The organism is Pseudomonas sp. 22490 (assembly GCF_052044465.1).
GTDB lineage: Bacteria > Pseudomonadota > Gammaproteobacteria > Pseudomonadales > Pseudomonadaceae > Pseudomonas > Pseudomonas aeruginosa.
In genome coordinates this window covers 108,449-164,907 of sequence record NZ_JBQENS010000008.1, presented here as the reverse complement: position 1 = coordinate 164,907, position 56,459 = coordinate 108,449, and the positions used below count along the sequence as shown (strand labels likewise).

The window sequence follows — 56,459 nt, the reverse complement described above, 5'->3', positions numbered from 1 at the left end:
CGTAGATCTTCACCAGCGCGCCGACGATCTGGTTGTAATAGAGGATCAGCGGATAGGCCGGGCCGATGCGGTGCCCGGAGAGCGAGAGGAGCAGGGTCAGCACCAGGCGGGTGAGGCCGATCCAGAGCAGGTACACCAGCAGGAAGGCGATGCTGTACTTGAGGCTGGCGAGGATCGCCACCACCAGGCCGAGCAGGCTGGTCCACATCGAGACGCGCTGGTCGAACAGCACCAGCATGGTGAACCAGCCCAGGCGCCGCGCGCCGAGCTTGAGCGCGCGCGAGTTCTGCCGCAGGTTGTTGCCGTACCAGCGGTACATCAGCTTGCGACTGGCCTTGATGAAGCTCTTCTCCGGCGGGTGCTCGACCGTGTTGATCGCCGCGTCGGGCACGTAGAAGGTGTCGTAGCCCAGGCGCATCAGGCTGAACCAGCTGGACTTGTCGTCGCCGGTGAGGAACTTGAAGCGACCCAGGCGCCAGTGCTCCAGGTGGTCGTTCTCGACGTCGGTGATGAACTCGGGGTTGGTCACCACCCGGGCGCGGAACACCGACATCCGTCCGGTCATGGTCAGCACGCGCTTGGACAGGGCCATCGAGCACATGTTGATGTGGCGCTGGGCGAAGCGCAGCTTGTGCCACTCGCTCATCACGTAGCCGCCCTGCACTTCGCAGAATTCATTGGTGGTGAGGCCGCCGACGTTGGGGAAGAGCTTGAACCAGGGCACGGTCTTCTTCACCACGCCGTGGTCGAGCACGGTGTCGCCGTCGATCACCGCGACCACCGCGTCGTCGTCCGGCAGGTGCCGGGAAATCGCGCGGAAGCCATAGGCCAGGCCGTCGCGCTTGCCGGTGCCGGGAATCCGCACGAAGTCGAGGCTGACCCGGTCCGGCGGGTTCATCTTCTCCCACAGAGAACGGACCAGGACCTCGTCGGACATCTCGACGATGGAGCAGACCACGGTGGTCGGGTAGCCGCTGTCGATGGCTTCGCGGATCACCGAGCGATAGACCATGGCAGTGGTCAGGGCGTCGATGCGGAAACTGGTGACCATCAGGAACACGTGCGACGGGTCGGCCGCGCTGCCCAACTGGCGCACGCGCCGGCGGTAGTACGGGTAGACCACGTGGAGGAACAGCATGCCGCGCAGGAAGTGCACGCCGCCCATGGAGTAGCGCCAGATGCCGACGGCGCCGATAAGCAGGATGAAATCCTTGGAGTCGGCGTCGAACACGGTCTTCGGCACTGCCAGCGCGAGCACCATCAGCAGGCTGAGGAACACCAGCCAGCCGGTGGCTTCGGCGAGGCCACGTTTGTAAGTTTCCATCATCAGTTCCATCGGGCTGGGGACCTTGGCCTCGACGCCGGCGTGCGCTTGTTGTTGTTATGGCGCACGCCGCGGAGACGGCCTTCGGTCCGAGGGCGATAAAGAGGTTCTTTACCGGCTCACGGGGCCAGGGGGCGGCCCGCTACCAGCAGATGCCCTCGGCCTGGGCAGTGGTGGTGTGCGGCATGAAGCCCACCAGGTCGACCAGCTTCTTGCCGCTCGGGGTCTTGTTCACCAGGTCGACGAACAGCTCGTCGCCATTGCCCAGCACCAGCACATCGGAACTCGCCACCACTTCGTCGAGGTCGGAGACCAGCAGTGAGGAGACGTGCGGGATCTTCGACTCGATGTATTCCTTGTTGGCCCCGTGGACACGCGCGTATTCGACGTTGCGGTCGAAGATGCGCAACTCGTAGCCCTTGCCGATGAGCATCTCGGCCAGCTCCACCAGCGGGCTTTCGCGCAAATCGTCGGTGCCGGCCTTGAACGACAGGCCGAGCAGGCCGACCTTGCGGGTGTCGTGGCTGGTGATGAGATCGAAGGCCTTCTGCACCTGGTTGGAGTTGCTGCGCATCAACGAACCGAGCATCGGGTGCTCGACGTCCAGCTGGCTGGCGCGATAGGTGAGGGCGCGTACATCCTTGGGCAGGCAGGAGCCGCCGAAGGCGAAGCCGGGACGCATGTAGTAGCGCGACAGGTTGAGCTTGTGGTCCTGGCAGATCACGTCCATCACCTCGCGGCCGTCGACGCCGACCGCCTTGGCGATGTTGCCGATCTCGTTGGCGAAGGTGACCTTGGCGGCGTGCCAGACGTTGCAGGTGTACTTGATCATCTCGGCGACCTCGACGGTCTTGCGGATGATCGGCGCGTCCAGCTCGCGGTAGATTTCCTCGAGAAGGTCGCCGGTCTGCTTGTCCAGTTCGCCGATCACGGTCATCGGCGGGAAGTCGTAGTCCTTGATCGCGGTGCTCTCGCGGAGGAATTCGGGGTTGGTGCCGACGCCGAAGTCGACCCCGGCCTTCTTGCCCGAGCAGTCCTCGATCAGCGGGATCACCACGTTGTTGACGGTGCCCGGCAGTACGGTGCTGCGCACCACCACGGTGTGGCGTTCGGACTTCTCGCGGATGGCGAAGCCGATCTCGCGGCAGACGGTCTCGATGTAGCCCAGGTCCAGGTCGCCGTTCTTCTTGCTCGGCGTGCCGACGCAGATGAACGATACGTCGGAGTCCAGCACGGCCTTCTTGAAGTCGGTGGTGCCCGACAGCCGTCCGGTCTGCCGGCCTTGCTGCAACAACGCTTCCAGGCCCGGTTCGACGATGGGCGACTTGCCCTGGTTGATCAGGTCGATCTTGGTGCTGGAGACATCCACACCAATGACTTCATGACCGCGTGCCGACAGGCAGCCAGCACATACTGCACCGACATAGCCCAAACCAAAGATGCTGATTCGCATCGCATTCACCTCGATTGTTTGTCGCGCCGTTAATGAGGTGGCCGTATGGCCACTTCCCTATCTGGCGAGCCGTTACTACGAGCCCCGATCCAGAGCCCTTGATCCGCCTTCAGGCAGTTTCGAATAGAGTGCTTAGTTGTTCGGCACTCTAATAGGGCAAGTTATAAGTTCATGCCCTTTAATGTTTCAGGTGGGTTTCAATAACGGTGCATAACCCGACCTTGGATGCTTCGTTTTAGTTCGGTCCATAGAATTCAAGTTTCTAAAGGCCTTTAATTTCAACAGGTTGAGTTTGTCCCTCGGAGCGGAGTCCGATTATTCGAGACGGTTTCAAGTTGCTCTGCCCATAACTATCGATAGGCATCGCGGTGATAGGATGTTTTCTCTGCGAGGGAAGTTCCGGCCGTTTGTCCCGCTCGCGAAATATTTGGAAATATCCGTTTGATATCACTTGATACCAACTTGATGGCCTTTCCGTTAAATGCCTGCCAATGGCCACTAGTTGCAGAATGCATGGCGGCTGAAAGTTCCGCGTCACCGGAATGAAACAGAAGCCGCTTTTACCGCCTTAAGCAAACCTTAAGGATTCCTTAATCTTCGACCCATGCACTTTGCAATCGTAATTTGCATGTAATGGCGGGAGGCTGGTAATGGCCAATGGATTACGCCGGAGATGGCATTTCCGCCTTGAATTGGGGAAAAGTCTGTGGGCTGGGCGTGAAAAAGTGTGATGCAGTTCCGCATGACTTGCAGACGAACGGTTGAGTAGGCCTATTCGCCACAAGGGCTTTTCCGGGGAGAAAGGCGACGCAGCAGGGGTGTCGGAGGGACGAACGGTAGCGCCAGGAGGCGTCGGCGTGCCGAAAGAGGAGCGGCCCGCCAGGACGGCGGGCCGGGGAGATCAGTCTTGCGGGGCGTCCCTGAGGAATACCAGCTGATCCGGGCCGGATTGCTCGGCGCTGAAGTAATAGCCGTGGGCATTGAAGTCCTTCAGCCCGGCCGGGTCGCGCAGGCGCTCGCGGATCACGTAGCGAGCCATCATGCCGCGAGCCTTCTTGGCGTAGAAGCTGATGATCTTGTACTGGCCGTTCTTCAGGTCCTTGAACTCGGTGTCGATGACCCGCGCTTGCAGCGCCTTGCGCTTCACCGCGCCGAAGTACTCGTTGGAGGCCAGGTTGAGCAGCACGTCGTCGCCCTGGGCGGCCAGCGCTTCGTTCAGCCACTGGCTGATACGCTCGCCCCAGAAGGCGTAGAGATCCTTGCCACGGGCGTTGGCCAGGCGGGTGCCCATTTCCAGTCGATAGGGCTGCATGAGGTCGAGCGGGCGCAGCACGCCGTAGAGACCGGAGAGCATGCGCAGGTGATCCTGGGCGAAGGCGAAATCGTCCTCGCCGAAGTCTTCCGCGTTGAGGCCGGTGTAGACATCGCCCTTGAAGGCGAGCAACGCCTGCTTGGCGTTCTCCGGGGTGAACTCCGGATGCCAGCTGGCGTAGCGAGCGGCATTCAGGCCGGCGAGCTTGTCGGAAAGCTTCATCAGTTCGCTGATCTGCAGTGGCGTGAGCTGGCGCAGTTGCTGGATCAGTTCCTGGGCGTGGTCCAGGTATTGCGGCTGGGTGAAGCGGTGGGTGACCGGCGGGGTCTCGTAGTCCAGGGTCTTGGCGGGGGAAATCACCATCAGCATCGTTCAGGCTCCTCGAATCGTCGGGCGATTGTAGGGGCTGGAGACGTCCGGCTCCACCTATGCGGTCGATAGGGAAAGGCGCCGCCGACCGAACGGCGCCGAGGTATCAGGCCTGGACGGGAGCGAGGTGCGCGGCGACGCTGCCCCGGGCGGCGAACACCACCAGGTGGTCGGCGGCGACGCGGATACCGACGTCATCGCCCGGCTGGTGGTCGGCATGGCTGGGGAAGATCGATTCCAGCTGGGTACCGGTGGGCAATTGCAGGCGGTACAGGGTGGCGGCGCCGAGGAAGGTCTTGCCGACGATCCGCGCCTTCAGCTCGCCCTGCGGCGCGTGCACCAGGTCGTCCGGGCGCAGCAGGACGTCTACCGCGCTGCCGGAAGGCAGGCTGTAGGCGCGATTGCCGCGGATCACGCCGAGTTCGGTCTGCACCGTATCGGGGCTGAGCAACTGGCCGCGAATGAAGTAGCCCTGGCCGACGAAGCTGGCGACGAAGGGCGTCAGCGGCTCGTGGTAGAGGTTGTAGGGGGTGTCCCACTGTTCCAGGTGACCTTCCTTGAACACGCCGATGTGGTCGCAGACGGCGAATGCTTCTTCCTGGTCGTGGGTCACCAGGATCGCGCTGGTGCCGCGTGCCTTGAGGATCTCGCGAACCTCCTGGCTGAGGCTGCGGCGCAGTTCCACGTCGAGGTTGGAGAAGGGTTCGTCGAGCAGCAGCAACAGCGGTTCGGGCGCCAGCGCGCGGGCCAGGGCCACCCGTTGTTGCTGGCCGCCGGAGAGTTCGTGGGGGTGGCGCGCGGCGAGGTGGTCGAGCTTGACCAGCTCCAGAAGCTCGCGCACCAGGCGCTCGCGTTGTGGATGCTTGCGGATGCCGAAGCCGACATTGTCGGCCACGCTGAGATGGGGGAACAGCGCGTAGTCCTGGAACACCATGCCGATCCGGCGTTTCTCCGGCGCCAGGGTGAAGCCGGGACGCGAGATGACTTCGCCGCCCAGCTCGATCTGCCCGGCCAGCACCGGTTCGAAGCCGGCGATGGCGCGCAGGGTGGTGGTCTTGCCGCATCCCGAAGGACCCAGCAGGCAGCCGATGTCTCCGGCATTGAGGTGCAGGTCGAGGTCCTGCACCACTTTCTGCGAGGCGTAGCCGCAGGCGAGATCTTTCAGGTTCAGCAGCAGGTCGTGGCTCATGGGCTCAGGCGTAATGGGCGTGTTCGATCAGCAATTCGAGGAGGGCCTTCTGCGCGTGCAGACGGTTCTCTGCCTGGTCCCAGGCTACCGAGCGCGGGTCGTCCAGCAACTCTTCGCTGATTTCCTCGCCGCGGTGGGCCGGCAGGCAGTGCATGAATAGTACATCGTCGGCGGCCCCATCGAGCAACGCGGCGTTCACCTGGTAGGGACGGAACAGGGCGATGCGCGCGGCGGCTTCGTCTTCCTGGCCCATCGAGGCCCACACGTCGGTGCTCACCAGGTGCGCGCCGGCCACCGCCTCGCGCGGGTCGCGGACGACGCGCAGGCGGTCGCCGGCAAGGGCGACGAACTCGGCCTTCGGCTCGTAGCCCTCGGGGCAGGCCACGCGCAGCTGGAAGTCGAACTTCAGCGCCGCTTCTATATAGCTGTTGCACATGTTGTTGCCGTCGCCGATCCAGGCCACGGTCTTGCCCTGGATGCTGCCGCGGTGCTCGTGGAAGGTCTGCATGTCGGCGAGCAACTGGCAGGGGTGCAGGTCGTCGGACAGGCCGTTGATCACCGGCACCTTCGAGTGCGCGGCGAATTCCGTCAGGGTGGCGTGGGCGAAGGTGCGGATCATCACGCCGTCGAGCATCCGCGACATGACCCGGGCGCTGTCGCCGATCGGCTCGCCGCGGCCGAGCTGGGTGTCGCGCGGGGAGAGGAAGATCGCCTGGCCGCCGAGCTGGATCATCCCGGCTTCGAAGGACAGGCGGGTACGGGTCGAAGCCTTCTCGAAGACCATGCCCAGGACCCGGCTCTTCAGCGGCTCGTAGAGCACGCCTCGGTTGCGCAGGTCCTTCAGCTCGCTGCCGCGGCGGATCAGACCGATCAGCTCTTCGGGGCTGTAATCCATAAACGAGAGAAAGTGCCGTACGCTCATCGCTGACTACCTTTTATTTTTACTGCTGGCCGAGGCACTGGCCGGCTTTCGCGAGAGAAAACGGGACTGGACCTGCGGCGGGACCGCAACGTGCGGGAAAATAGGGGAAGGCGCGATCTTATAAGGAAATGTCGCGGAAACACAAGGAGGGGCTTGGAAGGCGCGGGTTACGGGGTTTTTCCCGGGTCTTCGCCGTTGTCCCGCCGCCAAAGTCCCGCCTCGTCGATCTATCGGTTGGGCGGGGCGACGCTTTATGCTGTGCGCGCCCGAATACCTTCATGGAGGAGGCGGGTTTCGGACCAGGGAGGTCGAACATGCACACGGGAGAAACACTCGCCGCCGCGCCGCCGGCACGGCCATTGCGCCAATCGCGGCTGGGCGGCCTGTCGCTGTTCCTCGCCCTGGCCGGGGTCGCCATCGCGCTGGCGGTGATGGCGCTGGCGCTCGGCGAGCGGATCGACCTCAGCGACGAGAACCATCTGCTCGGCCTGTTCGCCGCCTTGCTGGCGGTCTTCGCGGTATCGACCTGCGGCCTGGTGCTGGGCCTGGCCGGCCTGCTCAGGCGCAGCCGCAAGCGTCACCTGGCCCTGGCCGGCATCGTCCTCAACCTGTCGTGCCTGCTCTGGGGCTGGCATGCGCTGAGCACGGCGGCGGCCGCGATCCTGATGGTCCTGGGGCAAACCGGGTTGTCGTTCCTCAGCGCCCTGGCGGTGCTGTTCGGCATGATCTTCTTCCGCCAGGCCTGACCCGTTCAGCGACTGTGCGCAGGCAGCCTGGGCGCCCGCCGTTCGGCCGCTCGTTCATCGGATTGCCGGATTGCGGCCATTCGTCGCGGATTTGCAGGGGGAGGGGCTCAGCCGGGGAAGGAGGGTGCGAGAGGAGCAAAAGGTGAGCCCCGGAGGTGCGGATCTCCGGGGCTCGTGCGGCACGGTGGTGCGGGCACCGGGTCGCGATCAGCGCTGGAAGGGATAGTACAGCGCTGGATGGACAGTATAGCGCTATGCATTTCGCATGAATCCTTTAGTTAGGTCTTTTTCTCATATTTGCAGCGGTTTCGTGACCGAGGGCAATGAAGTGGCTTTTTCCCCTTGCCGCCCGCCGGAACCCATCCAACGGCTGGAATGCCCTCGTAACCGAAGTCAGAAACGCCAGTCGACGGCCAGTCCGACGCCATGGTCCTTCTCGCGGCTGCCCAGCAGGCCGTTGTAGCCCAGCCGCACGCTCACTTCGCGATTCACCGCGAGGCTGGCGTCGACGCCGAGCAGCGCGGCGTCGCGGGACAGGGCCACGCTTTCCACGCTGAATGGCTGGCTGCCGCTGGCGAACGCCAGGTGGCGTTGCGGGGTGGTGTCGCTCAGGTTGTGGCGCCAGCCGAGGGTGCCGGAGAGCGCCAGGCGGCGTCCGGCATCCAGCTCGAAATGCCGTTTCGCGCGCAGGCCCAGGGTGGTGAAGGCGGCGTCCAGGTTGTCGTCGCCACCCTCCAGGGCCGCGGCGCTACCGCGTTCGCGGAAGTCATCGCTGGCGACGTGCACGTAGGCCAGCCCGGCGAAGGGTTCCAGCTCCAGGCTGCGCCAGCCCAGCGCGTAGGCGGCCTCGGCGAACAACTGGCTGCTCTGTGCGTCGAGCTTGGCCTTCTGCTTGCCGGCCACGGCGCCGTATTGCAGGTCGCGCTTGACCTCGGCGCGGTGCCAGGCGTGCGCTGCGCCGAGGCTCAGGCGCCATTGCTGCAATTGCCGACCGAGGTAGGCGCCGAGGTGGTAGCTGTCGATGCTGGCGGAGGATTGCAGGCTGCTGTCCATGTTCAGCGAGCTGTTGCTGTAGCCGGCCACCAGGCCGAGGCGCGTGTCGCTGGCGACCTGGCTGTCGACGCCGAGCAGGAAGCCGCCGACCGAATGCCGGTAGCCTTCGCTGCCGTGGCTGCCATCGGCGCTCTTGCCCCAGGAGCCGAGCGCCTTGAACCAGCCTTCGGGAGCCTCCCCGCCGGCCTCGCCGTCGCTGGTCTGGCGCAGGCGTTCGCCGACGCTGTCGCGCAGATAGCGGCTGTCGTTGAGCAACAGGCCGGCGAGCGCCGGGTAGATTTCCCCGGACAATTGCTGGAAGGCCCGTTGGGCGGTTGCGGCGTTTTCCGACAGGAGCAGGCTTTCGTAGACCGGGTTGCCGGCGCCGAGCGTTTCCACGGCCCCAGCGACCGCCGCCTGGTTGGGCGTCTGCGCGACGCTGGCGAGGGCCGTGCCGTTGCGTCCGATATCCAGGCGGATGGCGTTGGCCGCGTAGTCCAGGGTGCCGCCGAGGAACAGGTAGTTCGGCAATACCGCGTCGAAGCGCCCGTCGATACCGCCGGCGGCGTCGAGGATGTCGTAGCGGCGGCCGACCAGGCTCTCGACCTGGGACTGGCTGAGCAGGTCGGGGCTGTTTTCCATGGCCAGGGTGACGTTGCCGCCCGCGATGCTCGCCTTGCCGCTGGCGACGATCCGGTCGCTGGCGCTTTCCGAAAGCTCCACCGCGTAGGTCGAGCCGGATTCGAAGCGCAGGTCCCCGGCGACCTCCAGGGTGCCGATGGAGTTGCCCGCGGCCACCGTGCCGCCGGAGCGCGCCAGCAGGCCGCCGATCCTGCCGCTGCCGCCGAGGGTGCCGCCGGCATTGACTTCGACGGCGGACAGCAGCGAACCGTCGACGCTGAGCAGCCCGCCATCGACCAGGGTCGGCCCGCGATAGGTGCTGTCGCCGCTCAGGACCAGGCTGCCGGCACCGGCCTTGACCAGGCTGCCCTGGTACTGGCGCTGGGCGGCGGCCTGGTCGCGGGCCATGCCGATGGCATAGTCGGTGCGTTCCTGCTGGCTGGCACCGGCCGGCAAGCCGTTTTCCCAGCCCTTGTCCTTCAGCGTCCGCTGCCAGGCCGCGTGCTCGGCGGCGTCCTCGGCCTGGCGCTGGAGCAGGGCGCTATCGGAAATCGGGTTGCTCCATTCGTCGCGCAGGCCGGCCGGGAGGTTGGCCTCGAAGCGGCCGAGCAATTGTCCAGGCCCATGCATCGCCCGACCGAGATCCGGCACGCCCCAGCCGACGGTGTCGGTGGGGGCGCCGGTCGGCGTGCCGTCGAGCTGGGTGGCGGTGGTCAGCAGAACCTGCAGCGCCTGCTCGTTGTTCAGGTACGGATAGCGCTGCATGACCAGGGCCAGCGCGCCGGTGGCGTGGGGCGCGGCCATCGAAGTACCGGACTTGTTGGCGTAGCCGCCGCCGGGCATGGTGCTGTTGATCAGGCGGCCGGGCGTGGTGATGCACCAGTACTTGGCGATGCCGCAGCGGTTGTAGCGCTGGCCGTTCTGCTGGTCGAGGCCGGACACGGCCAGCCAGTGGCCTTCCAGGTCCGGCTGGAAGTAGGGCAGGGCGGAGCGCACGCTGGCGTTGGCGTAGCCGCTGTTGCCGGCGCTGAAGACGTTGATCACGCCCTGGCGGGAGACGCCGGCGGCGGCGTCCAGCCAGGTGGAGCGCCCGTAGTGCTGGGCATAGGCGGCGTGCAGGCCGTCGAGGGTCTCGTAGCTGACGTCCTTGGGCTGGCTGCCCCAACTGTTGTTGATCGCCCGCACCCCGGCGTCGGCCAGCGCCTGGTAGGCGGCCTTGAAATAGTTCGGGTCGGGCGTCGGGCCGAACAGGAAGCTGTCGTTCTGGTTGGTGTTGGCGACATACACCTGTGCCGCGTAGGCCACCCCGTGCATGCCGACGCCGTCGCGCGAGGCGCCGAGGGTGCCGCCGACGTGGGTACCGTGGGAGTCGTTGTTGCCGTTCATCGCGCCGCTGACGCTGAACGGCGTGCCGTCGACATAGGTGCCGCTGGCCGTCACCGGCTGGTAGCGCGAGGCGGGAGTATCCGGATGGCTCGGGTCGAAACCGGAGTCCATCTCGCCGATCTTCACGCCCTGGCCGTCGATGCCGGCGGCATAGGCCTGGTCGGCCCGCATCCGTTCCAGGCCCCAGTCCTGCTGGTATTCGGCGGAGCGCCAACTGGCCGGATCGCCGGGCCGACCGGCTTCGACATAGGCGGCCGTGGCCGGCTGTGCGATCCAGGCGCCCAGCAGCAGGGCGGCTGACAACGAGGTGGGGCGAGGGCGGAAGGAGTGGTCGTCGGTCATGCGGTCTCCACGCTTTATTGGTCTTGTCGGACAGGGGTGGACTCGAAGAGACAAGGTTTAGCACCGGCTTTCGCCGCGCCGGAATTCCCAGGTGGATAGTTGACAGCCGGACAAACGGCACGCCTCCCCTCTACCGCGCCCATCGGCCAGCCTGATGCCTGGCGATTCAGCCGACTGACGCTGCTGGCGCGGCGGCGGAAGGCGCCGCATAGTGCCGATTCGACGACTAGACCGGTCGTCTGGTCCTCGCGTACGCGCCGGGCCGCGACGGCCGGCGACGACAATGAAGAGGCGAGCCATGAGCAAGACCCTCCACTACCGTGCGTGCCATCTCTGCGAGGCCATCTGCGGGCTCGCCATCGAGACCGAGAGCGACGAGGGCGGCGTGCCGCGGATCCGCTCGATCAAGGGCGACCCGCAGGACAGCTTCAGCCGCGGCCATGTCTGTCCCAAGGCGGTGGCCCTGCAGGACATCCAGGACGACCCCGACCGCCTGCGCCAGCCGTTGCGCCGGGTCGGCAGCGAGTGGCAGCCGATCGGCTGGGACGAGGCCTTCGCGATGGTGGCCAGCCGCCTCGGCGAGATCCGCGAGCGCCATGGCAACGATGCGGTGGCGGTCTACCAGGGCAATCCGAGCGTGCACAACTACGGCCTGATGACCCATAGCAACTACTTCCTCGGCCTGCTGAAAACGCGCAACCGCTTCTCCGCGACTTCCGTCGACCAGTTGCCGCATCACCTGGTCAGCCAGCAGATGTACGGCCATGGTTTGTTGATCCCGATCCCCGACATCGACCACACCGACTTCATGCTGGTGCTCGGCGGCAACCCGCTGGCGTCCAACGGCAGCATCATGACCGTGCCGGACGTGGAGAAGCGCCTGAAGGCGCTGAAGGCACGCGGCGGCCGGTTGGTGGTGGTCGATCCCCGGCGCAGCGAGACCGCGGCTATCTCCGACCGGCACCTGTTCATTCGTCCCGGCCAGGATGCGGCGCTGTTGCTCGGGATACTCAACACCCTGTTCGAGGAGAACCTCGGTCGCCCCACGCCGCTGCCGGTCGACGGGCTGGAGCGGGTGCGCGAGGCGGTCGCGGCCTTCGACGCCGAGTCCATGAGCGCGCGCTGTGGCGTGCCGGCCGAAAGCATTCGCCAACTGGCGCGGGATTTCGCCGCCGCCGAACGGGCGGTCTGCTATGGCCGGATGGGCGTTTCCACCCAGGCCTTCGGCACGCTCTGCCAGTGGCTGGTGCAACTGATCAACCTGGTCACCGGCAACCTCGACCGGGTCGGTGGCGCGCTGTGCACCTCGCCGGCCCTGGACCTGGTGGCGAGTACCTCGGGTGGCCACTTCGGCCGTTGGCGCAGCCGCGTCTCGGGGCTGCCGGAATATGGCGGCGAACTGCCGGTGGCGGCATTGGCGGAAGAAATCCTCGGTGAAGGCGAGGGGCAGGTGCGCGCGCTGGTCACGGTAGCCGGCAACCCGGTGCTGTCCACGCCCAACGGGAGGCGGCTCGAACAGGCCCTGGACGGCCTGGAGTTCATGCTCAGCATCGACCTCTACATCAACGAGACGACCCGCTACGCCGATCTCATCCTGCCGCCCACCGCGCCGCTGGAGCACGATCACTACGACACCACCTTCAACGTCTTCGCCGTGCGTAACGTGACCCGTTTCAACGAGGCCGTGCTGCCGCGTCCCGAGGGTGCGCTGCACGACTGGGAGATCTTCGTCGGCCTGGCGCGGGCCTTCGCCGCGCGCAACGGCCTGGAGCTGAAACCGACCCTGGAGCCGCAGCAGATGATCGACCTCGGCCTGCGCGCTGGCGCCTACGGCGACCGTTCCGAGCACAGGCTGAGCCTGGCCACTCTGCGCGAACATCCCCACGGCATCGACCTCGGGCCGCTGCGGCCGAACCTGGCGCCGCGCCTGAAGACCGCCGACCAGCGCATCCAGGCCGCGCCGCCGCTGTTCGTCGACGACCTGCAACGCTTCGCCGCACAGCCGCTGCCTGCGTCCGACCAGTTGTTGCTGATCGGACGACGCCACGTGCGCAGCAACAATTCCTGGATGCACAACTACCATCGCCTGGTGAAGGGCAAGCCGCGTCACCAGTTGCTGATGCACCCGCGGGACCTGGAGGGTCGCGGCCTGGTCGACGGGCAACGGGTGCGGGTGCGCTCGCGGGTCGGCAGCGTGGAGGTGGAGGTGGCGGCGAGCAGCGAGATGATGCCCGGGGTGGTCAGCCTGCCGCACGGCTGGGGCCACGCGCGGCCCGGCGTGCAACTGGCGATCGCCCGCGCCCAGGCCGGCGTCAGCGCCAACGACCTGACCGACGAGCGTCATCTCGACCTGCTGTCGGGTAACGCCGCGCTCAACGGCCTGCCGGTGGAGGTGGAAGCGGCCTGAGCGGGTCGACGGAACGCGAGAGTAAAGCCGAGCGTCGCGCTAGGCTTTCCGATACAATACCGGTCATTATTTGCCGAGTTACCGTGTCGAAACGTTCCTGTTGAGGTAAGCCATGGACATCATCGAAACCATTAAAGAGCAGATCGCCAACAACCCCATCCTGCTGTACATGAAGGGTTCGCCGAACGCCCCGCAGTGCGGTTTCTCCTCGCGCGCGGCCCAGGTGCTGATGGCCTGTGGCGAGAAGTTCGCCTACGTCGACATCCTGCAGAATCCGGAAATCCGCGCCAACCTGCCGAAGTACGCGAACTGGCCGACCTTCCCGCAGCTGTGGGTCAATGGCGAACTGGTCGGCGGCAGCGACATCCTCGCCGAGATGTTCGAGAAGGGCGAACTGCAGACCCTGGTCAAGGACGCGGCGGCCAAAGCCAACGCCTGATCCGCGCATCCGATGAAGAGCCCCGCCTTGTGCGGGGTTTCTTTTTTGTCCGGAGAAACCAGCAAGGAAACCGGGAGCCTCCATGTCGGAAGTCAATCCTCGCCAGGGTCGCCTGGCTTGCATCTATTTCTTCGCCATGGCCGGGCTGGTCATCGGCAACCTGATGGGACGCATCCCGGCGCTCAAGGAGCAGACCCAGCTGGACGAGCGCGCGCTCGGCCAGGCCCTGCTCGGCGTCGGGGTCGGCGCGCTCACGGCGTTCCCGTTGAGCGGTTTCCTGGTCCAGCGCATCGGCAGCCGCAGCGTAGTGATCGGCGGTTGCCTGATCATGCTGCTGGTGTTTCCGCTGCTCGGCCTGAGCCAGGGCTGGTGGCAACTGGCGTTGGCCTTCTACGTGCTGGGCGTGAGCTTCGCCGGGATGGACGTGGCGATGAACATCCAGGCGGTGGATGTCGAGCGCCTGCTCGGCAAGCCCTGCATGTCCATGCTGCATGGCATGTACAGCCTCGGTTGCCTGGTCGGTGCGTTGAGCGCCGCGGCCCTGGCCGGACTGACGCCGTTCTGGCACTTCCTCATTCTCACCGCACTCGGCCTGCTGAGCCTGCCATTCTTCGTACGCGCGTTGCTTCCGCCGGACCCGAGCAAGGCGGGCGCGCGCAAGGGCGGCGGCTTCACCTTGCCGCCGCGGGCCTTGCTCGGCCTGGGCCTGCTGATTCTCTGCGCGTTCGTTTCCGAGGGCGGCGTGGCTGACTGGAGCGCGCTGTTCCTGCACAGCGTTCTGGATGCTTCCGAGCGGGTGGCGGCGCTGGGCTTCGCGGCGTTTTCCGCGGCGATGGTGGTGGGGCGGCTGTTCGGCGACCGCCTGCGCGGACGCATCGACGATGCGCCGTTGCTGCGCGGCCTGGGTTCGCTGGCCACGCTGGGCATGCTGGTGGCGCTGTTCAGCCCCTGGCCGGCGCTGAGCATCGCCGGTTTCGGGGTGGTTGGCCTGGGACTGTCGGTGATGGTGCCGATCGTGATCAGCGCTGCTGGCAACCAGCCGGGCATCGATCCGGTGATCGGGGTCGCCGCCGTCTCTACCGTGGGGTATGGCGGACTGCTGATGGGACCGCCGCTGATCGGCCTGCTGGCCCACGAGATCGGCCTGCGCTGGGCATTGCTGGTACTGGTCGGTCTTTGCCTGTTGCTGGCCCTGCGCGCCGATCTGGTCCGGCGCAGGCCGCGCAGCGCCTGAAGCTTTCTGGCGGCAAGAAAAAAGCGCCGGCGGGGCAGGCCGCCGGCGCTTCGTCGTGGTTCCCGATCAGTCGTCTTCGTGCATGTGCGACTGCAGGTAGTTCTCCAGGCCGACTTTCTGGATCAGGCCCAGCTGGGTTTCCAAGTAGTCGATGTGCTCTTCTTCCGACTCCAGGATGTCCTTCAGCAGGTCGCGGCTGACGTAGTCGTGCACCTGCTCGCAATGCACGATGGCTTCGCGCAGGTCCTTGGTCGCCTTCAGCTCCAGGTTCAGGTCGCACTGCAGCATTTCCTGGGTGTTCTCGCCGATCAGCAGCTTGCCGAGGTCCTGCAGGTTGGGCAGGCCTTCGAGGAAGAGGATGCGCTCGATGAGCTTGTCGGCATGCTTCATCTCGTCGATCGACTCGTGGTACTCGTGGGCGCCGAGGCGCTTCAGGCCCCAGTCGTTCCACATGCGCGAGTGGAGGAAGTACTGGTTGATCGCGATCAGCTCGTTGCCGAGGATCTTGTTGAGGTGCTGGATGACTTTCTTGTCGCCTTTCATGCCGAATCCTGCCGTCGTAGTGGGTGTGATTCGCCAAGTTTGGCCGCGACGAAGCAGGGTGTCAAACCTAAGTTATTGAAATATAAGGGAAAAAGAATATGAATACGAATGTTTTCTTTCCGCGTTCTGCCGCTAAGTCATTGAATTGAAGGCATAAAAAAACCGGGCGCCAGGCCCGGTTCTTCTGAAAGAGGGATAAAAAATATTTTTCAGGCAGCGACGAACGCCGTAGTCCCGAACGCCGGTACCGGCTGGGCACTCTGCAGGTCGTTGAGGGTTTCGCGTACCACCTGCTTGGCCAGGCATGCGCACTTGCCGCACTGGGTACCGACGCCGGTGGCTTCGCGAACCTCACGATAGCTGCAGCAGCCTTCGTAGATGGCATCGCGGATCTGGTTGTCGGTAACACCTTGGCAGAGGCAGACGTACATGGCGATCTGGCTACTGGGAAGTTGAGTTGGAAAAGATACTAATAATAATGAGAATGATTGTCAAAGTTCCCTGGAGCGTTTTAGTCGGGTTTTTTTCGCCCCCCGACAAATGGCTTTGTCGGACAAAGACTTAGCGCCGGCTGGGGCGGGGTGTATGATGGTTGTTTCCCGGGGAACGGCGCCCCTGCCATCGAGGCTTCACGAGGAGCCGGCAGGCTGCGGTGCCTTCCTTCAACCTTCCGCTTAAAGGAGACATGGAATGAGCGTACTCGTAGGTAAGAAAGCGCCTGACTTCAACGTTGCCGCGGTACTGGGCAATGGCGAGATCGTCGAGAGCTTCACCCTGTCCGAGGCCATCAAGGGCAAGTACGGCCTGGTGTTCTTCTATCCGCTGGACTTCACCTTCGTCTGCCCGTCCGAGCTGATCGCCCTGGACCACCGCATCCCGGAATTCCAGGCGCGCAACGTCGAGGTGATCGGCGTTTCCATCGACTCCCACTTCACCCACAACGCCTGGCGCAACACCCCGGTGGACAAGGGCGGCATCGGTGCCGTCAAGTACACCCTGGCGGCCGACACCAAGCACGAGATCGCCAAGGCCTATGACGTCGAGTCCGACGGTGGCGTGGCCTTCCGTGGCGCGTTCCTGATCGACAAGGAAGGCGTAGTGCGCTCGCAGATCGTCAACGACCTGCCGCTGGGCCGCAACATGGACGAGCTGCTGCGTCTGGTCGATGCCCTGCAGTTCCATGAGGAGCACGGCGAAGTCTGCCCGGCCAACTGGAAGAAGGGCGACAAGGGCATGACCGCATCGCCCGAAGGCGTGGCCAAGTACCTGGCCGAGAACGCCAGCAAGCTGTAAGAAGAGCCTGCTTCGCGCGTTGGAAAAAGCCCCGCTTCGGCGGGGCTTTTTCATGGGTTCGCGGGGGCCGGCAGCCCCATCCCAGGTCACGCGCCTCGCTCCGAAGAGGGGGAGATTGCCTGACCGGTCGCGTAGGACGGATAACGTCCTGGCGTTATCCGCCTAAGTGGGCCGAGGCTCAGTCGTCGTCATCCATCCAGCCGCCCATTTCCTTCCAGCGGTTGACGATGCCGCAGAACAGCTCGGCGGTCTTCTCGGTGTCGTAGCGTGCCGAGTGCGCCTCGCGGTTGTCGAACTCCATGCCGGCGGCCTGGCAGGCCTTGGCCAGGACCGTCTGGCCGTAGGCGAGGCCAGCCAGGGTGGCGGTGTCGAAGCTGGAGAAGGGATGGAACGGATTGCGCTTGATCCCGGTACGCGCCACGGCGGCATTGAGGAAACCGAGGTCGAAGCTGCTGTTGTGGCCGACCAGGATCGCCCGCTTGCAGCCATTGGCCTTCAGCGCCTTGCGGATGCCGCGGAAGATCTCGGTGAGTGCCGCTTCCTCCTGCACCGCCATGCGCAGCGGGTGGTCAAGCTTGATGCCGGTGAATTCCAGCGCGGCCGGCTCGATGTTGGCGCCTTCGAAGGGCTCGATACGGAAGAAGTAGGTGTGTTCCGGGAACAGGAAGCCTTTCTCGTCCATGCCGACAGTGGTCGCGGCGATTTCCAGCAGCGCGTCGGTGGCCGAGTTGAAGCCGCCGGTCTCGACGTCCACCACTACCGGCAGGTAGCCGCGGAAGCGGCGCGCCATCGGATGGCGCGGGCCGCTGGGGAGGCTGCCGTCGAATTCGTCGTCGAAGTTGTCTTCGCTCATGCCCCGGCCTCCAGCAGTTTCCAGCGGAGTGTCTCGCCGGCGCGCAGCGGCACCACGTCGAAGTCGCCGAAGGGGAGGCTGGCGGGCGCCTGCCATTCCTCGCGGACCAGGGTGATTCGGTCGGTGTTGCGCGGCAGGCCATAGAAGTCCGGGCCGTGCAGGCTGGCGAAGCCTTCCAGCTTGTCCAGCGCATTGCGCTGTTCGAAGGCCTCGGCATACAGCTCGATGGCGGCGTAGGCGCTGTAGCAGCCGGCGCAACCGCAGGCGGCTTCCTTGGCGTGGCGGGCGTGCGGCGCCGAGTCGGTGCCGAGGAAGAATTTCGGATTGCCGCTCACCGCGGCGTCCAGCAGGGCTTCCTGGTGGGTGTTGCGCTTGAGGATCGGCAGGCAATAGAAGTGCGGACGGATACCGCCGACCAGCATGTGGTTGCGGTTGTACAGCAGGTGATGGGCGGTAATGGTCGCGCCGACGTTGGCCGGGGCTTCCCGGACGAACTGGGCGGCGTCGCCGGTGGTGATGTGCTCGAAGACCACCTTCAGGGTCGGGAAGCGCTCGACCACCCGGCGCAGGTGCTCATCGATGAACTGCTTCTCACGATCGAATACGTCGACCTCGGCGCGGGTCACCTCGCCATGCACCAGCAGCGGCATGCCGACCTCGGCCATCGCCTCGAGCGCTTCGAAGATATTGTCGATGCGGGTCACGCCAGAGTCCGAGTTGGTGGTGGCGCCTGCCGGATAGAGCTTGGCGGCATGCACGAAGCCGCTGGCCTTGGCGGTACGGATTTCCTCGGCGCTGGTGCGGTCGGTGAGGTACAGCACCATCAGCGGCTCGAAGCGGCTGGCGGCGGGGCGGGCGGCGAGGATGCGCTGCCGGTAGGCGTCGGCTTCGGCGGCGTTGCGCACCGGCGGCACCAGGTTCGGCATGACGATGGCGCGGCCGAAGGTGCGGGCGGCGTCGCCGACGGTATTGGCCAGCGCGGCACCGTCACGCAGGTGAATGTGCCAGTCGTCGGGGCGCAGGAGGGTGAGACGGTCGGACATGGGGCTTCCAGGACGGGATTTCGTGGGGGGAAATGCTACCGGAAAAGGGGGGGCGGGGCACTCGCTATCAAGTTTTGTCCGGGCCGTCCGATACATCCTTCGTATTTGGACGCTTTCCCGGAGCCCGCCGTCGTGCAGCCGCGCCTTCTTCTATTGCCTTTCCTGCTCAGCAGCCTGCCGGCGCTGGCGGTGACCTTCCAGACGCGGCTGGAGAGCGTCGAGTGGAAGGTCGAAGGCGACCAGTTCGAATGCCGCCTGTCGCAGCCGGTGGCGAATTTCGGAGTCGGCGAGTTCGTCCGGCGTGCCGGCGAGCAGGCGACCTTCCGCCTGAAGCCCGAGGCCCAGTGGCTGGGGCGCGGGTCGGCGACCCTGCTGGCTGCCGCGCCGCCCTGGCGACCGGGGCAGGGCGACATCAACCTTGGCCAGGTCAGCATCGGTAGCGGCGAGGTGCCGTTCAACAGCAGCCAGCAACAGGCCGGTCGGTTGCTCACCGGCCTGCTCGAGGGGCGCAGCCCGCTGGTCCGCCATCGCACCTGGCAGGGCGATCGCCTGGAGGTGCGCCTGCTGCCGGCGCGCTTCGCCAGCGTCTACAGCCAGTACCAGGCCTGCATCGCCAAGCTGCTGCCGGTGAACTTCGACCAGGTCAAGCTGGCCCAGGTCGGCTTCCCCGACGGCGGCACGGCGCTGAACGACGTGGCGCGAGCCAAGCTGGACATCATCCTGCAACTGCTCAAGGCCGATCCGAGCATCAACCGGATCGAACTCGACGGGCACTCCGACAACAGCGGCAACCGCCTGACCAACCGCGACCTGTCGCGCCGCCGCGCGCTGGCGGTGCAGGAGTACCTGAAGAGCAACGGGGTGCCGGAAAGCCAGATCAACGTGCGCTTCTACGGCGAGCGCTACCCGCTGGTGGCCAACAACAGCGCCGCCAACCGTGCGCGCAACCGCCGGGTCACCGTGCACCTGTCGCGCGAGGCGGTGGTCGAGCCGGCGACGGAAGCGCCGAAGGCCGAGGACAAGCCGGCGCCGCCCGCGGCAGAACCTGCCGCACCGAAGCCTCCGGCCGCCTCGCTTCAGGGAAAACCCACGGTTTGAGTCGCGCAAACGATAGAATCTGTCGCTTTTGCGTCTAAAGCTGTCGCCCCTCTGTAATTTCCCGAATGCCCTGCGTAGAATTGTCGCTTTTCGTGACGACCCCCGTGGAGTGATGGCATGGCGGATGTGAAGAAGGTAGTCCTGGCGTATTCCGGCGGCCTGGATACCTCGGTAATTCTGAAGTGGTTGCAAGATACCTATAACTGCGAAGTGGTGACCTTCACCGCCGACCTCGGCCAGGGCGAGGAAGTCGAACCGGCTCGCGCCAAGGCCCGCGCGATGGGCGTCAAGGAAATCTACATCGACGACCTGCGCGAAGAATTCGTCCGCGACTTCGTCTACCCGATGTTCCGCGCCAACACCGTCTACGAAGGCGAGTACCTGCTGGGCACCTCCATCGCTCGTCCGCTGATCGCCAAGCGCCTGATCGAGATCGCCAACGAGACCGGCGCCGACGCCATCTCCCACGGCGCCACCGGCAAGGGCAACGACCAGGTCCGCTTCGAGCTGGGCGCCTACGCGCTGAAGCCCGGCGTCAAGGTGATCGCGCCCTGGCGCGAGTGGGACCTGCTGTCCCGCGAGAAGCTGATGGACTATGCCGAGAAGCACGGCATCCCGATCGAGCGCCACGGCAAGAAGAAGTCGCCGTACTCGATGGACGCCAACCTCCTGCATATCTCCTACGAAGGCGGCGTGCTGGAAGATACCTGGACCGAGCACGAAGAAGACATGTGGAAGTGGACCGCTTCCCCGGAAAACGCGCCGGACACCCCGACCTACATCGAGCTGACCTACCGCAAGGGCGACATCGTCGCCATCGACGGCAAGGACATGACCCCGGCCGAGGTGCTCACCGAGCTGAACCGCGTCGGCGGGATCAACGGCATCGGCCGCCTCGACATCGTCGAGAACCGCTATGTCGGCATGAAGTCCCGTGGCTGCTACGAGACCCCCGGCGGCACCATCATGCTCAAGGCCCACCGCGCCATCGAGTCGATCACCCTGGACCGCGAAGTGGCCCACCTGAAAGACGAGCTGATGCCCAAGTACGCCAGCCTGATCTACACTGGCTACTGGTGGAGCCCGGAGCGCCTGATGCTGCAGCAGATGATCGACGCCTCGCAGGTCAACGTGAACGGCGTAGTGCGCCTGAAGCTGTACAAGGGCAACGTCGTGGTGGTGGGCCGCAAGTCCGACGACTCGCTGTTCGACGCCAACATCGCGACCTTCGAGGAAGACGGCGGCGCCTACAACCAGGCCGATGCCGCGGGCTTCATCAAGCTCAACGCGCTGCGCATGCGCATCGCCGCGAACAAGGGCCGCACGCTGTCCTGACCGACGCGCGCCGCCTGAGATGGAACGAAGAACCCCGGCCATGAGCCGGGGTTCTTCGTTCCTGATTGCTGAAAGCGATAGCCGGGGCCGTTCAGGAAGACTTCTGGATCAGTTCGATCTTGTAGCCGTCCGGGTCGGTCACGAAGGCGATCACGGTGGTACCGTGCTTCATCGGCCCGGCTTCGCGGGTGACCTGGCCGCCGTTGTTGCGGATGTCGTCGCAGGCCTGGTAGGCGTCGTCGACCTCGATGGCGATATGGCCGTAGCCGGTGCCGATCTCGTAGGCATCCACGCCCCAGTTGTGGGTAAGCTCGATCACCGCGGAATCCGCCTCGTTGCCATAGCCGACGAAGGCGAGGGTGAACTGGCCGTCGGGATAGTCGTTCTTCCTGAGCAGGGTCATGCCTAGCACCCGGGTATAGAAATCGATCGAGCGATCGATGTTTCCGACCCGGATCATGGTATGGAGAATGCGCATTTTCATTGCCTCGAGCTTCACGGTCAAAGGCGGATTTTACCATGTGGCCGGCAACCGGCTGCGAGATCGGGATCGTCCCCGTCCCGGCGACCGGCCCTTTGCCGGACTTCCCTTCCTACGGGGCGTTTCGCCTCTTCCCTGGGCCGGCCGTCGATAGCCGGTCGGCCTGCCTCCGCCACCCTCCCGAGCTGCCCGCTGCGTCTCCGAGCGTGCCAGGCGTCCCGCCCCCGGTGACCGGCCGAAAGCTCGCTGCGCCTTCGCCATGAGGTCGGAAAAAAGGGGGGTTGACCTTGCCAAGGTGTCAAGGTTGATAACCGGCCACGGAAGCGGTTTCGTCCAGCCAGGCCACGCAGGCTCAGACCAGGAAGGCACAACAATGAATCTCAGACACTTCATCCGCATCACCGCGACGCTAGGTGTCGCGGCCCTTATCGCTGGCTGCGGGGAATCGGCGCCGCCGGGGGCGGCGAGCGCCCCGCCAAGCGTTCCCGTCGCCGAGGTGGTGGTTCGCCCGGTGACACCCTACGCCGAGTTCACCGGCTCGCTGACCGCTGTCGAGCAGGTAGAACTGCGGCCGCGCGTCGCCGGCTACATCCAGGACGTTACGGTGCCGGAAGGCCGCCTGGTGGAGAAGGGCCAGCAACTGTTCCTCATCGACCCGCGCGTGTTCAAGGCGGCGCAGGATGCCGCCAGGGCACGCCTGCGCGAGGCCGAGGCCGCGGCGTTGCTGGCGCGCACCGAACACGAGCGAGCCGAGCTGCTGTATGCGCGGAAGGTCGTCGCCCGGGAGCGGCTCGACAGCGCCATCGCCTCGCGCAATGCCAGCAAGGCCCAGGTCGATGCGGCCAGGGCCGCCCTCGACGCGGCGCAACTGGATCTCGGCTTCACGCGGGTGACGGCACCGATCGGCGGGCGTGTCGGGCATATCCAGGTCACCGAGGGCAACTACGTCACCAATGGCGTCACCGCGCTGACCAGCATCGTTTCGGTCGATCCGCTGTACGTGTACTTCGATGTCGACGAGCGCACCTACCTGCAGGCCCTGGCGCCGACCCGCGGCAGGGAAGGCGAGCAGGCCCCCAGGGTCAAGGTGGCGCTGCTCACCGACGAGTCCTATGGACGAAGCAGTCGCCTCGATTTCCTCGCCAACGCCGCCGACCGCGGGACCGGCACGGTCCGGGTTCGGGCGGTGGTGGACAACCCGGACGGGCAACTGACGCCGGGGCTGTTCGCCAAGGTCAGGCTGGAGACCGGCAAGCCTCGCGCGCAGGTGCTGGTCGCCGACCATTCCATCGGCACCGACCAGGGCAGGCGCTATGTGCTGGTCGTCGACGAAGGCAACAAGACCCAGTACCGGCCGGTGGAACTCGGCCCGATGGTCGACGGCCTGCGGGTCGTCCGCCAGGGCCTGCAGCCGGGCGAGCGCATCGTCGTCAAGGGCCTGGTCCGGCCGGACATGCAGATCACACCGCGCCTTGCGGAAATCGATGGCACGCCCGTCGACCTGTCGAAGACCGTGGGGGCCGCACAATGACATTCCCACGCTTCTTCATCGATAGGCCGATCTTCGCCATCGTTCTTTCGGTGCTGATGATGATCGGAGGCATCGTTTCGTTCTTCCAGTTGCCGCTGAGCGAATACCCGGCGGTGACGCCGCCGACCGTGCAGGTGACTACCGCCTATCCCGGCGCCAACCCCGACGTGATCGCGCAGACGGTGGCGACACCGCTGGAGCAGGCGATCACCGGGGTCGAGGGGATGCTGTACATGTCCTCGCAGTCGGCCACCGACGGGCGAATGATCCTGACCATCACCTTCGACCAGCACATCGATCCCGACATGGCCCAGATCCAGGTGCAGAACCGGGTCTCGCGGGTGCTCTCGCGCCTGCCCGACGAGGTGCAGCGGCAGGGCGTGGTCACCCAGAAGACCTCGCCGGACATCCTCATGGTGGTGCACCTGCTGTCGCCGGAGCAACGCTACGACCCGCTGTACATCTCGAACTACGCCTACCTCCAGGTGCGCGACGAACTGCTGCGCCTGCCGGGGATCAGCGATGTGGTGGTGTGGGGCGCCGGCGAGTACAGCATGCGCCTGTGGCTCGACCCCGACCTGATCGCCGCGCGCGGGCTGACGGCGGGCGAAGTGATCGCCGCGGTACGCGAACAGAACGTCCAGGTGGCGGCCGGCGCCGTCGGCCAGGCGCCGGACTCCACCGCGGCCTTCCAGGTCACGGTGAATACCCTCGGGCGGCTGAGCGACGAAGAGCAGTTCGGCGACATCATCGTCCGCACCGGCGCCGACGGCCAGGTGACGCGCCTGCGCGACGTCGCGCGGATCGAGATGGGCGGCGATGCCTATGCGCTGCGCAGCCTGCTGGACGGCGAGCCGGCGGTGGCCTTGCAGATCATCCAGAGCCCCGGAGCCAACGCGCTGGATACCGCCGAGGCGGTGCGTGCCACCGTGGCGAGGCTCGAAGGCAACTTCCCGGCCGGCCTGAGCGCGCGCATCGCCTACGACCCGACGGTGTTCGTCCGCGCTTCGTTGCAGACCGTGGCCACCACCCTGCTGGAGGCGATCCTGCTGGTCGTGGTGGTGGTGGTGCTGTTCCTGCGTAGCTGGCGTGCTTCGCTGATTCCGCTGATGGCCGTGCCGGTCTCGCTGGTCGGCACCTTCGCCGTCATGCACCTGATGGGTTTCTCGCTGAATACCCTGTCGTTGTTCGGCCTGGTGTTGTCGATCGGCATCGTCGTCGATGACGCCATCGTGGTGGTGGAAAACGTCGAGCGCCACATCGAGAACGGCGAGCCGCCGCTCCAGGCCGCGCGGCGTGCGATGGACGAGGTCACCGGGCCGATCATGGCGATCACCTCGGTGCTGGCGGCGGTGTTCATCCCCACGGCCTTTCTCAGTGGCCTGCAGGGCGAGTTCTATCGTCAGTTCGCCCTGACCATCGCCATCTCCACCATCCTGTCGGCGCTCAACTCGCTGACCCTCAGCCCGGCCCTGGCGGGCCTGCTGTTGCGTCCGCGGCCGGCCGGAGGTGCGGTGGCGGGGCGCTTCCAGCGACTGCTCCAGGCCCTCGGCCGACCGTTGCGAAATGCCCCCGAGGCCTACGGCAACGCGGTGCGCAAGGTGGTGCGGGTGAGCGGCCTGGCCCTGGTGGTGTATGGGGGCCTGCTTGGCCTGACCTGGGTCGGTTTCCAGGCGGTGCCGCCGGGCTTCGTGCCGATGCAGGACAAGTACTATCTGGTCGGCATCGCCCAGTTGCCGAACGGAGCGTCGCTGGAGCGTACCGATGCGGTGGTCAGGCAGATGTCCCGGATCGGCCTCGACGAGCCGGGGGTGGAGAGCGTCGTGGCCTTTCCGGGCCTGTCGGTGAACGGTTTCGTCAACGTGCCGAACGCCGCGGTCATGTTCTTCATGCTCGATCCGTTCGAATCGCGCACCTCCGCCGATCTCGGCGCGCTGGCCATCGCCGGGCGCCTGCAAGCCAGGTTCGCCAGCATTCCCGACGGCTTCCTCGGGGTCTTCCCGCCGCCGCCGGTACCGGGGCTGGGAACCATCGGCGGCTTCAAGATGCAGGTCGAGGATCGCGGCGGCGCCGGGCTGGAAGCCCTGGCCAGGCAGACCCAGGTGCTGATGATGAAGGCCACTGAGTCCGGCCAGCTCGGGGGCTTGATGACCAGCTTCGATATCAATGCCCCGCAGCTCGAGGTGGTGGTCGACCGCACCAAGGTGAAGAGCCAGGGCGTTCGCCTGGCCGATGTGTTCGAGGCATTGCAGGTCTACCTCGGCTCGCTGTACATCAACGACTTCAACCGCTTCGGTCGCACCTACAAGGTCACTGCCCAGGCTGATGCGCCGCACCGCATGCAGGCCGAAGCCATCGGGCGCCTGCAGGTACGCAATGCCGCCGGGGCGATGTTGCCGCTGTCCTCGTTCGTCACCGTGACGCCCAGCTCCGGTCCCGACCGGGTGATCCACTACAACGGCTATCCGTCGGCGGATATCAGCGGCGGCGCGCTTCCCGGCGTCAGTTCGGGACAGGCGGTGGCGTTGATGGAGCGCCTGGCCGGCGAAGTGCTGCCCGAGGGCATGACCTTCGAATGGACCGACCTGACCTACCAGCAGAAGCTGGCCGGCAACAGCGCGCTGTTCATCTTCCCGCTGTGCGTGCTGCTGGCCTACCTGATCCTCGCCGCGCAGTACAACAGCTGGCTGTTGCCGCTGGCGGTCCTGCTGATCGTGCCGATGTGCCTGCTCAGCGCGATCGCCGGGGTGTGGCTGGTGGGCGGCGACAACAACGTGTTCGTCCAGATCGGGCTGGTGGTGCTGGTAGGCCTGGCGGCGAAGAACGCGATCCTGATCGTCGAGTTCGCCCGCACGCTGGAGGCCGAGGGCGCCCGTGCGCTGGAGGCGGTGGTCGAGGCTTGCCGCCTGCGCCTACGGCCGATCCTGATGACCTCGCTGGCGTTCATCGCCGGCGTGGTGCCGTTGGTCATGGCCAGCGGCGCCGGAGCGGAAATGCGCCAGGCGATGGGCGTCGCGGTATTCGCCGGGATGCTCGGGGTGACGCTGTTCGGCCTGTTCCTCACGCCGGTGTTCTACGTACTGGTACGGGCACTGGCGGCGCACCTGGAGCGACGCGCCGGCGGCAGCCTGGCGCATCTGGAGGGAGGCCGTCCATGAAGCCATACCTGCGGTCTTCGTTGAGCGCGCTGATCCTGCTGGGCGGCTGTGCCGCGGTGGGGCCCGACTATGCGCCGCCGAGCGCGTCCGCACCGGCCAGCTTCGGCGCGATGCCGGCGGGTATCGATGGCGGTGGCGTGGAGATCGAGTGGTGGCGCGGGTTCGACGAGCCAGCCCTGGAGTCTCTGATCCAGCGGGCGCTCGCGGCGAACCTCGACATCGCCCTTGCCGGCGCGCGCCTGGACGAAGCGAAGGCGCTGCTGCGCGAGAACCGCGAAGAGTTCCTGCCGCGCGGAGGCCCGGCGTTCGATTACCAGGCCCGGCGGCGCGGCGAGGTGGAAACACCGGCCGGCCAGCAGCGCGACATCGAGACCTATCGCGGCGCGCTGGATGCTTCCTGGGAAATCGACCTGTTCGGCCGGGTGCGGCGCTCGGTGGAGGCCGCCGAGGCGCAGGCGGGCTCGCGCGAGGCCCTGCTGCGCAACGTGCAGGCGAGCGTCGCGGCTACGGTTGCCATGACCTGGTTCCAGCTACAGGGCATCGAGGCCGAACTTGCGGTGGTCCATGACATCGCCGGCAACCAGCGCGACAGCCTGGAGATGGTCGAACGCCTGGTCAGCGCCGGCTCCGCCCACGAGTTCGACCGGTTGCGCGCCGAAGCGTTATTGCACAACGTCGAGGCGGCCGTGCCCGACCTCGAACGGCGCCGCGCCGCCACCCGCAATGCACTGGCCGTTCTCCTCGCGGAAGCCCCGCAGGCCTTCAGCCCGCCGGTCGCCCGTGCCTCCGGGGAAAGGCTGACGCTCCGCACCCTCGGGGTCGGCGACCCGGCGGGACTGCTGGCGCGTCGCGCCGACATCGCCGCGGCCGAACGCAACCTGGCGGCCGCGACCGCACGTATCGGCGTCGAGACCGCGGGGCTGTATCCGCAGGTCGAGGTACGCGGCTCGATCGGCCTGGTCGCCGGCAATCTCGATGCTTTGGACGAGAGTGGTACGTCCTTCAACGTCCTGAACCCGGTGATTCGCTGGGCGTTACTCGACCGCGGTCGCGTGCGGGTGCGGATCGCCGCCAGCGAGGCCCGTGCGCAGGAGGCATTGATCCTCTACGACCGGACGGTGCTGCGCGCCCTGCAGGAGACCGATGATGCCTTCAACGGCTATGGCGCTGCCGCTGACAGGCTCCGCCTGCGCCTGCTCGAGGCGACGGCCAATCGCGAGGCGGCGCGCCTGGCCCGGGAACGCTTCGTCCAGGGGGACGGCGAGTACCTGGACGTGCTCGAGGCGGAACGCTCGGACTACCTCAGCCGGCGCGCATTGAGCATCGCGCGCACCGAGCAGCGCCTTGCCGTCGTGGGTATCTACAAGGCGCTGGGTGGTGGCTGGGAAGCCTGCGCGGGGGCGCGGCGCTGTGGCGTGGCTACCGACGATACCTCTCCAGGCGTGGCACGGCAGCGCGACAGTCGCTCCTGATCAGCCGCCGGCGGTTTCCGGCCGCCGGCCTTCGCTCGACTGCCTGGGTCGAGGGCCGTGCGGCGCGTCCTCCGGTTATTTGGCGAACCCCGGGAGTACGGATTGCCTGGCGCGGATCGCTCGTCCCTGTCCGCCTTATCGATAAGTCGGTTCCGAACTCTTTTTCGGTAGTTCATTCAGATGGATGAGTGAAGAGGGCAGATGGAAAGTATCTGCTCGGGACTTCAATGTTCAGAAGAGTGGGGAAGTATTACTTTCTCATTGTTCTTCAGGTACGTTCCGGCTGCCCGCCGTTTCTTATTGAACGAGGTCACTCTTGTGCCTCTGCGCTCGCGCCGCACGGAGACGTCGAATACATATCGTCGAGAGGTTCTTCAGTGGTGAGTGGAGCTGGCTGACGCGGTATCTCGGTTGCCTGGCGGAGTTGTTCTATATGTTCGTTCTTGGCTTTGCCCGTTGTTTGAAGTTTGCGGAATAACATCTGGAACTATTCATATGAATTTTTGAAAGTTTGGTTTACCTGAGAGATTTATGAGTTGACCTTGTCACGATGGCAGGACTCATGGTTCGCAGGAGTCAACAAACCAGGAGGTTGCGATGTTTTCTTTCCATATTCCGAACATGACCTGCGGCGGTTGTGCCAAGACTGTCACCCGTATCCTGCACGGCGTCGATCCCCAGGCGCGCGTAGAGACCGATCCCCCTCGGCGCGAGGCTAGGGTCGAGAGCACTCTGGACAAGCACGCATTCCTCGAGGCGTTGAGCGACGCCGGTTATCCGGAGGGCCGTTGAGTGCAAGGGCATGACGCAGGCGTAGGGTCGGATAGTAGCGTTTCGCCCAGTGCCGGCAATAGGAAAATGATTTTCATTGAAGTCTGCGCGCCATATGCCATCAATGGCGCTTGGCTATTGTGGAAAGAACGCTTTGGAATTTGTAAATCAATATTTCAGTCGGCCGCGAGGTGACAGTTATGTGAACGGAAATAGGCGCTGACAGGAAACCCTAAAAGTTATTCTCCGATGGATTCGCAGGCCTTTAGCTCGGGGTTTTTCGCAGCGCATCCAGTGTTATCGAAGAGCACCTTTCGGCGAACTCCGTTGTCCGCCGAGAAGGCCGCTGCATTGCTTGACCTTGCCACCGTGGCAAGCTTTACGGTCGCCCCGCACAACAACAAAAACAAGGGTGATCCAAATGACTTCAAATCCGTTACAGCAATGCTGCAGTTCTTCCTCCGATATGAATATCCGTTCCCAGCGGACAATGTCGGAACCTGCCCGAAATGCATCGGCTCTCCTGGCTGAAGCCTTGAAACCCGGTGCCTCCCTGGACCAGATCACGCTCGCGCTCGAGGCGATTCTCGCGGTCACGGCCAAAGGCCTGGGCGGCGATGCTTCGGCTTACGCGCAGTACCAGGCGTTGCTCCTGGAACTGCACGTAGGCAGCGATCCGCATACGGAGCCGACCCGCCGCTGGATGGCGAGCCAGGTCTACCTGGTCGAGGATCGTTTCGCTCCCGAGCCGGCCGGTTTCAGCGCCGTCCCGGTGGAGGAGTTCCGCAAGAAGGTCGACGCCGAGATCGAGGCGCGCAGCCGGGTGCGCCATCCCATGTCGGTCCACCTGTTCCAGGGCACGCCGCCGGTCGAGGACGTGCGCTTCTTCCTGGAACACCATTGGGTCCGTTCCTACAACTTCTACAGCCTCCTGGCGGAGCTGGCCTTCCGCTTCGAAAACATCGAGGACGCCTCGGTGTTCTACCGCAACCTCTACGGCGAGGCCGGGGCGGAGACGCCGGAGCGCTCGCACCCCGCGTTGCTGTCCCACCTGATGACCTACTTCGACATACCGCTGCGCATCGATTTCCCGGCGCTGCATCCGCTGGAGAAGGCCTACCTCAACAACCGTATCCGTTGCGTGCGGCACACCGATGTCGCCTGGGGCCTTGCGCTCCTGTACGCGGTCGAGTCGGTGAGCTGCGTCAATCACCGGCGCATCTACGAACTCCTGCAGCGCCTGGGCGTGCCCGAGCAACCCAGCGAGTTCCATCGCCTGCACGGCACCCAGGACGAGATCGATACCGAGGAGATGTGGGCGCTGATCGCCAAGTTCGCGCCGAGCGAAGACTTCCAGCGCAAGTTCATGCAGTCGCTGGCGCGCCACTTCGAAATCAACCGGGCCTACTTCGACCTGCTCTGGGAGCAGATGCAGGCGAATTCCCTGGCCATGGCCTGATGCCTATCCAGAACAAGAACAAGGAGTACAGGATGAATACCCGCAATTTTTCCCTGCCGCAGTTGCAGAACCTGCCCATCGAAGAAGCACGCATCGTTGCCGATGCGCTGGCCGTCCACGCTACTTCCCGCCAGATCGATAGCGCCGCGAGCAAGCTGGCCGCGCTGGCCGAGGCAGGGCTCAAGGGCGACCGCCAGGCCTATGCCGCGTACCAGCAGTTGCTCTACGTCCTTTCGTTGAGCGACGACGTGGCGACCGCCCAGACCCGGCGCTGGCTGGCCCGGGCGATCTATCGCGTCGAAGAGCGTTTCATGCCCGCCGCCGATCTTTCCAGGGCGCTGTCCGAGGAGGATTTCCAGAAGCGTCTCGAACAGGAAATCGCCGCGCAGTCCCGCGAGCGGCACCCGATGTCGCAGTACGTGTTCTCCGGCTCGGCCTCCCGCGCGCAGCTCCAGGTGTTCCTCCGTCACCAGTGGTTCCGCACCTTCCGCCTGTACCGCGATGCGGCCGACCTGTTGGTCAACCTGACCGATGTGGACGAGGCCGCGGCGCTCGCGCGTTACCTCTATGGCGAGTTGGGCGAGGAAGACGAAAAGGGTTCGCATCCGCGCCTGCTGGCCAAGCTGCTCGAGGCCATCGGCCTGGAGGCGGACTTCCAGGCCGTGTCGACGATGCCCGAGGAAATCGCCTACCTGAACAATCGTGCCCGTGCCTTCCGGCATGCCGAGGTCGGTTGGGGGCTGGCGGTGTTCTACATCACCGAACTGGTCGTGCCGGGGAACCACGAAAAGCTCTATCGGGCCCTGCTCCAGGCCGGCCTGAGCGAGGACCAGGCGGAGTACTACAAGGTCCACATCAGCCTCGTACCGCCGCGGGCCAAGCGCGAATGGCAACTCATCGCGCGGCGGATTCCGGACGTGCAGTTCCAGAATGCGTTCCTGACCTCGCTATCGCAGCACTTCCGTGTGGAAAGGGCCTATTACGACGCGATCTGGGAAGAGATGCAGAGCGTCAAGTGACTTCCACCGGGACAAAGCGAGCACTCGAAAATGCCAAGTCACATTACGGAATCCCGTATACACGGGGGCGCCTACTCGTCCCCGGCATTCGCCGCGATCTTTTCCGATACCAACCAGGTGCGGAGGTGGCTGGATGTCGAGCGAGCCTTGGCGGCGACCCAGGGCGAGATGGGCATCATCCCCCACGAGGCGGCGCGGGAGATCGACCGCGCCGCCCAGGTGGAGCGCTTCGACCTCATGCAACTGGGCCGCGAAAGCCTGGAGACAGGGCACCTGCTGGTGCCTACCATCCGCGCCCTGGCGAGGTTGTGCGAGGGTAGCTGGGGGGAGTACGTGCACTATGGCGTGACCACTCAGGACATCCTAGACACCGGGCTGATGCTGCAGGTCAAGGAAGCCTGGGGCCATGCGCTCGGGCTCCTGCACTCGATCCGTGGCCATCTGCTGGCGCTCGCCCTGCGCCACCAGCACACGCCGATGGTTGCACGCACCCACGGGCAGCAGGCGCTGCCCACGACCTTCGGCTACAAGGTCGCCGTCTGGGTGGATGAAATCGACCGTCACCTGGCGCGCTTCGACGAGGCGCGCGAACGCGTCCTGGTCGGCAATCTGACCGGTGCCGTGGGAACCCTGGCGTCGTTCGGCGCCCAGGGCTTCGAGCTACAGCGGCGAACCCTGGCCAGGCTTGGTCTCGGCGCGCCGTCGACCAGTTGGCACAGCGCCCGGGACCGGGTGCTGGAGGTTGCCGGGTTGCTGGTCCAGGTGTCGGTGACGCTGGGCCGGGTGGCGAACGAGATCTACCACCTGCAGCGCAGCGAAATCGACGAGGTACGCGAGGGCAGCCGGCCGGGACAGGTGGGCAGCAGCACCATGCCGCACAAGCGGAACCCGTCGTCGGTCGACCTGGTCAGCGCGCTGTCGCGGCTGGTGCGGGCACAGATGGTGGCGCTCACCGATGCCGCGTTCCAGTTGCACGAGCGCGACGGCACCGCCTGGCGCATCGAGTGGGCGGCGTTGCCGGAGCTGTTCGTCTACGCCGGCGCCTTGCTGACCCGCATGGAGGCGGTGCTGGCCGAGGGGCTCGAGGTGCGCGAGGAACGCATGCGCGCCAACCTCGACCTGCTGGGTGGGCTGATCCTGTCGGAGCGGGTCATGCTCGCGCTGGCGGGGCAGTTCGGCAAGCAGACCGCCCACGAACTGCTCCATGAGATAACCCAGGCCTCCCAGCGGCAGGGCGTTCCGTTCCGCGAGGCGCTGCTCGGGCAGCCAAGGTTGCGCGGCTGTTTCAGCGCCGAGGCGCTCGAAGAACTGCTCGACCCCGTCGGCTACGTCGGCCTCGCCGCGGAGATGGTCGACCTGGTCGCCGGCAAACCACGAACCGGCGCGTCGGGCGACAGGCCCGAAGGCGCCGCCTCTTCCCAAGGAAATCCCGGTCAGTCCCAGTACGTGATGGAGGATAGGTGATGGATGCTGAATCGCTGGAAATGCTTGCCCGTTCCTTGTGCACCGCGCATCCGCAGAGCTTCGGCGGCGCACCGGCCGAGTCGTCCTGCAAGCACGAACACAGTCACATCGTTGACTCTAAAACCCATGGCGGCGGCTACGCCGGCCCGGTGAGCCGCCGGATCTTCTGTAGCCACTGCCGCCTGCAACGCTGGCTCGACGTGGAGGCGGCACTGGCGCTGGCGCAGGCCGATGTCGGCGTCATCCCGCCCGAGGCCGCGCTGGAGATCGCGAAGGCCGCCAGGCTTTCGGCCGTCGACCTGCAGCAGATCGCCGACGGCGTGGCCAGCACCGGGCACTCGCTGATGCCCCTGCTGGGCGCGCTGCAAAGGAACTGCAGCCCCAGCGCGCGCGAGTACGTGCATTTCGGCGCGACCACGCAGGATATCCAGGACACCGCGCAGTCCCTGGAAATGCGCGATGTGCTGGATGAAACGGAGCGGGCGCTGGACATCCTCCTGGACCGGCTCTCGGTGCTGGCGAGCGGGACCCGCAATGCGCTGATGGTCGCCAGGACCCACTCGATCCCGGCGTTGCCGACCACCTTCGGGCTGAAGGTGGCCGGCTGGATCGACGAGTTGCTGCGTCACCGCGAACGCCTGGGCGAGGCGCGCAAGCGGATCCTGGTGGTGCAACTGTTCGGCGGCGTGGGCACGATGGCCGCCTTCGGCGACGAGGCCATGCTCCTGCTCGAAAGCTTCGCGCGGCGGCTGTCGCTGGACGTGCCGCTGGCGGGTTGGCACGTGTCCCGCGACCGGGTTACCGAGTTCGTCAGCACCCTGGCCATGGTCACCGCGTCCCTGGCGCGGATCGCCGACGAGATCCGCACCCTGAACCGCTGGGAGATCGGCGAGCTGGAGGTGGGCTGGACGCAGCAGCAGATCGGTAGCAGCACCATGCCCCACAAGCGCAATCCGGAAGGCTGCGAGCAGGTCGTGGTGCTGGCCCGGCTGGCCAAGGCCCAGGTCCTGCTCGCGTTGGACGCCATGATCCTCGAGCACGAGCGGGACTACCGCGGCACGCGCCTGGAATGGTGTGCGGTGGCGGACGTTTCCCACTATGCGCTGATGGCGCTGTCGCTGCTGACCGACACCATCGACGGGCTCACGGTCCACGACGAGACCATGGCGCGGACGGCGAATGCATACAGCGATGCGATCTGTACCGAGGCGTTCGTCTTCGAGATGGCCAAGCAACTGGGCAAGAGCAGCGCTTACGAAATCATCTTCGAGATCACCCAGGCCTGCCAGCGCAAGCGGATTCCGATGCGCCAGGCGCTCGAGTCGGATCCGCGGGTGGGCGCCGTCATGCCGAAGGAAACCCTGGCCAGGCTGTTCGAGCCGCGGACCCATCTCGGCATGGCCGGGACCATCGTCGACAAGGTGCTGGACAAGGTCGCCAGCCACCACTGAATCACCCGCCGCCAGAGGCGGCGGTACTGCACATCAACGGAGAACAAGAATGACAAAGGCTAACGAGATCGAAACCGCGAAGGTCAAGCAGTTTTCAGCACGGATCATGGAGGACTACGGCAATACCCTGCGCGGCGCGATGCTCTACATCGGCGACCGCCTGGGGCTATTCAAGGCGCTCGCCCATGGCCAATGGGTGACCCTGGAAGAGCTGGCGCAGCAGACCGGCTACACCACCCGCTACCTGCGCGAATGGCTGGGCAGCATGGTCACCGGCAACTACCTGGCCTACGATCCGCAGAGCAGGAGCTATCGGTTGCCGGCCGAGTTCGTCCCGGTGCTCGCCGACGAGGACTCGCCTTATTTCGCCGGCGGGATCATCCAGTTGAGCGTGCCCTTCGTGAGCATGGCGCCGAAGATCATCGAGGCCTTCCGCTGCGGCGGCGGTTGCCCCGAGGAATCCTTCCCGCTGGAAACCTGGGAAGGCATGGAGCGCATGACCATGCCCTGGTACAAGCACTTCCTCGTGCAGCACTGGATTCCTTCGCTGGATGGCGTCAAGGAAAAGCTCCAGGCGGGTGGCAGCGTGCTCGATTTCGGCTGCGGCAGCGGGCTGGCCGCGATCATGATGGCCAAGGCGTTCCCCGAAGCCCAGGTCTATGGCTGTGACTTCCACGCGCCGTCCATCGAACGCGCGCGGGCGAACGCCGAGGCCGCGGGGGTCGGCGACCGGGTGCGCTTCGAGGTCAGCGATTCCGATGCGCTGGCGGGCAAGAAGTTCGACTTCGTCACGACCTTCGTGGTCATCCACGACGCGACCGACCCGCAGCAGATGATGAAGGACCTGCGCGAGTCGACCGCCGACGATGGGACCTACCTGATGGTGGAACTCAACCTGTCGCAGGAACTGCACGAGAACATGAACCTGTTCGGTCGCGTGATGTACCCGCAGAGCACGCTGTATTGCATGACCTGTTCGCTGTCCCACGGCGGCGAGGGCCTCGGCGCCTTCATGGGCGAGGACCGCGCGCGGCAGATGGCCGAGGCCGCCGGCTTCAGTCGCTTCCGCAAGGTGCCTTCGGAGTGGCCGCCGCTGCCGGCGCTGTTCGAACTGCGACCCTGACGGCGTTATCCGGGACGGCCGGGACGGCGACCGTCGGATAGCGGTTGCCGTGGCCGCCGCCCGGCGCGTGCCGGCTGGGCATGGCGGTCTCGGCTCGATCGCACCGGTGTTCAGGCCCGCTTCGGCGGGCTTTTCATGGCCCCCGGAAAAACGAAGCCCCGCCAATTGCGGGGCTTGCTTGCGGTGTGGGCGGCGCTCTCACAGGTCGAAGTCGTAGTCCGACAACTGGCGCTGCAGGCGGCGTTCTTCCAGCAGGTTGTCGATGATGCGACGCTTGGTCAGGTTGGTCTTGGCCACCTCGACGCTGGTTTCCTCGCCGTCATCCTCTTCAACGCCGGCTTCGTCGTCGATCTCGAGTTCTTCTTTGGCTTTTGCCATGACATTCACTCCAACTTATGGGGTGGTAATGGCGCACCTTATAGCGACAAAGCCGTGGCTGGTAAAAAAGATTTTTTCAATCGTAAAGATAGGATTTCGAATAGTTGATCAATCGTCTGAAGTCTTGTGCTTGTATTCGCACAGGTCCTCGATCCGGCAGCTTCCGCATTGCGGCTTGCGCGCCTTGCAGACGTAGCGGCCATGCAGGATCAGCCAGTGGTGGGCATCGAGCAGGTACTCGCGCGGCACGAACTTCAGCAGTTTCTTCTCCACCTCCAGAACGTTCTTTCCCGGTGCTATGCCGGTGCGGTTGGCGACGCGGAAGATATGCGTGTCCACCGCCATGGCCAGTTGCCGGAAGGCGGTGTTGAGCACCACGTTGGCGGTCTTGCGGCCAACCCCGGGCAGGGCTTCGAGGTCCTCGCGGTTGTCGGGGACCTGGCCGCCGTGCTTTTCGATGAGGATGCGGCAGGTTTCGATGACGTTCTTCGCCTTGCTGTTGTAGAGGCCGATGGTCTTGATGTACTCCGACAGCCCCTCGACGCCGAGGGCGTGGATCGCCTCGGGGGTGTTGGCCACCGGATAGAGGCGGGCGGTGGCCTTGTTCACCCCGACGTCGGTGGCCTGGGCGGAGAGGATCACCGCGATGAGCAGTTCGAAGGGGGTGGTGTAGGCCAGTTCGGTCCTTGGCTCGGGGTTGTCTTCGTGCAGTCGGCGGAAGATCTCCGCGCGCTTGGCGGCATTCATTCAATCACTCCGGTGACGCGGACGCGCTGGCGCTGGGTGGCGGGTACGTCGCCCGCCTGCACCTTGGCGCGTTCCGCCAGGCTTTCATCGATACGGTTCTTCAGGGCGATCAGCAGGCCGAGCATGATGAACGCGCCCGGCGGCAGGATCGCCAGCAGGAAGCCCTGGTACTGCGGGAACGGCTGGATCTTCCAGTCCGCCGCCGCCGGGCCGAACAGCAAGTGCATGTCGGCCAGCAGGGTACCCTGGCCGAGCAGCTCGCGCAGGCCGCCGAGGACCAGCAGGACCAGGGCGAAGCCGAGGCCCATCAGCAGTCCGTCGAAGCTGGCGCGCAGCACGCCGTTCTTCGCCGCGAAGGCCTCGGCGCGACCGAGGATCACGCAGTTGGTGGTGATCAGCGGGATGAAGATGCCGAGGACCTGGTACAGCTCGTAGGTCCAGGCCTGCATCAGCAGTTCGATGCAGGTGGTCAGCACGGCGATGATCATGACGAACGCCGGTAGCCGGATCGCCTCGCTCACCGCGCCGCGCACCAACGATACCGCGGCATTGGAGCAGGCCAGCACGAGCATGGTGGCCAGGCCCAGGCCGAGGGCGTTGACCGTCGAGTTGCTGGTGCCCAGCAGCGGGCACAGGCCGAGCAACTGGACCAGGCCCGGGTTGTTGCGCCACAGGCCGTTGCGGGCGATCTCGCGGAAATCTTGTTCACTCATGTCCGGCAGCCTCTTCGGGGGCGAGCAGGCGTTCGCGGTTGGCGTCGAAGTAGCGCAGCGCCTTGTGCACGGCGCGGACCACGGCGCGCGGGGTGACGGTGGCGCCGGCGAACTGGTCGAACGTACCGCCGTCCTTCTTCACCGCCCAGCCGGCGTCCGCCGGATCGCCCAGGCTCTTGCCGTCGAAACCGTGCACCCAGGGACTCTTGGCCAGTTCGATGCGGTCGCCGAGGCCGGGGGTTTCCTTGTGCGCGACGACCCGCACGCCGAGCAGCCGGCCCTGGGCGGTGACCCCGACCAGTAGCTGGATGGCGCCGCTGTAGCCATCCGGCGCGCTGGCCTGGAGGATGACTGCGCTGGCCTGGCCGTGCAGGCGGGCGACATAGGCCGGACGCGGCGCATCCAGGCCGAGCAGCTTCGGCGCGAAGGTTGGCACCTGGCTGTCCAGCGGATGGTTGTCGTAGCTGCCCGGCGGCAGCAGTTCCAGCAGGGCGCGGCCGCGCGCCTCGCGCTGGGCTTCGGCGATGCGCGCCTCTGTGAATTGCTGCACCAGGGCCACCAGGCCCACCCCGACCAGAGCGAAGAGCCCGAGCAGGAGGGCGTTGCGCAGCATCGAGCGGCGAGTCGCGGCGTCCATCAGTCGCCTGCCTTGAAGCCGCGCTCGGCCTTGCGATGGCCGTAGGTGCGCGGCCGGGTGTAGTAGTCGATGGTCGGCGCCGCCAGGTTCATCAGCAGCACGGCGAACGCCACGCCATCGGGATAGCCGCCCCAGGTGCGGATGACGTAGGTGAGGACGCCGACGCCGAGGCCGAAGACCAGCCGCCCGCGATTGCTGGTGGCGCCGGACACCGGGTCGGTGACGATGAAGAAGGCGCCGAGCATGGTCGCCCCGCTGAACAGATGGAACAGTGGCGAGCCATGGGAATCGGAGCCGGAACCATTCCAGAACAGCAGGCTCATGGCGAACAGGCCGGCGAGCATGCCCAGCGGCGCGTGCCAGGTGAACAGCCGGCGCCAGAGCAGGAACAGGCCGCCGAGGAGGAACGCCAGGTTGACCCACTCGCTGCCGGCGCTACCGAGGTGGCCGAAGGCCGGGTTGCCGGCGAACAGCTCATCGACGGTCAGGCTGCGGTCGGTCTTCAGCACGTCGAGGGCGGTGGCGTGGGCCCAGGCGTCCGGCCGGGTAGCGAGGCCGAGGAATTCGCGGAGGCTGTCGGGCAGGCCGAGGGCGCTGTCCGGCGAGGGCCAGCGGGTCATTTCCAGGGGAAACGAGACCAGCGCCACGACGTAGCCGAGCATCGCCGGGTTGAACGGGTTCTGTCCGAGGCCGCCGTACAGGTGCTTGCCGAATACCAGGGCGAAGAAGGTCGCCACCAGGGTCAGCCACCAGGGGGCGTAGGGCGGCAGGGCGACTGCCAGCAACAGGGCGGTGACCAGCGCGCTGCCGTCCTTGAGGAACACCCCCGGCGGACGTTTGCGCAGGGCCAGCATGGCGGCTTCGCAGGCCAGCGCGACGAGGCTGGCCCAGGCCAGGTTGAGCAGGGTGCCCGGGCCGTACAGCCAGGTCAGCGTCAGCAGGCCGGGGACGCAGGCGCCGAGCACCAGGCGCATGATCGCCGGGGTACGGTTGGAGCCGCGGGCGTGGGGCGAGGTGGGGCGGGGCAGGGCCATGGTCACTCCGTGCCGTGTTCGGTCAGGGCGCGCTCGGCGGCGCTCAGGCGCGCGCGGGCGGCGGCGAGTGCGGCGGCGTCGGCGTTCGCCAGGCGTTCGAGCTTCTTCAGGGCGGCGCGGGCGTAGGCCAGCTCGGTCTTCAGCTCGCGGGTGCGCGGGTCGACCGGGCGCTTGTCGATCCGCACCAGCTCCGGCGCCGGCTTGCCGCAGGCGTCCTCGGCGGCATGCAGGTCGCGCTCGGCGGCTTGCAGCTCGCCGCGCAGGCGTTCCAGCTCGCTGTCCATCACCCCGGCCTGCTCGGCCTTCTTCAAGGCCGCGCGCTTGCCGACCAGGGCGATCTTCGCCCGCTTCAGCGCCGCCTGGCCGTCGTCGCCGGGCGCCGCGGGCTTCGGCGCGTGACGCTCGAGGCGGGCCAGGGTGGCTTCGCAACGCTCGACCTCGGCGCGCAGTTCGTCGAGGGTCGCCCGTTGCTCGGCGCCGGGCGCTTCGCCGAAGGCCTTTTCCGAGCGCTTGAGCTGGGCGCGGGCCATGGCGGCCTGGGCCTTGGCCTTCTTCAGTTCGGCTTCGTCGTCGAGCGCGGCAGGCGGTGCGCTGGGTAGGTCGCGCGGCAGGCTGGCTTCGGCATCGGCCAGGGCCTTGTCGGCGGCCTCGGCGGCGGCGCGCAGTTCCGCGACCAGGCCATGCTGTTCCGGGGTGTCGTGGCTGAGCAACTGTTTCTCGGCCTTCTTCAGGGCCACCCGCGCCATGCTCGCTTCGATCTTCAGCCGTTTCAGCCGTTCGCTGCCGCTACCGGCCTGCTTGCGCGCCCTGGCCCGCTCGATCGCCGCCTGCACCGGGTCGACCGCCGTGGCGGGGGCGGCTTCCTCGCGCTCGGCCTGGGCGGCGCGCGCCAGCGCGGCCTTCTCCGCGCGTTGGGCGCGTTCTGCGGCCCGGCGCTCCTCGTCGCGGCGCAGGCGAGCCTGGCGTTGCTCGAAACGCTCACGGGATTGTTCGGCCTTCAGCAGCTTCTGCCGCTGCTCGCGGATCTCCGCCTTGGACGCGCGGTAGTACTGCACCAGGGGAATGCTCGACGGGCAGACGTAGGCGCAGGCGCCGCATTCGATGCAATCGAACAGGTTGTGGGCGAGCAATTGCTCGTGCTCGTCGCCCAGGGCGAAGAAATGCAGTTGTTGTGGCAGCAGGCTGACGGGGCAGACCTGGGCGCAGTCGCCGCAGCGGATACAGGGCATGGCCGGCACTGGTTCCGGCAGCTCCGTGGCATCGCCGGCGAGCAGGCAGTTGCAGGTCTTGATCAGCGGCACCGAGAGATCGGGCAGGGCGAAGCCCATCATCGGCCCGCCCATCAGCACGCGTTCCAGGCGTCCCTCGGCGAGGCCGGCGAACGCCAGCAACTCGTGTACCGGCGTACCGATCAGCGCCTCGACGTTCATCGGCCGCTCCAGGGCGCCGCCGGCGAGGGTAGTGATCCGCGAGATCAGCGGCCGACCGAGGACGACGGCATCGTGCACGGCGGCCAGGGTGCCGACGTTCTGGCACAGGATGCCGATGTCCGCCGGCAGGCCGTCCGCCGGGACTTCCCTGCCGGTGAGCAACTGGATCAGCTGGCGCTCGCCGCCCGAGGGATAGCGGGTCGGCAGGGCGACGATGCGATAGGGCCGTTCACCGAGGGCGGCGCCGAGGGCGGCGATGGCTTCCGGTTTGTCGTCCTCGATGCCGACCAGCACCTCTTCGGGGCACAGGATCTGCACCAGGATATCGATGCCGCCCAGCACCTGCGTGGCGCGCTCGCGCATGAGCAGGTCGTCGGCGCTGATGTAGGGCTCGCATTCGGCGCCGTTCACCACCAGCGTATGGATCTTTTCCGCCGGGCGCGCGGCGAGCTTGGCCGCGGTGGGGAAGCCGGCGCCGCCGAGACCGCCGATGCCGGCCGCGCGGATGCGTTCGAGCAACGCCAGCGGACTTTCGGCGCGGAAGTCCGGGCAGGGATGCAGCTCGGTCCAGCGCTCCAGGCCGTCGCTGGCGATGACGATGGCCGGCGCGGGAAGACCGGAGGCATGCGGATAGGGGTGTGCGCCGATCGCCACCACGGTACCCGAGGTCGGGGCATGCAGCGCGGCGCTGACGGTGCCGTCCGGGAGGGCGATGGTCTGGCCCTTGAGTACGGCCTGGCCGACTTCCACGCAAGGTCGCGCCGGCGCGCCGATGTGCTGGCCGAGCGGCACGATGTAGCGCTGCGCCAGCGGCGCCTGCTGGATCGGCAGGGCGGTGGAGCGCTCCTTGTTGGCCGGCAGGCAGAGGCCGCCGGGGAAGGCGTGCAGGGCGCTCATGCCGCTCGCTCCCGGTCGCTGGCGATCAGTCGCGGCGACGGCTGGGGCCACTTCCAGTGGCGCACGTCGTCCGGTATCTCGCGCATCTCGATGCAGTCCACCGGACAGGGCTCCAGGCACAGGTCGCAACCGGTGCATTCGTCGGCGATCACCGTGTGCATCAACCGTGCGGCGCCGACGATGGCGTCCACCGGGCAGGCCTGGATGCACTTGGTGCAGCCGATGCATTCGGCCTCGCGGATGTAGGCTACCCGCGGCGGGGTTTCCTCGGCGGCGTCGAGCGGCTCGGGCTCCAGGTCGAGCAGGTCGGCGAGGGCGCGGATGGTCGCTTCGCCGCCCGGCGGGCACTTGTTGATCTTGTCGCCGGCGGCGATCGCCTCGGCGTAGGGCTTGCAGCCGGGGTAGCCACACTGGCCGCACTGGGTCTGCGGCAACAGGGCGTTGACCTGCTCGGCGACCGGATCGCCCTGGACGCGGAAGCGCACCGCCGCATAGCCGAGCAGCGCACCGCCGGCCAGGCAGATCGGCAGCAGCGCGCCGATCGCCAGGAACACGCCGTTCATGGCCGGACCAACCCACTGAAGCCCATGAACGCCAGCGACATCAGGCCGGCGGTGATCATGCCGATGGCCGCGCCGCGGAACGGCGCCGGCACGTCGGCGATGGCGATGCGCTCGCGCAGGGCGGCGAACAGCACCAGCACCAGGGAAAAGCCCAGCCCGGCGCCGAAGCCCTGGGTAGTGGCCTGGAGGAAGCCGTATTCAGCCTTGTTGGCGTTGAGCAGGGCGACGCCGAGGACGATGCAATTGGTGGTGATCAGCGGCAGGAAGATGCCGAGCACCCGGTACAGCAGCGGGCTGGTCTTCTTCACCAGCATCTCGGTGAACTGCACCACCACCGCGATCACCAGGATAAAGCCGATGGTGCGCAGGTACTCCAGGTCCAGCGGGCGCAGCACGTAGCGTTGCAGGATATGGCTGCACATCGCCGCCAGGGTCAGGACGAAGGTGGTGGCGAGGGACAGGCCGATGGCCGTCTCGATCTTCCGCGACACGCCCATGAACGGGCACAGGCCGAGGAACTGCACCAGGACAAAGTTGTTGACCAGGATGGCGCTGACCAGGATCAGGGCGAGTTCAGTCATACGCGAAGCATTCGTTGCAGGGCCGGGGCCGTCGGGGGAAATCCCCTATTATCGGGTGGGATTGCCCTGCAAGGCTAGCGCAAACACGTACGAAAGACCGGGAGACGGACTGCCGTTGCGTCTCCCGGGGTCGCGCTCACTGCAACCTGGCCCGCTCCAGCAGCGCCCAGGCCAGGGCGAAGGTCGGTTCGCCATCCTCGCTCTGCTCGCTGGCGCTGACCACGATCCACCGCGCGCCCGCCGGCTTGGCTGCCCACAGGCGGTATTCGCTGCCTGCGGAGCCGCCGTCGTCTTCCTCTACCTTGTAGCGCGCCTCGCCGTCGCCCAGGCGCCTGCTCGCCAGGTCGGTCGGGGGCGGCGCGTCCCGGCGCTGGACCTCCAGTTGGCGTGGGTTGCGCAGCTTGCCGCCTTCGTCGAAGCGGAAGCCCTCGGCGCTGCGCCGCGCGTCGAAGCCGACGGGGCGCTCCACCACCAGCCCGTTCGGGTGGGTCAGGGTCTTGTCGAAGTCCACCCCGGACTCCGCGGTGCAGGCCAGCAGGGCGAGGCTGGCGAGAATCAGGGCGACTGTCTTCATGGGAACCTCATTCCAGGGTCGAGGAAGGTGGCGTAGGCATCGTCGACGAACATCGGCCAGCCCGGCGACAGGTTGTCGTCCCAGGGCCGCGAGGTGTATTCCGAGGCCAGCGCGCGGACATTGTCCCGCGGCCAGTTGCGCGGATTGCCGGCGTAGGCGCGGAGATCGATGGAGGGAAATGCGCCGCGGGTCTTCGGCAGCTTGCGCAGGTCCTGTTGCGACGCGAGGTTGGCGACGTAGCGGATGTAACGGGCGGTGGCGAAGATGTTGAATTCGTCGGAAGCCAGCAGGGTGGCGACCGCCTTGCGCGACAGACCGCGGCGCACCGGCTGGCCGAGCAGGTCGGTGAACAGCTCGTACTTGATCGCGGTGGAGACCACCACCTGGCCGAGGCCGATGGAGGTGTTGGCGCTCTTGATGCTGACTGCCGCCTGATAGTCCTTGGCGTCTTCGTCGCGGGTCTGGTCACGCTGCTCGGCGAGGATGATCGCGCCGATCAGTTGCGGCGTCAGGTCGTACTTGCGCGCGGCCGCGGACATGACCTTGGCCCGCGACGGCGGGTTGCCCGGATAGGCGTCGGGGAACAGCGTGCTGATCGGCTGGCCGACCAGCGTCTGTGCCTGGTTCAGCTTGTCTTGCGGCGAAAGCTGGCTCAGGTAGGCGCCCAGGTCGCCGAGCGGGTTGCTGTACTTGGTGACGGTCGCCGGGTCCTTGTTGAGCAGCTTGAGCTGGTCGCCGAAGGCAATGGACGGCAGGTCGGTCGGATTGACGCCGGTGGCGCCGACCCCGCTGAACGGACCCTGGATCGCCTGGCTGGCCACCCCGGTGGCGCCGGCCGCGGCGAAGCCCAGGCGGCCAGCGGCGTCGGCGAGGTCGGCGCAGATGTCGAAGAAGGTGATGGTGGGGAAGTAGATCCAGTTGTCGGTCTGGGTGCCCAGGGGATTGTTGATCAGGCTGCGGATCAAGGCATTGCGTGCCTGGTAGCGCTGCATGGTGGTGCGCCCGGCGATGCTGGCGATCAGCGAGCGCGCCAGTTCCGGCGGGCCCACCCGCTGGAACAGCTTGATCAGCGAGCCGCTCTTGTCGAGTGCGGCGATGGTCGCATCGGGCACGTTGTCGTTGCGGATCGCGGCGATCACCCGGCGGGCTTCCTGGCGGGTCACCTGCCAGTCGTCCCAGCTATAGGAAATCAGTGACTCGATCAGGTCGCTGGTGGCGGTCATCGGTCTTCCTCCTTGTGAGTTGCCAGGCCCGTCAGGCGGTCCTGGGCGAAAGAGCGGACCCTCCCGGTCCGCCCGTATGCCTGGGCTCAGCGCGCCTCGTTCTTGCCGGGCCGCCGCAGCCAGCGCCACAGGCCGCGCAGCAACAGGCCCAGCGGCAGCAGCACGACGAGGAACGGCAGGCTGTAGGCGAAGAATTTCATCGCGGCGATGGTGCCATCGACAAGGTCGTCGAGCAGTTGCCCGGCGGCCGTGGCGAGCTGGCCGAGGCGGCTGTCCGGCTGCGCCTCGCTGCTGAAGCTCAGGGTCAGCAGGTTGGTGGCGATGCGCCGCTGCTGCTGGGCGCCGGCCTGGGCGTTGTCGGCCAGTTGAGCTTCCACCGCGGCGATTTCCTTGGCCAGGGCCAGCAGGTCGCCGACGCTCATGTCCTTGCGCCCCTGGTATTGCTGCAGGGTCTGGTACTCGCGTTGCAGGCGCTCGCGTTGCTGGCGGGTGTCGGCGACCGCCTGGGCCAGGTCCTCGGCGCGGGTCTGCCGGCTTTCCAGCGTGCCGCCCTGGGCAGCGGCCGCGACCAGCTTCTCCACGCCGTCCGGGACGATGCGCACGGTGAGTTCGGCGTAATGGCCGATACCGCCGCGTTGTTCGATGGCGAGCACGTCGCACTGGCCGAAGCGCTCGCTGTTGCAGGCGTCGCGGCTGGCGGCGAGTTGCGCGTCGATACGCGCGGCGGGAAGGCGGATGCCGACGCGGTGTTCGTAGGCGAGGGCGGTGCCGGGTTTGCCCGTCTCGCCCTGGAAACCGGCATTGCCGGAGACGCTTTCGGCGTGTTCGGCGGAGCATCCGTAGAGCGCCGCCAGCAGGACGCCGGCGGCAAGCTTCCATGCGTTCATTCTATCGAGCCCTCCGTGGCTTCGTGGTCTGCGTTACTTGACGCGCTGGCCCGGCTTGGCGCCGCTGTCCGGACTCAGCAGGTAGATCTCCTGGCCACCCGGGCCGGCGGCCAGGACCATGCCCTCGGACACCCCGAACTTCATCTTGCGCGGCGCCAGGTTGGCCACATAGAGCGTCAGGCGGCCTTCCAGGGCACTCGGGTCGGGATATGCGCTCTTGATCCCGGAGAACACGTTACGCTTCGCGTCGCCGATGTCCAGCGACAGGCGCAGCAGCTTGTCGGCGCCTTCGACGAATTCGCACTTCTCGATCAGGGCGATGCGCAGGTCGACCGCGGCGAAAGCGTCGAAGTCGATCTCCGCGGCGATGGGTTCCTTGACCAGCTCGCCGTTGCCGGCGGGTTGGGATGCGGCGGCGAGGTCTTCCTTGGAGGCTTCGATCATGGCTTCTACTTTCGCGGGCTCGATACGGGTCATCAGGGGCTGGAACGGGTTCAACTGGTGGTTGGCCAGCAGGGTCTGGTGGTCGGCCCAGGTCAGCGGGGCGACGTTGAGGAAGGCTTCGGCGGCGGCGGCCAGCTTCGGCAGCACCGGCTTGAGGAAGATCACCAACTGGCGGAACAGGTTGATGCCCAGGCCGCAGACGGCCTGGACCTTGTCCTGCTGGCCTTCCTGCTTGGCCAGCGCCCAGGGCGCCTGTTCGGCGATCCAGGCGTTGGCGCGGTCGGCGAGGGCCATGATCTCGCGCATGGCGCGATTGAAGTCGCGGGCCTCATAGGCCTCGGCGATGCCCGGTGCGGCCTCGCGGAAGGCGGCGAGCAGCTCCGGCGCCGGATCGGCGCCGACCAGCACGCCGGCGTTGCCCTTGTGGATGAAGCCGGCGCAGCGGCTGGCGATGTTGACGACCTTGCCGACCAGGTCGGAGTTGACCTTCTGCACGAAGTCCTCGAGGTTCAGGTCGAGGTCCTCGACGCCGCGGCCGAGCTTGGACGCGTAGTAGTAGCGCAGGTATTCCGGGTCCAGGTGGTCGAGGTAGGTGCGCGCCTTGACGAAGGTGCCGCGCGACTTGGACATCTTCTGGCCGTTCACGGTCAGGTAGCCGTGCACGTTCAGCGCGGTCGGCTTGCGGTAGCCGGCGCCTTCGAGCATGGCCGGCCAGAACAGCGCGTGGAAGTTGACGATGTCCTTGCCGATGAAGTGGTACAGCTCGGCGCTGGAGTCCTTGCCCCAGAACGCGTCGAAGTCCAGCTCGGGACGCCGCGCGCAGAGGTTCTTGAAGCTGGCCATGTAGCCGATCGGCGCGTCCAGCCAGACGTAGAAGTACTTGCCGGGAGCGTCGGGAATCTCGAAGCCGAAGTACGGCGCGTCACGCGAGATGTCCCACTGCTGGAGGCCGCTGTCCAGCCATTCGGCGAGCTTGTTGGCCACCGACTCCTGAAGGGCGCCGCTGCGGGTCCATTGCTTGAGCATGGCCTCGAAGTCCGGCAGCTTGAAGAAGTAGTGCAGCGATTCCTTGAGCACCGGGGTGGCGCCGGAGATCGCCGATTTCGGGTCCTTCAGTTCGGTCGGGGCGTAGGTCGCGCCGCAGGCCTCGCAGTTGTCGCCGTACTGGTCGGCGGTGCCGCACTTCGGGCAGGTGCCCTTGATGAAGCGGTCGGCGAGGAACATCTGCTTTTCCGGGTCGAAGTACTGGGTCACCGGGCGGGTGTCGATGTGCCCGGCGTCGCGCAGTTTCAGGTAGATCGCGCTGGACAGCTCGCGGTTCTCTTCCGAGTGGGTCGAGTGGTAGTTGTCGAAGTCCACCAGGAAGTCGGCGAAGTCGCCCATGTGCTCGGCGCGCACGGCGTCGATCAGTTGCTCGGAGGTGATGCCCTCGCGCTCGGCGCGGAGCATGATCGCCGAACCGTGGGCGTCGTCGGCGCAGACGTAGACGGCCTGGTTGCCACGCATCTTCTGGAAGCGCACCCACATGTCCGTCTGGATGTACTCCAGCATGTGTCCCAGGTGAATGGAACCGTTGGCGTAGGGGAGGGCGCTGGTAACGAGGATCTTGCGTGGTTCGGACATGGGTTCGGCTTATCGGCTGAGAGCTAAACGGATCGGTCACTATAAAGAAGCGGCGGTTTTTTTTCATCCGCGCGCCACTCGGGTAGGATGACCGGCATCGATTCCCCGCTTAACCCTCAGGAAATCCCCCATGTCCGCTATCACTCGCCAAACGGTGGAAGCCACCCTCCGCCAGTACCAGGACCCCTATCTGAACCAGGACCCCGTCAGCGCCGGCTGCCTGCGCGAGGTGGAGATCCAGGGCGACCGCGTGCGGGTGCGCCTGGAACTGGGGTACGCCGCCGGGCTGTTCAGAAACGGCCTGGCGCAAACCCTGCAAATGGCCCTGGAGGCGCTCGACGGCGTCGCTCGCGCCGAGGTCCGGGTCGACTGCGTGATCCAGCCGCACAAGGCACAGCCGCAGGTCGAGGTGATGGGCAACGTGAAGAACATCGTCGCGGTGGCTTCCGGCAAGGGCGGCGTCGGCAAGTCCACCACCGCCGCCAACCTGGCCCTGGCCTTGGCCCGCGAGGGTGCGCGGGTGGGCATCCTCGACGCGGACATCTACGGACCCAGCCAGGGCATCATGTTCGGCCTGCCGGAAGGCACCCGGCCGAAGGTCCGTGAGCAGAAGTGGTTCGAGCCCCTGGAGGCGCACGGGGTGCAGGTGATGTCGATGGCCTTCCTCACCGACGACAGCACGCCGGTGGTCTGGCGCGGGCCGATGGTCTCCGGTGCCCTGATCCAACTGATCACCCAGACCGCCTGGGACAACCTCGACTACCTGGTGGTGGACATGCCGCCGGGCACCGGCGACATCCAGCTGACCCTGGCGCAGAAGGTGCCGGTGGCCGGCGCGGTGATCGTCACCACCCCGCAGGACCTGGCGCTGCTCGACGCGAAGAAGGGCGTGGAGATGTTCCGCAAGGTGAACATCCCGGTGCTCGGCGTGGTGGAGAACATGGCGGTGCACATCTGCTCCAACTGCGGCCATGCCGAGCACCTGTTCGGCGAGGGCGGCGGCGAGAAGCTGGCGGCGCAGTTCGGCGTCGAGCTGCTGGCGTCCATGCCGCTGTCGATCGCCATCCGCACCCAGGCCGACAGCGGCCGGCCGACGGTGATCGCCGACCCGGAAAGCCAACTGGCGATGCTCTACCAGGAAATCGCCCGCCATGTCGGCGCGCGCATCGTTCTCAGCGAGCGGGCCAGCGTCGGCCTGCCGAACATCAGCATCAGCGACGACTGAGGCGATCGGGCAGCCGTCGGCGACGGCTGCCTTTGCCCTGGGGCGGCGGCCCCGGTAAGATTCGCGATCATTTTTCGCAGCTTTCGACAGGACACCCTCCATGACCATCAAATCGGACAAGTGGATTCGCCGCATGGCTCAGGAGCACGGCATGATCGAGCCGTTCGTCGAGCGCCAGGTGCGCGGCGCGGACGACAGCCGGGTGATTTCCTACGGGGTGTCCAGCTACGGCTACGACGTGCGCTGCGCCGCCGAATTCAAGGTGTTCACCAACATCCATTCGGCGGTGGTCGATCCGAAGAACTTCGACGAGAAAAGCTTCGTCGACATCAACAGCGACGTCTGCATCATCCCGCCGAACTCCTTCGCCCTGGCGCGCACCGTCGAGTACTTCCGCATCCCGCGCGACGTCCTGACCATCTGCCTGGGCAAGAGCACCTACGCGCGTTGCGGCATCATCGTCAACGTCACCCCGCTGGAGCCGGAGTGGGAAGGCCATGTGACCCTCGAGTTCTCCAATACCACCAACCTGCCGGCGAAGATCTACGCCAATGAAGGCGTGGCGCAGATGCTCTTCCTGCAATCCGACGAGGCCTGCGAAGTGTCCTATAAGGACCGTGGCGGCAAATACCAGGGCCAGCGCGGCGTGACCCTGCCAAAAGCCTGACGCCAGAGCGTTTCGACACCGGAAACCGGGCCTGGCGCCCGGTTTTTTCATGCCTTTTCCGCCAACCCCTCGCTGTTCCCCGCCGGCCGCTCTGGCACGCCTTATCGCGGGCGGGCAGGGGCTTATGCGCAGGCGGCCGCCCGTCCTGTGAAATCTGGCAGTTACCGTTAGCTTTCGAATTGGCTAAAAAGTGTTCATCGGCTACGCGTGAACACGGACGCCAATCGTTTGCGCAGGCCGATCTGCAAGACCCACACAAGCCCCTCGCCTGAAGGGGTACGCATCCGCCGTGGCTGGTCCGCGCGGATGGCCGCTGAGTTACTTGTCTGCCGTTCGAACAATAAGAACGAACTCTACGTAATGCCGGGATACCCGTGGCAGCGATAGCTGTTTGCCTGTTCGAAAATTTTTGGGAGGTGTGAAATGCGGCGCGAAAGTCTGTTGGTATCGGTTTGCAAGGGCCTGCGGGTACATGTCGAGCGCGTTGGGCAGGATCCCGGGCGCAGCACGGTGATGCTGGTCAACGGCGCGATGGCGACCACCGCCTCGTTCGCCCGGACCTGCAAGTGCCTGGCCGAACATTTCAACGTGGTGCTGTTCGACCTGCCCTTCGCCGGGCAGTCGCGTCAGCACAACCCGCAGCGCGGGTTGATCACCAAGGACGACGAGGTGGAAATCCTCCTGGCGCTGATCGAGCGCTTCGAGGTCAATCACCTGGTCTCCGCGTCGTGGGGCGGTATCTCCACGCTGCTGGCGCTGTCGCGCAATCCGCGCGGCATCCGCAGCTCGGTGGTGATGGCATTCGCCCCTGGACTGAACCAGGCGATGCTCGACTACGTCGGGCGGGCGCAGGCGCTGATCGAGCTGGACGACAAGTCGGCGATCGGCCATCTGCTCAACGAGACCGTCGGCAAATACCTGCCGCCGCGCCTGAAAGCCAGCAACCATCAGCACATGGCTTCGCTGGCCACCGGCGAATACGAGCAGGCGCGCTTTCACATCGACCAGGTGCTGGCGCTCAACGATCGGGGCTACCTGGCTTGCCTGGAGCGGATCCAGAGCCACGTGCATTTCATCAACGGCAGCTGGGACGAATACACCACCGCCGAGGACGCCCGCCAGTTCCGCGACTACCTGCCGCACTGCAGTTTCTCGCGGGTGGAGGGCACCGGGCATTTCCTCGACCTGGAGTCCAAGCTGGCCGCGGTACGCGTGCACCGCGCCCTGCTCGAGCACCTGCTGAAGCAACCGGAGCCGCAGCGGGCGGAACGCGCGGCGGGATTCCACGAGATGGCCATCGGCTACGCCTGAACCCTTGACCTGCGAAGACCCGGCCTGGCCGGGCTTTGCGGTTGCATAACGCACGGAGTAGCCCCATGCACGCCATCCTCATCGCCATCGGCTCGGCCGGCGACGTATTTCCCTTCATCGGCTTGGCCCGGACCCTGAAATTGCGCGGGCACCGCGTGAGCCTCTGCACCATCCCGGTGTTTCGCGACGCGGTGGAGCAGCACGGCATCGCGTTCGTCCCGCTGAGCGACGAACTGACCTACCGCCGGACCATGGGCGATCCGCGCCTGTGGGACCCCAAGACGTCCTTCGGCGTGCTCTGGCAAGCCATCGCCGGGATGATCGAGCCGGTCTACGAGTACGTCTCGGCGCAGCGCCATGACGACATCGTGGTGGTCGGCTCGCTCTGGGCGCTGGGCGCACGCATCGCTCACGAGAAGTACGGGATTCCCTACCTGTCCGCGCAGGTCTCGCCATCGACCTTGTTGTCGGCGCACCTGCCGCCGGTACACCCCAAGTTCAACGTGCCCGAGCAGATGCCGCTGGCGATGCGCAAGCTGCTCTGGCGCTGCATCGAGCGCTTCAAGCTGGATCGCACCTGCGCGCCGGAGATCAACGCGGTGCGCCGCAAGGTCGGCCTGGAGACGCCGGTGAAGCGCATCTTCACCCAATGGATGCATTCGCCGCAGGGCGTGGTCTGCCTGTTCCCGGCCTGGTTCGCGCCGCCCCAGCAGGATTGGCCGCAACCCCTGCACATGACCGGCTTCCCGCTGTTCGACGGCAGTATCCCGGGGACCCCGCTCGACGACGAACTGCAACGCTTTCTCGATCAGGGCAGCCGGCCGCTGGTGTTCACCCAGGGCTCGACCGAACACCTGCAGGGCGACTTCTACGCCATGGCCCTGCGCGCGCTGGAACGCCTCGGCGCGCGTGGGATCTTCCTCACCGGCGCCGGCCAGGAACCGCTGCGCGGCTTGCCGAACCACGTGCTGCAGCGCGCCTACGCGCCACTGGGAGCCTTGCTGCCATCGTGCGCCGGGCTGGTCCATCCGGGCGGTATCGGCGCCATGAGCCTGGCCTTGGCGGCGGGGGTGCCGCAGGTGCTGCTGCCCTGCGCCCACGACCAGTTCGACAATGCCGAACGGCTGGTCCGGCTCGGCTGCGGGATGCGCCTGGGCGTGCCGTTGCGCGAGCAGGAGTTGCGCGGGGCGCTGTGGCGCTTGCTCGAGGACCCGGCCATGGCGGCGGCCTGTCGGCGTTTCATGGAATTGTCACAACCGCACAGTATCGCTTGCGGTAAAGCGGCCCAGGTGGTCGAACGTTGTCATAGGGAGGGGGATGCGCGATGGCTGAAGGCTGCGTCCTGAACGGTGCTGGCATAACAGATAGGGTTGCCATGATTTTGCCGTATCGGCAAGGCTGCGCGCTTGACAGCGTCATACCCCGGGCCAATTCTGCTGTGATGCATTTTATCGATCAGGGCTTACTGCAATGAGGAATGACGGAGGCTTTTTGCTGTGGTGGGACGGTTTGCGTAGCGAGATGCAGCCGATCCACGACAGCCAGGGCGTGTTCGCCGTCCTGGAAAAGGAAGTGCGGCGCCTGGGCTTCGATTACTACGCCTATGGCGTGCGCCATACGATTCCCTTCACCCGGCCGAAGACCGAGGTCCATGGCACCTATCCCAAGGCCTGGCTGGAGCGATACCAGATGCAGAACTACGGGGCCGTGGATCCGGCGATCCTCAACGGCCTGCGCTCCTCGGAAATGGTGGTCTGGAGCGACAGCCTGTTCGACCAGAGCCGGATGCTCTGGAACGAGGCTCGCGATTGGGGCCTCTGTGTCGGCGCGACCCTGCCGATCCGCGCGCCGAACAATTTGCTCAGCGTGCTTTCCGTGGCGCGCGACCAGCAGAACATCTCCAGCTTCGAGCGCGAGGAAATACGCCTGCGGCTGCGTTGCATGATCGAGTTGCTGACCCAGAAGCTGACCGACCTGGAGCATCCGATGCTGATGTCCAACCCGGTCTGCCTGAGCCATCGCGAACGCGAGATCCTGCAATGGACCGCCGACGGCAAGAGCTCCGGGGAAATCGCCATCATCCTGAGCATTTCCGAGAGCACGGTGAACTTCCACCACAAGAACATCCAGAAGAAGTTCGACGCGCCGAACAAGACGCTGGCTGCCGCCTACGCCGCGGCGCTGGGCCTCATCTGATGCTTAGGGCGCGCCGGCTGGCGCGCCCTACCAGATCTGGCAGGTTGCCTGCCGTTCATCCTCCTTTAGTCTTCCCCCTCATGTGTGTGCTGGTATGTCCTCCGACTGAGAGGGCCCAGGAGTATCAGGGTAGGGATGCCGCCTTTTTTTCTCGGCCGGCACGACACGGGGACTTGGTCATGATCGAATTGCTCTCTGAATCGCTGGAAGGGCTTTCCGCCGCCATGATCGCCGAGCTGGGACGCTACCGGCATCAGGTCTTCATCGAGAAGCTGGGCTGGGACGTGGTCTCCACCTCCAGGGTCCGCGACCAGGAGTTCGACCAGTTCGACCATCCGCAAACCCGCTACATCGTCGCCATGGGCCGCCAGGGTATCTGCGGTTGTGCCCGCCTGTTGCCGACGACCGACGCCTACCTGCTCAAGGAAGTCTTCGCCTACCTGTGCAGCGAAACCCCGCCCAGCGATCCGTCGGTATGGGAGCTTTCGCGCTACGCCGCCAGCGCGGCGGACGATCCGCAACTGGCGATGAAGATATTCTGGTCCAGCCTGCAATGCGCCTGGTACCTGGGCGCCAGTTCGGTGGTGGCGGTGACCACCACGGCCATGGAGCGCTATTTCGTTCGCAACGGCGTGATCCTCCAGCGCCTCGGCCCGCCGCAGAAGGTCAAGGGCGAGACGCTGGTCGCGATCAGCTTCCCGGCCTACCAGGAGCGCGGCCTGGAGATGCTGCTGCGCTACCACCCGGAATGGCTGCAGGGCGTACCGCTGTCGATGGCGGTGTGAGGTCGTCAGCCATTTCGCGCACTTTTTTCCGCTTCTCCTGCCGCATGCTCGGCCCGCGCCCCGGCGTCATCGGGCGTTCCCCTGCATTCCGGGATTTGGCCGCGGCTGCCGACTTGCGTAGTCTCTCTGCGGTCCGCCATCCCGAGGAGTCGCCATGCCGAAGTCATTCCGCCATCTCGTCCAGGCCCTGGCCTGCCTTGCGCTGCTGGCCAGCGCCAGCCTCCAGGCGCAGGAGAGCCGCCTCGACCGCATCCTCGAAAGCGGCGTGCTGCGCGTCGCCACCACTGGCGACTACAAGCCCTTCAGCTACCGCACGGAAGAGGGCGGTTACGCCGGTTTCGACGTGGACATGGCGCAGCGCCTGGCCGAGAGCCTGGGGGCCAAGCTGGTAGTGGTGCCGACCAGTTGGCCGAACCTGATGCGCGATTTCGCCGACGACCGCTTCGACATCGCCATGAGCGGCATCTCGATCAACCTGGAGCGCCAGCGCCAGGCGTATTTCTCGATTCCCTACCTGCGCGACGGCAAGACGCCGATCACCCTCTGTAGCGAAGAAGCGCGTTTCCAGACCCTGGAGCAGATCGACCAGCCGGGCGTGACGGCCATCGTCAACCCCGGCGGCACCAACGAGAAGTTCGCCCGGGCGAACCTGAAGAAGGCCCGGATCCTGGTGCATCCGGACAACGTGACGATCTTCCAGCAGATCGTCGACGGCAAGGCCGACCTGATGATGACCGACGCCATCGAGGCCCGCCTGCAGTCGCGTCTGCACCCGGAACTCTGCGCCGTGCATCCGCAGCAACCCTTCGACTTCGCCGAGAAGGCCTACCTGCTGCCGCGCGACGAGGCCTTCAAGCGCTACGTCGACCAGTGGCTGCACATCGCCGAGCAGAGCGGCTTGTTGCGCCAGCGCATGGAGCACTGGCTCGAATACCGCTGGCCCACCGCGCACGGCAAGTAATACAGGGCCGGCGAGGGTGGCCGCGGGCCCGCGCGGCCTTCCTTGGCGGCGGCAAAAACGTTATGGTCGGCGCCCCATCCTGGTGCCTGGTCCATGCGTTATCTACTGTTCGTCACCGTCCTCTGGGCGTTCTCCTTCAACCTGATCGGCGAGTACCTCGCCGGCCAGGTCGACAGCTACTTCGCCGTGCTTACCCGGGTCCTTCTCGCTGGCCTGGTGTTTCTCCCGCTGACCCGCTGGCGCGGCGTCGAACCGCGTTTCGTCGGCGGGGTGATGCTGGTCGGCGCGCTGCAGTTCGGCATCACCTACGTCTGCCTGTACCTGAGCTTCAACGTGCTGACGGTGCCCGAGGTGCTGCTGTTCACCGTGCTGACGCCGGTCCACGTGGCCCTGTTCGACGACCTGCTCAACCGCCGCTTCAACTTCTGGGCCCTGGCCGCCGCGCTGGTGGCGGTGCTGGGCGCGGCGATCATCCGCTACGACGGGATCACCGGCGAGTTCCTCCAGGGCTTCCTGCTGCTGCAACTGGCCAACGCCACCTTCGCCGCCGGCCAGGTGCTGTACAAGCGCCTGGTGCGCAAGTACCCGTCCGAGCTGCCGCAGCGCCAGCGCTTCGGTTATTTCTTCGTTGGCGCGCTGCTGGTGGCGTTGCCTGCCTGGCTGCTGTTCGGCGATCCGCAGCGCCTGCCGGCCGGCGAGCTGCAATGGGGCGTACTGGTATGGATGGGGCTGCTGGCCACCGCCCTCGGCCAGTTCTGGTGGAACAAGGGCGCCACCGAGGTGGACGCCGGTACCCTGGCGGTGATGAACAACCTGCACGTGCCGGTCGGGTTGCTGCTCAACCTGCTGATCTGGAACCAGCACGCCGACCTGCCGCGCCTGGCCCTGGGCGGCGCGGTGATCGTCGCTTCGCTGTGGGTCAACCGGCTCGGCCGGCGCGAGGTGCGTGCATGAGGATTTCCGGACAGGGCGTGCTGCTGTCGCTGGCCGCCTCGGTGCTGTTCGTTACCCTGCCGGGCTACGTCCACCTGCTGGAGCCGCTGGACAGCCTGCAGGTGGTGGCGCATCGGGTGGTCTGGTCGATCCCGATGGTATTCCTGCTGGTCGTCGCCACCCGCCAGTGGCCGACCCTGCGCGCTGCCTGGCGCCGGCTGTTCGCCGAGCCCTGGCTGCTGGCCTGCTTCCCGCTGACCGCGGCGATGATGCTGCTGCAATGGGGCATCTTCATCTGGGCGCCGTTGGCCGGGAAAACCCTTGAACTGTCGCTGGGCTACTTCCTCCTGCCGCTGGCGATGGTGCTGGTGGGGCGGGTGTTCTACGGCGAGCGCCTGACGCCGCTGCAGGCTATCGCCGTGGCCTGCGCGCTGGCCGGGGTGCTCCACGAGTTCTGGCTGACCCGCGCGTTCTCCTGGGTCTCCCTGGTCACCGCGCTGGGCTATCCCCCGTACTTCATGCTGCGGCGCAGGATGGGCGTGGACGCGCTGTCCGGGTTCGTCTTCGAGATGCTCTTCCTGCTGCCGCTGGCGTTGGCCGCGCTGTACTGGCTGGGCGACGAGAGCCAGGCCTTCCGCGAGGCGCCGCGCCTGTGGCTGCTGCTGCCGATGCTGGGGCTGATCAGCGCGCTGGCCTTCGGCGCGATGATGGCTTCCAGCCGGCTGCTGCCGATGGGGCTGTTCGGGATTCTCAGCTACGTCGAACCGGTGCTGCTGTTCCTGGTGGCGGTACTGTTCCTCGGCGAGGCGTTCCGTCCCGAGCAGCTATGGACCTACGCGCCGATCTGGCTGGCGGTGCTGTTGACCGGCTGGGACAGCGCGCGCCTGCTGAGGAAACAGGCGCGGCGGGGCATCTGAGCGAGCCGCAGGCGCCGGAATCAGCGCTTGCGGGTGCTTTCGACCTGGGCGAGGGTGGTCGGCAGGATGCGCTTGCCGGCCAGGTAGTGGCGTTTCCAGTAGCTGCTGTTGAGGTCGGAGACGCGGACCTTCTTGCCGCGCCGCGGCGCGTGCACGAAGCGGTCGTTGCCGACGTAGATGCCGACGTGGTCGACGCTGCGGCTGCGGATCCGGAAGAACACCAGGTCGCCCGGTTGCAGCTTGCCGCGGGAGACCTTGTTGTTGTCCATGTTGTAGATGGCGCGGGCGGTCCGCGGCAGGTCGACGTCATCGACGTCCTGGAACACATAGTTGACCAGGCCGCTGCAATCGAAGCCTTTCTTCGGCGTGGTGCCGCCCCAGCGGTAGGGGGTGCCGATCATGCTGAAGGCGCGGTCGGTGACTTCGGAAGCGGCGGCCGCGACCACCGAGCGGTTGGCGGACTGGCGGGTGCTGACGACCCGGCTGGGCGACAGGGTGGAATTCTTCGACGGCTTGAAGGTGTGGGTGACCTGGTTGGAAGCCAGGCTGGGCGTCGAGAGGGCGGCCAGAAGGGCCGCGAAGCCTACAGACAGGCATGTCAAAAAGGGTGAACGCATTTCGGCATGTCTTCGCGTGCGTGAATAACGGTCCAGGCTTCCGCTGGTTCGTGGTTACTCTCTGTTCATCGGAGTGTCTTCTGGGTGACCGGAACGAGCCCTCCTGACTCTTCCGACCAGGCCGTCAAACGAAACGGCCAACTGCTTCCGGGCCTGGATGCATTCAGGTTGTCCCGGCGATAACGGGCTTCACGAAGGAAAATCGGGGACTCATCGGCGTTCCCAGCGTATTCCCCTACGAAAGCG

The 56,459-nt window shown here is 66.2% G+C and carries 50 protein-coding genes (1 of these 50 cut by a window edge); 26 read left to right on the top strand and 24 right to left on the bottom strand.

What is annotated here, in order from left to right:
- From alg8 to argF, 5 genes are all read right to left on the bottom strand, one after another.
- Positions 1-1,327, bottom strand: partial view of a mannuronan synthase gene (gene alg8, locus ACTJJX_RS11720; RefSeq protein WP_003119545.1) — the 5' portion only. The gene continues 158 nt to the left of window position 1, outside the view; 1,327 of the gene's 1,485 nt are visible here — the first part of the coding sequence; it begins with the start codon at positions 1,325-1,327; its stop codon lies beyond the left edge, outside the window.
- A gap of 139 nt (positions 1,328-1,466) precedes the next feature.
- Entirely contained in the window at positions 1,467-2,777 is a 1,311-nt protein-coding gene (algD, locus tag ACTJJX_RS11715; RefSeq protein WP_003110461.1) for a GDP-mannose 6-dehydrogenase, read from the bottom strand.
- 901 nt (positions 2,778-3,678) lie between these two features.
- On the bottom strand, positions 3,679-4,458 hold the full coding sequence (gene yaaA / locus ACTJJX_RS11710; protein ID WP_003092094.1) for a peroxide stress protein YaaA: 780 nt from the start codon (positions 4,456-4,458) through the stop codon (positions 3,679-3,681).
- A gap of 106 nt (positions 4,459-4,564) precedes the next feature.
- Positions 4,565-5,647, bottom strand: coding sequence for an ABC transporter ATP-binding protein (locus ACTJJX_RS11705; protein ID WP_003092092.1), 1,083 nt, complete (start codon positions 5,645-5,647; stop codon positions 4,565-4,567).
- A gap of 4 nt (positions 5,648-5,651) precedes the next feature.
- Complete coding sequence (argF, locus tag ACTJJX_RS11700; protein WP_003092090.1) at positions 5,652-6,569, bottom strand: ornithine carbamoyltransferase; 918 nt, start codon at positions 6,567-6,569, stop codon at positions 5,652-5,654.
- A 314-nt stretch (positions 6,570-6,883) separates the two neighbouring features.
- Here argF and ACTJJX_RS11695 point away from each other — a divergent pair, with 314 nt between their 5' ends.
- A complete protein-coding gene (locus tag ACTJJX_RS11695) occupies positions 6,884-7,315 on the top strand; it encodes a hypothetical protein (RefSeq protein ID WP_003104261.1) in 432 nt (143 codons plus the stop codon).
- 393 nt (positions 7,316-7,708) lie between these two features.
- On the opposite strand, the gene eprS is transcribed toward ACTJJX_RS11695, so the two are convergent.
- A complete protein-coding gene (eprS, locus tag ACTJJX_RS11690) occupies positions 7,709-10,696 on the bottom strand; it encodes an autotransporter serine peptidase EprS (RefSeq protein WP_010793286.1) in 2,988 nt (995 codons plus the stop codon).
- Positions 10,697-10,994: 298 nt separating this feature from the next.
- On the opposite strand from eprS, the gene ACTJJX_RS11685 reads away from it, so the two are divergent.
- From ACTJJX_RS11685 to ACTJJX_RS11675, 3 genes are all read left to right on the top strand, one after another.
- Positions 10,995-13,103: a molybdopterin oxidoreductase family protein gene (locus ACTJJX_RS11685; protein WP_016263187.1), complete on the top strand. Its 2,109-nt coding sequence runs from the start codon at positions 10,995-10,997 to the stop codon at positions 13,101-13,103.
- A 112-nt stretch (positions 13,104-13,215) separates the two neighbouring features.
- Positions 13,216-13,542 carry a Grx4 family monothiol glutaredoxin gene (gene grxD / locus ACTJJX_RS11680; protein WP_003092082.1) on the top strand — a complete coding sequence of 109 codons (327 nt, stop codon included), beginning with the start codon at positions 13,216-13,218 and terminating at the stop codon, positions 13,540-13,542.
- 82 nt (positions 13,543-13,624) lie between these two features.
- Positions 13,625-14,776 (top strand): MFS transporter, encoded by a 1,152-nt coding sequence (locus ACTJJX_RS11675; RefSeq protein WP_003104266.1) that lies wholly within the window; start codon positions 13,625-13,627, stop codon positions 14,774-14,776.
- Positions 14,777-14,842: 66 nt separating this feature from the next.
- Here ACTJJX_RS11675 and bfrB read toward each other — a convergent pair whose 3' ends face one another.
- The gene (bfrB, locus tag ACTJJX_RS11670; RefSeq protein ID WP_003092078.1) at positions 14,843-15,319 is read right to left on the bottom strand and encodes a bacterioferritin BfrB; all 477 of its coding nucleotides are present in this window, start codon (positions 15,317-15,319) and stop codon (positions 14,843-14,845) included.
- A gap of 209 nt (positions 15,320-15,528) precedes the next feature.
- On the bottom strand, positions 15,529-15,750 hold the full coding sequence (locus ACTJJX_RS11665) for a bacterioferritin-associated ferredoxin (RefSeq protein WP_003092075.1): 222 nt from the start codon (positions 15,748-15,750) through the stop codon (positions 15,529-15,531).
- 259 nt (positions 15,751-16,009) lie between these two features.
- Between ACTJJX_RS11665 and ACTJJX_RS11660 the strand changes: the two genes are divergently transcribed.
- On the top strand, positions 16,010-16,612 hold the full coding sequence (locus ACTJJX_RS11660) for a peroxiredoxin (RefSeq protein WP_003092073.1): 603 nt from the start codon (positions 16,010-16,012) through the stop codon (positions 16,610-16,612).
- A gap of 178 nt (positions 16,613-16,790) precedes the next feature.
- Here ACTJJX_RS11660 and rnt read toward each other — a convergent pair whose 3' ends face one another.
- The gene (gene rnt / locus ACTJJX_RS11655) at positions 16,791-17,465 is read right to left on the bottom strand and encodes a ribonuclease T (RefSeq protein ID WP_003092070.1); all 675 of its coding nucleotides are present in this window, start codon (positions 17,463-17,465) and stop codon (positions 16,791-16,793) included.
- Positions 17,462-18,508 (bottom strand): dihydroorotase, encoded by a 1,047-nt coding sequence (gene pyrC / locus ACTJJX_RS11650; RefSeq protein WP_003092068.1) that lies wholly within the window; start codon positions 18,506-18,508, stop codon positions 17,462-17,464. The genes rnt and pyrC overlap by 4 nt, the downstream gene beginning before the upstream one ends.
- A 132-nt stretch (positions 18,509-18,640) precedes the next feature.
- Here pyrC and motY point away from each other — a divergent pair, with 132 nt between their 5' ends.
- Positions 18,641-19,606 carry a flagellar protein MotY gene (motY, locus tag ACTJJX_RS11645; RefSeq protein WP_003104269.1) on the top strand — a complete coding sequence of 322 codons (966 nt, stop codon included), beginning with the start codon at positions 18,641-18,643 and terminating at the stop codon, positions 19,604-19,606.
- Positions 19,607-19,723: 117 nt separating this feature from the next.
- Positions 19,724-20,941, top strand: coding sequence for an argininosuccinate synthase (locus ACTJJX_RS11640; RefSeq protein ID WP_003092065.1), 1,218 nt, complete (start codon positions 19,724-19,726; stop codon positions 20,939-20,941).
- 91 nt (positions 20,942-21,032) lie between these two features.
- Here the strand turns inward: ACTJJX_RS11640 and gloA are convergent, their stop codons facing one another.
- Positions 21,033-21,419 carry a lactoylglutathione lyase gene (gene gloA, locus ACTJJX_RS11635; protein WP_003110007.1) on the bottom strand — a complete coding sequence of 129 codons (387 nt, stop codon included), beginning with the start codon at positions 21,417-21,419 and terminating at the stop codon, positions 21,033-21,035.
- A gap of 376 nt (positions 21,420-21,795) precedes the next feature.
- On the opposite strand from gloA, the gene mexP reads away from it, so the two are divergent.
- The 10 genes from mexP to ACTJJX_RS11585 all read left to right on the top strand — a co-directional run bounded on the left by mexP (position 21,796) and on the right by ACTJJX_RS11585 (position 34,870).
- Entirely contained in the window at positions 21,796-22,953 is a 1,158-nt protein-coding gene (mexP, locus tag ACTJJX_RS11630) for a multidrug efflux RND transporter periplasmic adaptor subunit MexP (RefSeq protein WP_003119548.1), read from the top strand.
- Complete coding sequence (gene mexQ, locus ACTJJX_RS11625) at positions 22,950-26,111, top strand: multidrug efflux RND transporter permease subunit MexQ (protein ID WP_003453571.1); 3,162 nt, start codon at positions 22,950-22,952, stop codon at positions 26,109-26,111. Before mexP ends, mexQ begins: the two co-directional genes overlap by 4 nt.
- Positions 26,108-27,583, top strand: a complete 1,476-nt coding sequence (gene opmE, locus ACTJJX_RS11620; protein WP_012613753.1) for a multidrug efflux transporter outer membrane subunit OpmE — start codon at positions 26,108-26,110, stop codon at positions 27,581-27,583. The genes mexQ and opmE overlap by 4 nt, the downstream gene beginning before the upstream one ends.
- 597 nt (positions 27,584-28,180) lie before the next feature.
- Positions 28,181-28,375: a heavy-metal-associated domain-containing protein gene (locus ACTJJX_RS11615; protein WP_003453567.1), complete on the top strand. Its 195-nt coding sequence runs from the start codon at positions 28,181-28,183 to the stop codon at positions 28,373-28,375.
- Between the two features lie 228 nt (positions 28,376-28,603).
- Positions 28,604-28,885, top strand: a complete 282-nt coding sequence (locus tag ACTJJX_RS11610; protein ID WP_161789441.1) for a hypothetical protein — start codon at positions 28,604-28,606, stop codon at positions 28,883-28,885.
- Positions 28,776-29,813, top strand: coding sequence for an HOASN domain-containing protein (locus ACTJJX_RS11605; RefSeq protein WP_003119554.1), 1,038 nt, complete (start codon positions 28,776-28,778; stop codon positions 29,811-29,813). Before ACTJJX_RS11610 ends, ACTJJX_RS11605 begins: the two co-directional genes overlap by 110 nt.
- Before the next feature lie 32 nt (positions 29,814-29,845).
- The gene (locus ACTJJX_RS11600) at positions 29,846-30,832 is read left to right on the top strand and encodes an HOASN domain-containing protein (protein ID WP_003112894.1); all 987 of its coding nucleotides are present in this window, start codon (positions 29,846-29,848) and stop codon (positions 30,830-30,832) included.
- 30 nt (positions 30,833-30,862) lie between these two features.
- Positions 30,863-32,296 (top strand): adenylosuccinate lyase, encoded by a 1,434-nt coding sequence (purB, locus tag ACTJJX_RS11595; RefSeq protein WP_016852582.1) that lies wholly within the window; start codon positions 30,863-30,865, stop codon positions 32,294-32,296.
- Positions 32,296-33,747, top strand: coding sequence for a class-II fumarase/aspartase family protein (locus ACTJJX_RS11590; protein ID WP_016852583.1), 1,452 nt, complete (start codon positions 32,296-32,298; stop codon positions 33,745-33,747). Before purB ends, ACTJJX_RS11590 begins: the two co-directional genes overlap by 1 nt.
- A 49-nt stretch (positions 33,748-33,796) precedes the next feature.
- Complete coding sequence (locus ACTJJX_RS11585) at positions 33,797-34,870, top strand: class I SAM-dependent methyltransferase (protein WP_003092054.1); 1,074 nt, start codon at positions 33,797-33,799, stop codon at positions 34,868-34,870.
- Between the two features lie 198 nt (positions 34,871-35,068).
- Here the strand turns inward: ACTJJX_RS11585 and ACTJJX_RS11580 are convergent, their stop codons facing one another.
- The 12 genes from ACTJJX_RS11580 to metG all read right to left on the bottom strand — a co-directional run bounded on the left by ACTJJX_RS11580 (position 35,069) and on the right by metG (position 46,601).
- Entirely contained in the window at positions 35,069-35,248 is a 180-nt protein-coding gene (locus ACTJJX_RS11580; RefSeq protein WP_003092052.1) for a PA3496 family putative envelope integrity protein, read from the bottom strand.
- A gap of 108 nt (positions 35,249-35,356) precedes the next feature.
- On the bottom strand, positions 35,357-35,995 hold the full coding sequence (nth, locus tag ACTJJX_RS11575) for an endonuclease III (RefSeq protein WP_003092050.1): 639 nt from the start codon (positions 35,993-35,995) through the stop codon (positions 35,357-35,359).
- Entirely contained in the window at positions 35,992-36,708 is a 717-nt protein-coding gene (locus ACTJJX_RS11570) for an electron transport complex subunit E (protein WP_003107418.1), read from the bottom strand. Before ACTJJX_RS11570 ends, nth begins: the two co-directional genes overlap by 4 nt.
- The gene (gene rsxG / locus ACTJJX_RS11565) at positions 36,701-37,345 is read right to left on the bottom strand and encodes an electron transport complex subunit RsxG (protein ID WP_003092047.1); all 645 of its coding nucleotides are present in this window, start codon (positions 37,343-37,345) and stop codon (positions 36,701-36,703) included. Before rsxG ends, ACTJJX_RS11570 begins: the two co-directional genes overlap by 8 nt.
- Positions 37,345-38,379, bottom strand: coding sequence for an RnfABCDGE type electron transport complex subunit D (locus ACTJJX_RS11560; RefSeq protein ID WP_003117527.1), 1,035 nt, complete (start codon positions 38,377-38,379; stop codon positions 37,345-37,347). Before ACTJJX_RS11560 ends, rsxG begins: the two co-directional genes overlap by 1 nt.
- 2 nt (positions 38,380-38,381) lie before the next feature.
- Complete coding sequence (rsxC, locus tag ACTJJX_RS11555; protein ID WP_009876886.1) at positions 38,382-40,706, bottom strand: electron transport complex subunit RsxC; 2,325 nt, start codon at positions 40,704-40,706, stop codon at positions 38,382-38,384.
- Positions 40,703-41,269, bottom strand: coding sequence for an electron transport complex subunit RsxB (gene rsxB, locus ACTJJX_RS11550; protein WP_003103780.1), 567 nt, complete (start codon positions 41,267-41,269; stop codon positions 40,703-40,705). Before rsxB ends, rsxC begins: the two co-directional genes overlap by 4 nt.
- Entirely contained in the window at positions 41,266-41,850 is a 585-nt protein-coding gene (gene rsxA / locus ACTJJX_RS11545; protein WP_003092041.1) for an electron transport complex subunit RsxA, read from the bottom strand. Before rsxA ends, rsxB begins: the two co-directional genes overlap by 4 nt.
- A gap of 136 nt (positions 41,851-41,986) precedes the next feature.
- Positions 41,987-42,424 carry a T6SS effector muramidase immunity protein Tsi3 gene (tsi3, locus tag ACTJJX_RS11540; RefSeq protein WP_003117529.1) on the bottom strand — a complete coding sequence of 146 codons (438 nt, stop codon included), beginning with the start codon at positions 42,422-42,424 and terminating at the stop codon, positions 41,987-41,989.
- Positions 42,421-43,647: a type VI secretion system effector muramidase Tse3 gene (gene tse3, locus ACTJJX_RS11535; RefSeq protein WP_003092026.1), complete on the bottom strand. Its 1,227-nt coding sequence runs from the start codon at positions 43,645-43,647 to the stop codon at positions 42,421-42,423. The genes tsi3 and tse3 overlap by 4 nt, the downstream gene beginning before the upstream one ends.
- Before the next feature lie 86 nt (positions 43,648-43,733).
- Positions 43,734-44,534 (bottom strand): DUF4349 domain-containing protein, encoded by an 801-nt coding sequence (locus tag ACTJJX_RS11530; protein WP_003103776.1) that lies wholly within the window; start codon positions 44,532-44,534, stop codon positions 43,734-43,736.
- Positions 44,535-44,567: 33 nt separating this feature from the next.
- The gene (gene metG / locus ACTJJX_RS11525) at positions 44,568-46,601 is read right to left on the bottom strand and encodes a methionine--tRNA ligase (RefSeq protein ID WP_003163410.1); all 2,034 of its coding nucleotides are present in this window, start codon (positions 46,599-46,601) and stop codon (positions 44,568-44,570) included.
- A gap of 130 nt (positions 46,602-46,731) precedes the next feature.
- On the opposite strand from metG, the gene apbC reads away from it, so the two are divergent.
- From apbC to rarD, 9 genes are all read left to right on the top strand, one after another.
- The gene (gene apbC, locus ACTJJX_RS11520) at positions 46,732-47,826 is read left to right on the top strand and encodes an iron-sulfur cluster carrier protein ApbC (RefSeq protein WP_003092020.1); all 1,095 of its coding nucleotides are present in this window, start codon (positions 46,732-46,734) and stop codon (positions 47,824-47,826) included.
- A 100-nt stretch (positions 47,827-47,926) separates the two neighbouring features.
- Entirely contained in the window at positions 47,927-48,493 is a 567-nt protein-coding gene (gene dcd, locus ACTJJX_RS11515; RefSeq protein WP_003092017.1) for a dCTP deaminase, read from the top strand.
- 423 nt (positions 48,494-48,916) lie between these two features.
- Positions 48,917-49,804, top strand: coding sequence for a 3-(3-hydroxydecanoyloxy)decanoate synthase (rhlA, locus tag ACTJJX_RS11510; protein ID WP_003092013.1), 888 nt, complete (start codon positions 48,917-48,919; stop codon positions 49,802-49,804).
- Between the two features lie 65 nt (positions 49,805-49,869).
- Positions 49,870-51,150: a glycosyltransferase gene (locus tag ACTJJX_RS11505; protein ID WP_003092007.1), complete on the top strand. Its 1,281-nt coding sequence runs from the start codon at positions 49,870-49,872 to the stop codon at positions 51,148-51,150.
- A 124-nt stretch (positions 51,151-51,274) separates the two neighbouring features.
- Positions 51,275-52,000 carry a quorum sensing system transcriptional regulator RhlR gene (gene rhlR / locus ACTJJX_RS11500; RefSeq protein ID WP_003119559.1) on the top strand — a complete coding sequence of 242 codons (726 nt, stop codon included), beginning with the start codon at positions 51,275-51,277 and terminating at the stop codon, positions 51,998-52,000.
- A gap of 179 nt (positions 52,001-52,179) precedes the next feature.
- The gene (rhlI, locus tag ACTJJX_RS11495; RefSeq protein ID WP_003111059.1) at positions 52,180-52,785 is read left to right on the top strand and encodes an acyl-homoserine-lactone synthase RhlI; all 606 of its coding nucleotides are present in this window, start codon (positions 52,180-52,182) and stop codon (positions 52,783-52,785) included.
- A gap of 154 nt (positions 52,786-52,939) precedes the next feature.
- Positions 52,940-53,746, top strand: a complete 807-nt coding sequence (gene pheC / locus ACTJJX_RS11490) for a cyclohexadienyl dehydratase (protein WP_003092003.1) — start codon at positions 52,940-52,942, stop codon at positions 53,744-53,746.
- 93 nt (positions 53,747-53,839) lie between these two features.
- Positions 53,840-54,700, top strand: a complete 861-nt coding sequence (locus ACTJJX_RS11485; RefSeq protein WP_003092000.1) for a carboxylate/amino acid/amine transporter — start codon at positions 53,840-53,842, stop codon at positions 54,698-54,700.
- Entirely contained in the window at positions 54,697-55,596 is a 900-nt protein-coding gene (gene rarD, locus ACTJJX_RS11480; RefSeq protein WP_003091995.1) for an EamA family transporter RarD, read from the top strand. Before ACTJJX_RS11485 ends, rarD begins: the two co-directional genes overlap by 4 nt.
- A 20-nt stretch (positions 55,597-55,616) precedes the next feature.
- Here the strand turns inward: rarD and ACTJJX_RS11475 are convergent, their stop codons facing one another.
- Positions 55,617-56,213 (bottom strand): C40 family peptidase, encoded by a 597-nt coding sequence (locus ACTJJX_RS11475; protein WP_003103763.1) that lies wholly within the window; start codon positions 56,211-56,213, stop codon positions 55,617-55,619.
- Between the last annotated feature and the right edge of the window lie 246 nt (positions 56,214-56,459).

Coding starts and splice junctions, on each gene's coding strand:
- rsxG (WP_003092047.1), bottom strand. CDS start 37,345: ATGGACGCCGCGACTCGCCGCTCGATGCTGCGCAACGCCCTCCTGCTC.
- ACTJJX_RS11580 (WP_003092052.1), bottom strand. CDS start 35,248: ATGGCAAAAGCCAAAGAAGAACTCGAGATCGACGACGAAGCCGGCGTT.
- ACTJJX_RS11615 (WP_003453567.1), top strand. CDS start 28,181: ATGTTTTCTTTCCATATTCCGAACATGACCTGCGGCGGTTGTGCCAAG.
- ACTJJX_RS11685 (WP_016263187.1), top strand. CDS start 10,995: ATGAGCAAGACCCTCCACTACCGTGCGTGCCATCTCTGCGAGGCCATC.
- ACTJJX_RS11640 (WP_003092065.1), top strand. CDS start 19,724: ATGGCGGATGTGAAGAAGGTAGTCCTGGCGTATTCCGGCGGCCTGGAT.
- yaaA (WP_003092094.1), bottom strand. CDS start 4,458: ATGCTGATGGTGATTTCCCCCGCCAAGACCCTGGACTACGAGACCCCG.
- rarD (WP_003091995.1), top strand. CDS start 54,697: ATGAGGATTTCCGGACAGGGCGTGCTGCTGTCGCTGGCCGCCTCGGTG.
- tsi3 (WP_003117529.1), bottom strand. CDS start 42,424: ATGAAGACAGTCGCCCTGATTCTCGCCAGCCTCGCCCTGCTGGCCTGC.
- rhlA (WP_003092013.1), top strand. CDS start 48,917: ATGCGGCGCGAAAGTCTGTTGGTATCGGTTTGCAAGGGCCTGCGGGTA.
- tse3 (WP_003092026.1), bottom strand. CDS start 43,647: ATGACCGCCACCAGCGACCTGATCGAGTCACTGATTTCCTATAGCTGG.
- ACTJJX_RS11530 (WP_003103776.1), bottom strand. CDS start 44,534: ATGAACGCATGGAAGCTTGCCGCCGGCGTCCTGCTGGCGGCGCTCTAC.
- ACTJJX_RS11695 (WP_003104261.1), top strand. CDS start 6,884: ATGCACACGGGAGAAACACTCGCCGCCGCGCCGCCGGCACGGCCATTG.
- opmE (WP_012613753.1), top strand. CDS start 26,108: ATGAAGCCATACCTGCGGTCTTCGTTGAGCGCGCTGATCCTGCTGGGC.
- rsxC (WP_009876886.1), bottom strand. CDS start 40,706: ATGAGCGCCCTGCACGCCTTCCCCGGCGGCCTCTGCCTGCCGGCCAAC.
- rnt (WP_003092070.1), bottom strand. CDS start 17,465: ATGAGCGAAGACAACTTCGACGACGAATTCGACGGCAGCCTCCCCAGC.
- ACTJJX_RS11605 (WP_003119554.1), top strand. CDS start 28,776: ATGACTTCAAATCCGTTACAGCAATGCTGCAGTTCTTCCTCCGATATG.
- pyrC (WP_003092068.1), bottom strand. CDS start 18,508: ATGTCCGACCGTCTCACCCTCCTGCGCCCCGACGACTGGCACATTCAC.
- eprS (WP_010793286.1), bottom strand. CDS start 10,696: ATGACCGACGACCACTCCTTCCGCCCTCGCCCCACCTCGTTGTCAGCC.
- ACTJJX_RS11660 (WP_003092073.1), top strand. CDS start 16,010: ATGAGCGTACTCGTAGGTAAGAAAGCGCCTGACTTCAACGTTGCCGCG.
- algD (WP_003110461.1), bottom strand. CDS start 2,777: ATGCGAATCAGCATCTTTGGTTTGGGCTATGTCGGTGCAGTATGTGCT.
- ACTJJX_RS11675 (WP_003104266.1), top strand. CDS start 13,625: ATGTCGGAAGTCAATCCTCGCCAGGGTCGCCTGGCTTGCATCTATTTC.
- grxD (WP_003092082.1), top strand. CDS start 13,216: ATGGACATCATCGAAACCATTAAAGAGCAGATCGCCAACAACCCCATC.
- ACTJJX_RS11610 (WP_161789441.1), top strand. CDS start 28,604: ATGGATTCGCAGGCCTTTAGCTCGGGGTTTTTCGCAGCGCATCCAGTG.
- rhlI (WP_003111059.1), top strand. CDS start 52,180: ATGATCGAATTGCTCTCTGAATCGCTGGAAGGGCTTTCCGCCGCCATG.
- ACTJJX_RS11505 (WP_003092007.1), top strand. CDS start 49,870: ATGCACGCCATCCTCATCGCCATCGGCTCGGCCGGCGACGTATTTCCC.
- rsxA (WP_003092041.1), bottom strand. CDS start 41,850: ATGACTGAACTCGCCCTGATCCTGGTCAGCGCCATCCTGGTCAACAAC.
- nth (WP_003092050.1), bottom strand. CDS start 35,995: ATGAATGCCGCCAAGCGCGCGGAGATCTTCCGCCGACTGCACGAAGAC.
- ACTJJX_RS11560 (WP_003117527.1), bottom strand. CDS start 38,379: ATGGCCCTGCCCCGCCCCACCTCGCCCCACGCCCGCGGCTCCAACCGT.
- argF (WP_003092090.1), bottom strand. CDS start 6,569: ATGAGCGTACGGCACTTTCTCTCGTTTATGGATTACAGCCCCGAAGAG.
- ACTJJX_RS11600 (WP_003112894.1), top strand. CDS start 29,846: ATGAATACCCGCAATTTTTCCCTGCCGCAGTTGCAGAACCTGCCCATC.
- metG (WP_003163410.1), bottom strand. CDS start 46,601: ATGTCCGAACCACGCAAGATCCTCGTTACCAGCGCCCTCCCCTACGCC.
- pheC (WP_003092003.1), top strand. CDS start 52,940: ATGCCGAAGTCATTCCGCCATCTCGTCCAGGCCCTGGCCTGCCTTGCG.
- apbC (WP_003092020.1), top strand. CDS start 46,732: ATGTCCGCTATCACTCGCCAAACGGTGGAAGCCACCCTCCGCCAGTAC.
- ACTJJX_RS11590 (WP_016852583.1), top strand. CDS start 32,296: ATGGATGCTGAATCGCTGGAAATGCTTGCCCGTTCCTTGTGCACCGCG.
- ACTJJX_RS11585 (WP_003092054.1), top strand. CDS start 33,797: ATGACAAAGGCTAACGAGATCGAAACCGCGAAGGTCAAGCAGTTTTCA.
- ACTJJX_RS11705 (WP_003092092.1), bottom strand. CDS start 5,647: ATGAGCCACGACCTGCTGCTGAACCTGAAAGATCTCGCCTGCGGCTAC.
- mexQ (WP_003453571.1), top strand. CDS start 22,950: ATGACATTCCCACGCTTCTTCATCGATAGGCCGATCTTCGCCATCGTT.
- bfrB (WP_003092078.1), bottom strand. CDS start 15,319: ATGAAAGGCGACAAGAAAGTCATCCAGCACCTCAACAAGATCCTCGGC.
- rsxB (WP_003103780.1), bottom strand. CDS start 41,269: ATGAACGGCGTGTTCCTGGCGATCGGCGCGCTGCTGCCGATCTGCCTG.
- ACTJJX_RS11475 (WP_003103763.1), bottom strand. CDS start 56,213: ATGCGTTCACCCTTTTTGACATGCCTGTCTGTAGGCTTCGCGGCCCTT.
- mexP (WP_003119548.1), top strand. CDS start 21,796: ATGAATCTCAGACACTTCATCCGCATCACCGCGACGCTAGGTGTCGCG.
- ACTJJX_RS11485 (WP_003092000.1), top strand. CDS start 53,840: ATGCGTTATCTACTGTTCGTCACCGTCCTCTGGGCGTTCTCCTTCAAC.
- purB (WP_016852582.1), top strand. CDS start 30,863: ATGCCAAGTCACATTACGGAATCCCGTATACACGGGGGCGCCTACTCG.
- gloA (WP_003110007.1), bottom strand. CDS start 21,419: ATGCGCATTCTCCATACCATGATCCGGGTCGGAAACATCGATCGCTCG.
- ACTJJX_RS11570 (WP_003107418.1), bottom strand. CDS start 36,708: ATGAGTGAACAAGATTTCCGCGAGATCGCCCGCAACGGCCTGTGGCGC.
- dcd (WP_003092017.1), top strand. CDS start 47,927: ATGACCATCAAATCGGACAAGTGGATTCGCCGCATGGCTCAGGAGCAC.
- ACTJJX_RS11665 (WP_003092075.1), bottom strand. CDS start 15,750: ATGTACGTCTGCCTCTGCCAAGGTGTTACCGACAACCAGATCCGCGAT.
- rhlR (WP_003119559.1), top strand. CDS start 51,275: ATGAGGAATGACGGAGGCTTTTTGCTGTGGTGGGACGGTTTGCGTAGC.